Raw genomic sequence first — 54,137 nt, 5'->3', positions numbered from 1 at the left:
CGCTATCGAGGCTGAAAGTCGTTCCCGCAGAACATGTTACGGTGTCGCCTCCTTCGCCGATCAGGGTCCAGGAATACGCCTCGCCACCGGCCATGCGGTTGGCAATACGAAGACATTCCACTGCGGAGGCATAAGAAAGCATGGTGAATTTATCGAGAAGCACGAAGACAAACCGCTTGGGCTGGTCACAATCGTGTCTGGAATCAGCAGGCTTGCGTTGCGTCTGCATGGCGAGCGTCCTTCAAGAAACAAGTAGGGCCGCGGTGTGACGCCGCGGCAGGTCGGAAGACCGTGCTCACAGCTTGTTGTTCGGGTCAAGTCTCGGCAATTCTAAACTGGTCAGCCGGCCGCGGATTTCGTATAGATGCCCCCCAATATACATTTAGGTCCTCTTCAGCGGAGTAAAGTCATGAGCGAATGGCAAAAAACGGGCTGGCGCCAGAAACCGCGGGTGCAGATGCCGGACTATACGGATGCGGCGGCGCTGTCCGCAGTCGAGGCCCAGCTTGCCAACTTTCCGCCGCTGGTATTTGCAGGCGAGGCACGTCGGCTCAAACAGCACTTGGCGGCCGCAGGCCGCGGCGAGGCATTCCTTCTGCAGGGCGGTGATTGTGCCGAAAGCTTTGACCAGTTCAGCGCTGACGCCATTCGCGACACCTTCAAGGTGATGCTTCAGATGGCGATGGTGCTCACCTATGGCGCCAAGGTGCCGGTGATCAAGGTGGGCCGCATGGCGGGGCAGTTCGCCAAGCCGCGCAGTGCGCCGACCGAGACCATTAATGGCGTGGAGCTGCCCAGCTACCGCGGGGACATCATCAATGACCTCGCTTTCACGCCCGAGGCGCGCACTCCGAACCCGCAGAAGATGCTGCAGGCCTATACGCAGGCCGCGGCCACGGTAAACCTGTTGCGGGCCTTCTCGACCGGCGGTTTTGCCGACATGAGCCGGGTCCATGCCTGGACGTTGGGTTTCACCGATGAACAGGAAGTGCAGAAATACAGCGAGATCGCGAGCCGCATCCAGGATTCCATTGATTTCATGCGCGCGGCCGGCATCAACGCCGAAACCACCCATGAGTTCTCCAGCGTCGAATTCTACACCAGTCATGAAGGGCTGCTGCTGGAATACGAAGAAGCGCTCACCCGGCTCGATTCCACGTCCGGAAAATGGTTGGCCGGCTCCGGTCACATGATCTGGATTGGCGATCGGACCCGACAGCCGGACGGTGCCCATGTGGAATTCTGCCGCGGCGTCCTGAACCCGATCGGTCTGAAATGTGGCCCGACCACCACCGCCGAGGATCTGAAGGTTCTGATGGCCAAGCTGAACCCGGAGAATGAAGAGGGTAAACTGACGTTGATCGCCCGCTTCGGGGCAGGCAAGGCGGGCGAGCATCTGCCGCGATTGATCAAAGCCGTTCAGGAGGAAGGTGCCAATGTGACGTGGGTATGCGATCCCATGCACGGCAACACGATCAAGTCTTCCACCGGCTACAAGACGCGTCCGTTTGACAGCGTGCTGCGCGAAGTTCGGGACTTCTTTGGCGTGCACAGTGCCGAGGGTACAATTCCGGGTGGCGTGCACTTTGAGATGACCGGTCAGGACGTTACCGAATGCACGGGCGGCGTCCGTGCGGTGACCGAAGAAGACCTCAGCGACCGTTATCACACGGCTTGCGATCCGCGTCTGAACGCCAGCCAGTCTCTGGAGCTTGCCTTCCTCGTGGCCGAGGAACTGTCGAGCCTGCGCGCCACCCAGAAGGCGCGGCAGGCCGGATGACGGCGGGCGCGATGTCCGCCGCGTCCTACCGGATGTGGCGGGACATGCAGCCGACAAAGGATTGAAGAAAAAAAGCGCCCCGTGGACAGATCCGCGGGGCGCAGTACGTTTCAAGTGCTATGACCGTAGACTTGAAAATCAAATTGAATACCGAAAGGAACGTCAAATCGCCCACGTCCCGGTTCGGCGTTGCCGATCTAGTGGTTCAGACGATTTCGGTGTTTGGCGCTTCGGGGTGTCGACTTGGTTCGCCACCCCGAGCGGATCACAAGGTTTGTGTCAATCGCGGCTGACAACCAGCCGAAGATGCGGGGCTTTCTTGGAAGGGCGCCCTTGAGCGTCAGCGTCGGCCTCAGCAGTGGGTGCCGGTGACCGGCGGCTGCGTTCCAGTAGCGCCTTGGCTTCGTCAAGGATCGAGCGTTCATGCTTGAAACGGGCCTGGACCTCTTCGAAGCCTTCGTTCGGGCTGTTGATATCCGCTGGTTGCCGCTCGCCCTCGGTCCGCGATTTTGCCTTGAATTCCGGCGATGCGGTCTCCGCAGAAGCGTCGGTAACGGCGCGCATTTCAATGGATGTGATGGAAAAACGCTGGGATGTGACCGTGGCGCCTTCGTCGGCGACCAGAACACCCAGGACCCGGCTGATGTCCCCCAGATCGCTGCGCAGCGGCAGCAACAGCATCCGTGCACTCCGCGGAGTGCGCAGGCGGGGGGCTTCGATCTGAAGGCCCAGCTCAACAATGGCGGGCGTTTCGAACATGTGCTCCATCGCCGAGCTGAGCTGTTTGCGCGCATCGGTGGTAAAGAAGGCGGTAGCGGGCATACCGCGCACTTCCATGCCGGCCAATTCGTTCACGAAGGTGCCCGCCAGGCGAAACCGTGCAATTCCGGGGGCAATCCGTTCCAGGATGAAAGTATTGCTGAGGATGTTTTCCAAGCCACGCGGGTCAATCTGCGAGCGGCTTGGGACGTCGTCGCCTCGGCGCAGCGCGGTCCAATAGGCCTCGGCCTGGCGCAGGGGCGAAAGCGGCCCACCCTTGCGGAAACGGTTCATCGATACAACCTTTTTGCGGTTGCCGTCTGTCTTTGTTCCACTGCGGCTGCCAAACGTCATTTCATTATCCTCTTGAACCCGGTCACTTCCTTTGCCCCCCGGCAGCTCAGGTGCTGCGTTAAGACTTAGGGCCGGCTTGGTTACCCTGAAGTTAAGATGACACAATATAAATCAAATTTGGACTAATTCTTTAAGCAATGGTTAACGCGCGCTGGTTTAGGGGAATTGCCTTTGATCTTGCGCCTGTGCGTGCCAAGGAAGTAGACCGGTCCAACCGCGAGACAACACACGAGGGCTCAGTCCAATGACTATCCGAAGCATGACCGCTTTCGCGTCCGCCCAAGGCAGCCTCGGGCCGCACAGCTGGACGTGGGAGCTTCGCTCTGTCAATGCCAAGGGGTTGGATCTGCGGCTCCGGGTGCCAGATTGGCTTGAGGGGCTGGAAGCCCATGTACGCAAAGTTCTGAGCCAGTCGCTGGCCAGAGGCAATGTTTCCCTGACGCTTCGCGTGTCCCGGACGGATGATGGCGCCGGTGAGGTGCAAGTCAACGCAGCCTTGCTCCAATCAGTGGTGCGAGCCTTGGCAGAGGCCGAGGATATCGCGAAGCAGAACCAGCTGAATTTGGGCCCGACAACGGCGGCGGATCTGTTGGGGTTTCGCGGCGTTCTGGAGCAGGCGGCGGGTGAGGACGATCCCGCGCCCCTGGTTGCGCAGATGCAAACCGAGCTGGCCGACTTGGTCAAAGCGTTCATCGGCATGCGCGAAGGTGAGGGGGAAGCTCTTGCCCAAATCCTCAACGCCCAACTGGCGCAGGTCCAGGACCTGACCGAGCGTGCGGGGGCCGAGGCAGAGGATCGCAAGCTCCGTTTTGCCGAGACGATGAAGACCAACCTGGCACGCGTCATGGACAATGCAGAGGGCGCCGATCCGGACCGTGTCGCGCAGGAGCTGGCGTTGATCGCGGTCAAGGCGGATGTGACGGAAGAACTGGACAGGTTGAATGCCCATGTCGCGGCGGCACGGGAACTCCTCCAGAAGGGGGGCGCGGTGGGTCGCCGTCTCGATTTCCTGATGCAGGAATTCAATCGTGAGGCAAATACCCTGTGCTCGAAGGCGCAGCACAGCGGCTTGACGGCGGTTGGGCTGGAGTTGAAAACCGTGATCGACCAGATGCGCGAACAGGTGCAGAATATCGAATAGACATAAGGAGTGCCAAAATGGCGGATCGCCGTGGCCTTTTGATCATCCTCTCCTCTCCCTCGGGAGCGGGCAAATCTACCTTGGCCCGGCGTTTGATGGCCTGGGATCCGGGGTTGAAGTTCTCAGTCTCGGCGACGACGCGGGCGCCCCGACCCGGTGAGGAACACGGGCGCGAATATTACTTCCTGTCGGAAGACGAGTTCAAACAGCAGGTTGCCAAAGGCGAAATGTTGGAACATGCGCATGTCTTCGGCAACTTCTACGGCTCGCCTGCCGGCCCGGTCCGTGACACCATCGAGGCGGGGCAGGACGTTTTGTTCGACGTTGATTGGCAGGGGGAAATTCAGATCCGCAATTCGGATCTTGGCAAGCATGCGCTATCCATCTTCATTCTTCCGCCCTCCATCACGGAACTGCGCCGTCGGCTGGAAACGCGTGCGCAAGACAGCGATGAGGTGATCTCCAAGCGGATGATGAAAAGCTGGGACGAGATCAGCCATTGGGGATACTATGACTATGTGCTGATCAACGACGATCTCGATGAAACCGAGGCAAAGCTGAAAACCATCGTCGAGGCGGAACGCATGCGCCGCATCCAGCAGCCCAGATTGCAGGATCACGTACGTGCGCTGCAAACACAGTTCGAGGAACAGTCATGACGCTTTATGCCTTGGGAGATGACCGCCCGCAGTTACATGAAGACACCTGGGTGGCCCCGGACGCCAATCTGGTTGGCAAGGTGGTGCTGGAAGCCGGCGCCTCTGTCTGGTTCGGCGTCACCATTCGGGCGGACCACGAGGAAATCCGCATCTGCGAAGGCAGCAACGTTCAGGAAAACGTGGTGATGCATATCGACGCCGGCTATCCCCTCACGGTTGGTCGCAACTGTACCATCGGGCACAAGGCGATGCTGCATGGGTGCACCATCGGTGAAAACACGCTGGTGGGCATGGGAGCGACAATCCTGAATGGCGCGAAGATCGGCAGGAATTGTCTGATCGGGGCAGGTGCGCTGATTACCGAGAACAAGGAGATTCCCGACAACTCGCTGGTCATGGGCAGCCCCGGTAAAGTGGTGAGGGAGGTTGATCAGGCCTTGGCCGAGAAGCTCACTCAAAGTGCTTTGCATTATCAGGACAACATGCGGCGGTTTCGTGATGAATTGCGTCCCCTCTAGCATGTCCAAGCGCCTGCGCGCGGGCTGAACTGCGTTGCCATACCAGTTTTACATGGCAGCGCTAATCAGACCGGACCTTCACTTCCGGGGATCCGATGACACCTGAAATCATAGATGGCTTTCTGGCAGCAATCCCGCATCCGGCGGTTCTGGTTGACCAGACCGAGCGCTTTATTGCCGTGAACGCAGAGGCTTGCGCCCTGTTGGGTGGTGACGTCAAGGGGCGGCACTTTGCCACCATTCTGCGCCAGCCCAGCGTCGCGACGGCTATCGAAAACTGCCTGCGTGACCGGGCTCCGCGCAAGGCGCGCCACCTGTCGAATGACGGGGCGCAAGACACGACGTTTACCGTCAACCTGCGCTATGTGCCCCAGGTCGGTGCGGTGAATGGCGGCGCGGTGCTGATCTGTTTCGAGGACATCACCGAGCGCGAGCAAGCGGCCCAGATGCGGCGCGACTTCGTGGCGAATGTCAGCCATGAGCTGCGCACACCGTTGACGGCACTGATCGGATTCATCGAGACGCTCCAGGGGCCTGCGCGTGACGACAGCGCAGCCCGTGACCGTTTCCTGGAGATCATGGAGGGTGAAGCCAGTCGGATGAATCGGCTGGTCGGGGACCTGTTGTCCTTGAACAGGGTGGAGAGCGAAGAGCGGGTCAGACCCAAGGCCCAGGTTGATCTTGCATCCCACCTCAGTTCCACCCTGAAGACACTTGCGCCGGTCGCCAAGGCAGGCGGCGTAGACCTGGAGCTGGAGACACCGGAAATCTGTCCGCCGATCACAGGTGACCCTGACCAGCTTCAACAGGTCTTCACCAACCTGGTCGAAAACGCGATCAAGTATGGAGGCGACCGGGTTCGGGTCGCGCTGAGTTTTTCCGACAGAGATCCGGCGGTTCGTGCTCCGGCTGCGCGCGTGCAGGTCATTGATAACGGGCCTGGAATTGACCCCGTTCACTTGCCGCGGCTGACCGAGCGCTTCTATCGCGCCGACAGTCATCGATCGCGGGAAAAGGGCGGCACGGGCTTGGGGCTCGCGATTGTGAAACACATCATCAATCGCCATCGCGGACGGCTGCGAGTTGAAAGCGAACTTGGGCGGGGCGCCACTTTCACGGTCATCCTTCCGCGATAAGGTCCTCGGTTCCGCCAGTGTGAGGCGCGGGGGCGTCATCCGGCTGGCGGCTGTTGTCTGCCTGCCATGGGTTCATGTCAGTTTTTTTTCCTCTCGCGGCGGCTTTGTCATGTTACTGTTACATAGCCGTCACAAAAGCCTCATCAGCGGCTCTTAGGAGAGACGACAAGATCATCGTGGGGGTGATCGAACTTTGAAACTCATGGAGACACAGATGTCCTTTGTGAAACTGACCGCATCCACCCTGGCAATTGCCGCCGTATCCGCCACTGCCGCCGCTGCGCGCGACCAGGTTCAGGTTGCCGGTTCGTCCACCGTTCTGCCTTATGCCTCGATCGTGGCTGAAGCCTTCGGCGAGAACTTCGACTTCCCGACTCCGGTTGTGGAATCCGGCGGCTCCTCCGCGGGTCTCAAGCGGTTCTGCGAAGGCGTGGGCGAGAACACCATCGACGTCGCCAATGCCTCGCGCAAGATCAAGGACAAGGAAATCGCCGCCTGTGCCGAAAACGGCGTGACCGACATCATCGAGGTCCGCATCGGCTATGACGGCATCGTGTTTGCCTCCGACATCAACGCGAATGCCTTCGAATACACCCCGACTGACTGGTTCCTGGCGCTGTCCGACAAGGTGCTGGTCGACGGTCAGCTGGTCGACAACCCGAACCAGACCTGGGCCGATGTAAACCCGAACTTCCCGGCCGTGGACATCCAGGCGTTCGTTCCGGGCACCAAGCACGGCACTCGTGAAGTGTTCGAAGACAAGGTGATCCTGGCAGGCTGCGAAGCCACCGGTGCTTTTGACGCCTTCAAGGAAGCCAACGGCGGCGACAAGAAAGCAGCCGAGAAAGCCTGTATCGCCCTGCGCACCGACGGTAAATCCGTCGACATCGACGGCGACTACACCGAGACCCTGGCCCGGATCGAATCCAACAAGGATGGCGTCGGCGTCTTCGGGCTCGCGTTCTACGAAAACAACACCGACAAGCTGCAGGTTGCCACCATGTCCGGTGTCGTTCCCTCGACCGAGAGCATCGCAACCGGCGAGTACCCGGTCTCCCGTCCGCTGTTCTTCTACGTGAAGAAAGCGCACATCGGTGTTATCCCGGGTCTGAAGGAATATGCTGAGTTCTTCGTCTCCGATGAAGTTGCCGGCCCCGATGGTCCGCTGGCCGAGTACGGCCTGGTTGCCGACCCGGAACTGGCCGAAACCCAGGAAGCAGTCGCTGAAGAAGCAGTCATGGGTGGAAACTCCTGATCCTGCCTCCCGACTGAACCAGTGATGCCGGGGCGGGATTGACCGTCCCGGCGTTTTCCTCTGTACGGCACTGTTTCGCCTTTCCGCTACTACCCAACGGAGCCCTCCATGCCCACGATCTGGCTTGTCGTTCTTCTGCTTGCACTGGCCGCAGCAGGGTTTTACTGGGGGCGCGCTCGCGCGCTCAGCAGTGCAGGGGGGGATGCCAGAGAGCTGCATTCCCTGCCGTCGTACTATGGTTACCATGTTGCCTTGGCGTCGTTCGTGCCTGCGATCACCGTTCTGGTGGTCTGGCTGCTGGCGCAGCCCCTGGTGATTGAGAACCGCGTCTCCTCCCTCATTCCGGCCGAAGCCGTGCCGGAAAGTTCAACGCTTGGCCTGGTGATGAGCGACGTCCGACGGGTTGCCGAGGGTCTTGATATCGCGGTGGAGCAGGGGATGCTGTCGCGCAAGGAAGCGCGCGACATGGATACCGGCACCCAGAATGTGCGGGCCCTTTTGGGTGAGGTTGGTGTTGCAGTCGGTGAGGACGTGCGCCCGGAAATTCTTTCGGCCGCGCAGGCGTTCCGCAATCTGGCTGCAACCGGCAAGACCGCCATGACCGTCGTCGTCGCGCTCTTGGCGCTTGGCGGTTTTGCATGGGCCTATGCCCGCACGCACAAAGATTTCCGGGCCAGGAATGTTGTCGAGCGCGGCGTGTTGGCGCTTCTTGTTCTCGCGGCCTCGCTGGCGATCCTGACCACCGTTGGCATCGTTCTCTCGATGCTGTTCGAGACGCGCAACTTCTTCACGCTTCATAGCTGGACCGACTTTTTCTTCGGCTTGACCTGGGCTCCCAACTTTCGCGGGGACAGCGAGCTGTCGATCCTGCCGCTTCTGTGGGGCACGCTGTACATTTCCTTTATCGCACTGATGGTGGCCGTACCGGTGGGGCTGTTCGCGGCCATCTACTTGTCCGAATATGCCAGCGGCGCTGTGCGTGCCTTCGCCAAGCCGCTGCTTGAAATCCTGGCTGGTATCCCGACCATCGTCTACGGTCTGTTCGCCCTGCTGACCGTTGGTCCCGCCTTGGTGGACCTGTTCGGCAAGGGTGGCCTTCTCGGGGTTGAGTGGATGGCAGGCGCGACCTCGGTGCTGACCGCAGGTCTGGTGATGGGCGTGATGCTGATCCCGTTCGTTTCCTCGCTGTCCGATGACATCATCAATGCCGTGCCGCAGGCCATGCGCGACGGCTCGCTGGGGCTGGGTGCGACAAAATCCGAAACCGTCCGTCAGGTGGTCATGCCTGCGGCCCTGCCCGGAATCGTTGGTGCGATCTTGCTGGCGGCCTCGCGGGCGATTGGCGAAACCATGATCGTGGTGATGGGCGCTGGTGCCATTGCCAAGTTCTCGGCCAATCCGCTGGAATCGATGACCACGATCACAACCCGGATCGTCAGCCAGCTGACCGGCGATACGGACTTCGCCAGCCCTGAAACCCTTGTTGCCTTTGCCCTTGGGCTCAGTCTTTTCGTGCTGACCCTCGGCCTGAACGTCCTGGCGCTCTACATCGTGCGCAAATACCGGGAGCAGTACGACTAATGACTGACTTCAGCCACTCCACTCCTTCTGCCGCAACCGAACCGCGCAAGCATGGCGGTTCGCTGCTGGCGCAGACCGCGCGCACCCGTAAGCGCAACGCCGCCGAAAAGCGCTTCCGCGCTTATGGGATCGCCGCCATTGCTGCCGGTCTGGCAATGCTGCTGGTGCTGGTCGTGACCATCGTCAGCAAAGGCACCGGTGCCTTTCAACAGACTTTCGTGACCCTGAATGTCGAGCTGCTGGAGAGCAAGCTGGACAAGAACGGCAATCGCGATCTGGACGACATCAAGAAGGTCACCACCTTCGGGTATGCGCCGATCATCAAGGGCGCCATGGAGGCCGCGGTCGAGGAACTGGGCATTGAAACCGACCTCAAGTCCAAGGAACTGGCGGGTATCCTGTCCAAGAACGCCGCAGCACAACTGCGCGAATACGTGATCGCCAACCCCGATCAGATCGGCGAGACGGTCGAATTTCGCTTCCTCGCGTCCAGCCGGGTAGATGGGTATTTGAAAGGGCGCGTGCACCGCGACAGCATCGCCAACGACAAGAACATCTCCCCGGAACAGCTTGACCTCGTTGATGAATTGGCCGCTGCAGGTGTCCTGAAGAAGACCTTCAACATGGACTTTATCACAGGCGCAGATGCTTCTGATGCCCGCCCTGAAGCGGCCGGCATGGGCGTGTCTATGCTGGGTTCGCTGTTCATGATGTTCGTGGTGCTGGCCCTGGCGTTGCCGATCGGCGTTGCCGCCTCGATCTATCTTGAGGAATTCGCGCCGCAGAATTGGCTCACCGACATGATCGAGGTGAACATCGCCAATCTCGCTGCCGTGCCGTCCATCGTGTTTGGTATTCTCGGCCTTGCGGTCTTTATCAACTACATGCACCTGCCGACTTCGGCGCCCTTGGTGGGTGGTCTGGTGCTGACGCTGATGACCTTGCCGACCATCATTATCTCGACCCGCGCTTCGCTGAAAGCCGTTCCGCCGTCGATCCGCGATGCTGCACTGGGTGTTGGCGCATCGAAAATGCAGGCGGTGTTCCACCACGTTCTGCCGCTGGCCGCGCCCGGCATCCTGACCGGCACCATCATCGGCCTGGCGCAGGCCTTGGGTGAGACCGCCCCGCTGCTGTTGATCGGCATGGTCGGTTTCATCGCCTCTAACGCGCCGGAGAGCCTGGCCGACGGGCTTCTGGCACCGAACTCGGCGATGCCCGCGCAGATTTACGAATGGGCCAAACGCGCCGATCCGGCCTTCTATGAGCGCGCCTGGGGCGGGATCATCATCCTTCTCATCTTCCTGGTGACCATGAACACGCTTGCCGTGATCCTGCGCCGCCGCTTTGAACGCCGCTGGTAAGGGGGCATACTCATGAACGACATGACCTTGATGGATAGTACCGTGGATACACAGCCAACCAAAATCGCTGCGAAGAATGTCAACGTCTATTACGGAGACAGCCACGCGATCAAAGACGTCAACGTGGAGATCGAAGACAAAACGGTCACTGCCTTCATTGGGCCGTCGGGTTGCGGCAAGTCCACGTTCCTGCGGTGCCTGAACCGGATGAACGATACCATCGACATCTGCCGGGTAAAGGGCGACATCCTGCTGGATGGTGAGGACATCTACGACAAACGCGTTGACCCGGTGCAACTGCGCGCCAAGGTCGGCATGGTATTCCAGAAGCCGAACCCGTTTCCCAAGTCCATCTATGATAACGTGGCATATGGTCCCCGTATCCATGGTCTGGCGAAGAACAAGGCGGAACTTGATGAAATCGTTGAAAAATCACTTCGCCGCGGTGCGATTTGGGATGAGGTGAAGGACCGCCTCGACGCTCCCGGCACCGGCCTGTCTGGCGGCCAGCAGCAGCGCCTCTGTATCGCCCGAGCGGTGGCCACCGAACCCGAAGTGCTGCTGATGGATGAGCCTTGCTCGGCGCTGGATCCCATCGCCACGGCCCAGGTTGAAGAGCTGATCGACGAGCTGCGCGCCAGTTACTCGGTCGTGATCGTCACGCACTCGATGCAGCAGGCTGCGCGGGTCAGCCAGAAGACCGCGTTCTTCCACCTTGGGAACCTGGTTGAATTTGGTCCTACCGGGCAGATTTTCACCAACCCCGAGGATCCGCGCACCGAAAGCTACATCACCGGCCGGATCGGCTGATTTCAAGGAATTTCAACATGGTAGAGCAACATATTGCATCCGCTTTCGACCGGGACCTGGAGGCGATTCAGGCCCGGATCATGAAGATGGGTGGCCTGGTCGAGGACGCGATCCGCGAAGCCGCCCGCGCGCTGGAAGCCCGGGATGAGGAATTGGCCCGCACGGTTCGCCAAGGCGATAAGGCGATTGACGGGCTGGAGGAACTCATCAACGAGGAAGCCGCCCGTCTGATCGCTCTGCGCGCGCCTGCCGCCTCCGATCTGCGGCTTGTGCTCTCGGTGATGAAGATTGCTGGAAACCTGGAACGCATTGGAGATTATGCAAAAAACATGGCCAAGCGCACCGGCGTCCTGGCCCAGGGGCCAAACATCAGCGAAGGCACGGCAGCGCTGCGGCGGATGGCGCGCGAAGTGGAGCGTATGCTGAAGGACGCGCTGGATTCCTACATTCAGCGCGACGTGGAGTTGGCTGCGGATGTGATCGAGCGCGACCGGGACGTGGACCAGATGTACAACGCCCTGTTCCGCGAATTCCTGACCCACATGATGGAAGATCCGCGCAACATTTCGGCCTGTATGCACCTGCATTTCATCGCAAAAAACACCGAGCGCATGGGCGACCACGTGACGTCGATCGCCGAGCAGGTGATCTATCTGGTGACCGGCGACAAACCGGAAGAAGATCGCCAGAAAGCCGACACCACCTCGACGACCCCGCAGGAGATCTGAGACATGGCAGCCGATCAGCCCACCGTTCTGGTCGTCGAAGACGAATTGGCCCAGCGGGAAGTTTTGGCGTACAATCTCGAAGCAGACGGCTTCCGGGTATTGCGTGCCGAGAATGGCGAGGAAGCCTTGCTGGTTGTCGAAGAGGATATGCCGGACATCATCATTCTGGATTGGATGATGCCGAATCTCAGTGGCATCGAAGTCTGTCGTCGCCTCAAAACCCGCACGGAAACCCGCAACATTCCGATCATCATGCTGTCGGCCCGCTCGGAAGAGGTCGACAAGGTTCGCGGTTTGGAAACCGGGGCAGATGACTACGTTGTCAAACCCTATTCGGTGATTGAACTGATGGCGCGGGTGCGTACGCAGCTACGGCGCGTGCGCCCCTCGACTGTCGGTGTACGGCTTGAGTTCGACGATATCGTGCTGGATGCCGAGACACACAAGGTCAGCCGTGCAGATCAGCCGCTGAAACTGGGGCCGACCGAATTCCGGTTGCTCTCGACCTTCATGGAGAAGCCTGGCCGGGTCTGGAGCCGCGAGCAGTTGCTGGACCGGGTCTGGGGGCGGGACATCTATGTCGACACCCGCACGGTCGATGTTCATATCGGACGCTTGCGTAAGGCACTGACGCAACATGGCGGCAGCGATCCCGTACGAACGGTGCGCGGCGCGGGCTATGCTCTCGGCTAAGGGGCTATTTCGGAAGTGAAATCGCGGAGTGGCTTTTCTACGGCCGCTCCTTTTTTGTGTGTTGCTGCTAGCGCGGCAGAGGATCCTCGGGCTGCGCCTTGTCTGCGAGCCAATTGCGAAACTTGACCAGGGACGGATCAGCATCTTTTCGTTCGGGCCAGACGAGGTAGTAGGCGCCGTTACTTTCCGCGGGGCGCGTGTCCAGTGCAATCAGACGGCCAGTGGCCAAATCCTGTTCGACCAGGTAGTCGGGCATCAAAGCGACACCCAACCCATGAAGAGCAGCCTGCGTAATGGTTGCGAATTGGTCATATATCGTTCCGGCTTGCTCCGCTTCGGCCGTAATGCCTTTCTGCGCAAACCAGTCGGCCCAGGCACTGGTCCGGGTCTGAATGTGCAGCAAGGGCAACTTCAAGATTTCTTCAGGTCCGGCCAAGCTGCGCCCGGCTAAAAGGTCCGGCGCACAAACCGGCAATAGCTGCTCGTGCTTCAACAGGAGCGCGCGCGTGCCGGGCCATTCCGCGTTTCCATAATGTATAGCCGCATCAAACTGTTCAAGGGAGAAATTGAACGGCTCAAGCCGAGTGGACATGTTGATGGTCACATCCGGATGCAGGCGTGAAAACTCAGGCAGCCTGGGCATGAGCCATCGCATGCCAAAAGCGGGCAGGATTGCCAGGTTGAGTGTGCCAGCGAGGGGGCCGGTCTGCAGACGCAGGGTGGATTGGGCGATCTGGTTAAGCGCCTGCCTGATCTCGGCGGCATAATCTTGTGCCTCGGGCGTCAGGAGCAGGCGTTTCTGGTCACGCTGAACCAGTTCCAGCCCCAACTGGGCTTCCAGTGCTTGCAATTGGCGGCTCACCGCGCCTTGAGTCAAAGACAGTTCCGCCGCTGCCGCGGAGGCACTGCCGAGGCGGTCCAACGCTTCCAGCGCGCGTAAGGAGGCGATTGATGGGAGGAGTTTTCTCGGGACTGACATGTATGAGGAGATGTCATACTTGCTTGTGAAAGTCTCGCTGTTTTTTGCGTTTACCTGTCGTTAGGGTCCGGGCGAACACAGACGAAAGGGAAAACCATGACTGACAAACCTGAACTGCGAGCCAAGGATGCGCCGGATCTGGGGCGTTTCAATTGGGAGGACCCGCTGCGGCTGGAAGACCAGCTGACCGAAGACGAACGCATGATCGCGGCCTCCGCCCGCGCCTACGCACAGGAGAAGCTTCAGCCGCGCGTTCTGACTGCCTACGAAAATGAGGAAACAGATCCCGAGATCTTTCGCGAGATGGGCGAAATGGGCCTGCTTGGCACCACCATTCCAGAGCAATATGGCGGCCTTGGCGGCGGCTATGTCTCCTATGGCCTGGTGGCGCGCGAGGTGGAGCGTGTGGACAGCGGCTACCGGTCGATGATGTCGGTGCAGAGTTCGCTGGTGATGTATCCGATCTACGCATACGGCAGCGAAGAACAGCGCCAGAAGTATTTGCCGAAACTGGCGAGCGGCGAGTGGATCGGCTGCTTTGGCCTGACCGAACCCGACGCTGGCTCCGATCCTGCAAGCATGAAGACGCGCGCGGAGAAAACCGAAGGCGGCTACCGTCTCACCGGGTCCAAGATGTGGATTTCAAACGCCCCGATTGCGGATGTTTTTGTGGTCTGGGCCAAGTCTGAAGCGCATGGCGGCAAGATCCGCGGTTTCGTGCTGGACAAAGGCCTCAAAGGCCTGAGCGCACCAAAGATCGCCAACAAAGCGTCCTTGCGCGCCTCGATCACTGGTGAAATCGTGATGGACGGCGTCGAGGTCGGAGAGGGCGCCCTGCTGCCGTACGTCGAAGGATTGAAAGGTCCCTTTGGCTGTCTCAACCGGGCTCGCTACGGTATCAGTTGGGGGGCTATGGGCGCGGCTGAGGCGTGCTGGCACGCGGCGCGGCAATACGGCTTGGACCGGTCCCAATTCGGTCGTCCGTTGGCAAATACGCAGCTGTTCCAGTTGAAATTGGCCAACATGCAGACCGAGATCACCTTGGGGCTTCAAGCCTCGCTGCGCGTTGGGCGCCTGATGGACGAGGCCAATGCTGCTCCTGAGATGATCTCCATTGTGAAGCGCAACAATTGCGGGAAGGCTCTGGAGATTGCGCGAATGGCGCGTGACATGCATGGCGGCAACGGGATTAGCCTCGAGTTCAACGTGATCCGTCACATGGTGAACCTGGAAACAGTGAATACCTATGAGGGTACTCACGACGTTCATGCGCTGATCCTTGGTCGTGCCCAAACTGGTCTGCAGGCCTTTTTCTGATTGAACGTTGCAGCGCAGGGCGAGCCCCTGCGCTGCATTTTTGCATTTCAGTTGTGCGTAAACGCATGTCGGCGTCGTCCTGAAGTTTCTGCAAGGCGCCGGGGGTGGTTTGATGCGGTCGGAGTTACTTTTTGGGATCCAAAAGAGTAAATCGCCGACGCAGAGCTGCGCTATAGTTCAAAGCACATCTTCAGGACGCGATGGGCGCGGAGGTTAACACTAACCGGGTATCGGCCGCAAAATCGCAACGAACCCGTCCAATGGCTTCGCGGCATTTTGCAGTATCCCAAGGCTACCAGTCACAACGCGACGGCCGCTTCATCTTGCAAAGATGCAGCATCTGCAGAGATGCGTACAGCCATGCAAAATGCTGACGTGAATTTACGCAGGACCGCCTTGCAAAAATACAGTCGACTAAATGCAAAACTGTCGACCCCGATCGCAGCGGCGTTTTGTGGTTTCGCAGCCTTAACAATAGGTTATCAGGTTTGCTTCAGGAGGAGAAGCGATTAGTTAGAGGTTTATTAAGTTTGCCATCCCGGAGGGCAGCAGGGCACTCGTATCGCTCTGCTGCCCCTGGGCGGACTTACGCGGGCAGGTGAATGTTGAAGCGCGCGCGGATCGCTTGGTCGGTGGCGGCATCGAACCGGGCTGCTGCCCGTTGCGCCAGGATCTGCTCTTTCTTTTCGGTCGCCTTCTGGATCAGGTCGGGCCGGTCACGTTCCACCCACTCCTTGGGTGAGGTTCGGTCGCCGAATTCCGGGTAGACATAATCGACTTGCATCCGGCTGAGCGTCTGACCGGTGCCGAGGTAATGTCCGGGCCCACCAAGACAGGTGGCCCGCATCTGGTCAAGCGCCAGGGTTTCTTCGGTGACCTCGATGCCCCGCACGCACCGCTGCGCCTGACCAAGGAGATCATTATCCAGGATCAGCGTCTCGTGGCAGAACCCCAAAAGGGAGGCATGCATGCCGGCGGCCTCATACACCATGTTGAGCCCTGACAGGCCGGCCATGACCGCCGAGCACATCTGCTCCCAACCGGCTTGCATGTCCGGAAGCTTTGAATCCGACGCACCGGCCGCGGCTCCGCCCGGGAGGTCATAGAACTTGTGCATCTGGGCGCAGCCCGCCGACAGCAGCGCCTGTTCCCCAGACCCGACGCTCATGGCGCCCGTGCGCAGGTCCAAGCCAAATGGCCAAGTGCCAAAAATGGCTGGGGCGCCGGGGCTTATAGCGTTTACGTAAACCAATCCGGCAAGACATTCGGCGACCGCCTGGGCGATGGCTCCAGCAATGGTCGAGGGCGCCGTGGCGCCGGCCATGCCGGCGGACAGCAACAGGACCGGCATGCCGCCACGAATGCATTCTTCCATCACCTGGCAGGCTTCGGTCGCAAAGCGCATCGGTGGCACGACAAAGCAGTTGGAGTTGGACACGAAGGGGCGCTCCAGCCACTTCTCCTTACCGCCTGCGATCATGTGCAGAAGTTCAAGCCCGGGCTGAACATAGGCTGGATCGGTAAAGGAGACGCCGACGTGTTTGGTGGTACCGGCGGTCGTCGCATAAATGGAGTTGAGATCCATCTCCAGATTGTCGGGAATATCACGGCAGACCATAGGCCGTTGCACGAAGTGGATGTTGTCGAGCTGGTCGCAAATCCGGGCGGCGTCATGCAAATCCTGCACCGTGGAGTCGCGATAGGCGCGGCCCTGTGCATCCACCATGCTGACGGCGGCACCGGCGGTACCAAAATGCACACGCCCACCAGACAGTTGCAGGTCGTTCTTGCCATCGCGACTGTACAGCGTGACAGAGCGGTTTGCGCGGGCGATCGTGTCTTCGACTAGCGCGCGCGGGAAGCGCAGGCGACCGTCATGGCCGAGGGTGCAACCTGCCTGGGTCAACAGTTCGACGCCGCTGGGCGGGGCATCCGCCAGCCCGATCTCCTCCAGCGCGGCCAGGGCGGTTTGGTGAATGCGCTCCATATCGGCCTGGCTGAGGATCCGCAGGGCGGTTGTTTCCATTCCCGGGCGAACCGGGCGAAGATGGTCCGGCAAAGACGCCGAGCGGGCTGCGCGTCGAGCGGTGCGGCCGCCGCTGCGGCTGGCACGGGGGGCGGGGGATTGAGTGTTCATAGGGTGAGCCTTTCAGAAAATACCAAAACTTCAGATTTTCTGATCAGGTCGGACGTCCCCGCGCCGCACGGCCTCGCGCCGCACCAATTGTGCGGTAGATCAGGCTGACAAGGCTACGTTCAGCTTGCATGGAGGCTCCTGTTTCCTTGTTAGCAGGCTCCGCTCTAAAAAGCGCCACTTCTATCGCGAAAACGACACCTGTGTAATTCGCGACAAAAATTTCACGGAGTGGTTGGCGAATGTATGGCAGTGGGTCCTGCGTTGCCTGAAGCATCTTTGCTTGCGGCCGAGCGGGCAAACCTGCGCGGAGCTCGGGAACCGATTATTAACCAATCTCTGCGAAGATCATAGGATGGGGATGGCGCGCGGCATGCCGCGCAGCAACGGAAGGCACAGCCATATGCCGAAAGCGGAAGAAAAACTTCGTGCCCGAACACTGGTTACTGCCGGTGCATTGGCGCTTGCCGTGTCCACGCCTCTCTCAGCCGAAGACAGGGCGCAGCTGACATTCCTGCCAGAAGGTGCCGGTGGAACAGGCCCGGTTGTCTTTCACGGGGTGGAGGGCGGAGACCTGACCTTCGCGCCGCATGGTGTTGCGTTTTCTGTCCAGCCGGAAGCGAATCCCGACGAGCGGCAATTTCGCGTAAATGCGGGGTACTCCGTTGGTGCCACGACCGGCTATCTTATCTTCGGTGGTTCCATGCCGCAGTCGGAGGCCAGTATTTCCGTGCATCCTGTGGTCGGGCTGGGAATGCGTGTATCTTTAAACCGTGCACTTCAGCTGAGCGGTGAGATCATCCATCACGATCTCAGCGGCAACGACCGCAGCGATGGGGCAACCGGCGAAACCCTTTCGGTGCAGGCCGCATTCCGGTTCTGATCCTAGTTTTGATGCAAGAACCCGACAGCCGCCGTGCCAAGTCTCTTGGCGAGCATCCTATTGCGTGGTATGCGGTCAGCATGAAACTAAAATGCATCACCCGTACCTGCTGCATTACCTGCTGACATATCAGCGGGCTGGTTTCTGTCGTTTTCATTCTCCTGACAAGTTGCTAAGCCCGCGCTGCGCGCACTGGGTGGCCTCCACGTTTGGGGGTATGCGGGATGGACATGGAAAAGGAACCGGGTATGGAAACCACGGACATCGAGATCAAGCTGCACAATACGAAAACCCGCAAGAAGGAGGTTTTCACGCCCATCGAGGCCGACAACGTGCGGATGTATGTCTGCGGTCCGACCGTTTACGACCGGGCCCATCTGGGCAATGCCCGCCCCGTTGTTGTGTTCGATGTACTCTACCGCTTGTTGCGCAAAGTTTACGGCGTGAATTCCGTTACTTATGCACGTAACTTCACGGATGTAGATGACAAGATCAATGCCCGCGCTGCCGAAACCGGCCGGGAAATCGGCGATATCACCGCCGAAACCACGCGGTGGTTCCTTGAAGACATGGGCGCGCTCGGGGCGTTGGAGCCGACGCATATGCCGCGTGCAACCCAATACATCCCCCAGATGATCGCCATGATCGAAACCCTGATTGCCAAGGGGCACGCCTATGCGGCGGAAGGCCACGTGCTGTTCGCTGTCGACAGCTGGAAACAACACTATGGCAACCTGTCAGGTCGCTCGGTGGACGACATGATCGCAGGCGCGCGGGTCGAGGTTGCGCCTTACAAGAAGAACCCGATGGACTTTGTGCTGTGGAAGCCCTCCGACGCGAGCTTGCCCGGGTGGGACAGCCCGTGGGGGCGCGGTCGACCGGGGTGGCATATCGAATGTTCCGCGATGGCGGACGATCTCTTGGGCGAGACATTTGACATTCATGGTGGCGGTAACGACCTGATGTTCCCGCATCACGAAAACGAAGTCGCGCAAAGCTGCTGCGCCAACGGGGATGACAGTTTTGCCCGCTACTGGCTGCACAACGAAATGCTGCAGGTCGAAGGGAAGAAGATGTCCAAGTCGCTGGGCAATTTCTTCACTGTTCGCGACCTTCTGAACCAGGGCTATCCCGGCGAAGTGGTCCGCTTGGTGTTCCTGCAGACCCACTACCGTAAACCGATGGACTGGACCGACAAGAAGGCGAAGGAAGCGGAGGCAACGCTCCGCAAGTGGCGTGGGCTGACCGTAGGCGTCGAACCTGCGGCCAACGCGTCCGCAGCGGTATTGGCCGCATTGGCTGATGATCTGAACACGGCTGGTGCAATTGCAGAACTGCACAAGTTGGCCGCAGCCGGTGACGCAGCGGGGCTGCTGGCGTCGGCGCAGCTGCTTGGGGTGCTGACCGAGGAACTCGGCGATTGGGCTGGCGGACCATCGGTGGATCTGTCAGCCCATGAGGCGCGGCTGTTTGAAGCGCGTCAAAAGGCTATGGAAACAAAAGATTTTTCCGAAGTGGATAGGTTGAAGGAGGCCTATCTCGCTGCCGGATTGGAAGTGCGGATGAGCAAGGCGGGAGTCGAGCTGATTGCGTCTGGCGACTTTGATCCAGCCAAGCTGGAGGCGCTGTAATGGGTCGGGAACGTCTTTATCTGTACGACACAACCCTGCGGGACGGGCAGCAGACCCAGGGCGTGCAATTTTCCACCGCGGAAAAAAGGCAAATTGCCCAAGCGCTTGACAACCTGGGCATCGATTACATCGAAGGCGGCTGGCCCGGTGCCAATCCGACCGACAGTGCGTTTTTTGACGAAGCACCGCGTTTGGAGGCCACCTTGGCGGCCTTCGGCATGACCAAACGGGCAGGGCGCTCTGCCGCCAATGACGAGGTTCTGGCGGCGGTGATGAATGCGGGGACACAGGCAGTTTGTCTGGTCGGCAAAAGCCACGATTACCATGTCACACAGGCTTTGGGCATCAGCCTTGAGGAAAACCTCGACAACATCCGCGCTTCTGTTGCGCATATCGTGGCACAAGGGCGCGAAGCGTTGTTTGATGCCGAGCATTTCTTCGACGGCTACAAGGACAACCCAGCTTATGCGCTCGATGCTTGCCGCGCGGCGCTGGAGGCCGGTGCGCGCTGGATCGTTCTGTGCGACACCAATGGGGGCGCGCTGCCAAGCGAGGTCCACCGCATTGTCGGTGAGGTGATTGCCAAGGGTATTCCAGGTGAGAAACTGGGCATACATACTCATAACGACACGGAAAATGCGGTCGCCTGTTCACTCGCGGCCGTCGATGCAGGGGCGCGACAAATCCAGGGGACGCTGAATGGGCTCGGAGAGCGGTGCGGCAATGCGAACCTGACCTCTCTGATCCCGACTTTGCTGTTGAAGGAGCCTTACGCCAGCGCATTCGAAATTGGTGTGAGCCGAGAAGCCTTGGCGGGGCTGACCCGGACCAGTCGAATGCTGGACGACATCCTGAACCGGGTGCCGATGCGGCAAGCCGCCTATGTCGGAGCCTCGGCGTTTGCCCACAAGGCTGGGCTGCATGCCAGCGCCATCCTCAAGGATCCATCGACATACGAGCATATTGAGCCTTCGGCTGTTGGAAATGCCCGTGTCATCCCGATGTCGAACCAGGCGGGACAATCCAACCTGCGAAAGCGCCTGACAGATGCAGGTCTGGCAGTGGAACGGGGCGATCCCGCTTTGGCCCGGATCTTGGAGCGGATCAAGCAACGTGAGGCCCAGGGATACTCTTACGATACGGCTCAGGCTTCTTTTGAGCTGCTGGCCCGCGCCGAGCTGGATCAGCTGCCGGATTTCTTTGAAGTCAAACGCTACAAGGTGACGGTCGAGCGGCGTAAAAACAAGTACAACCAGATGATCAGCCTGTCAGAGGCGGTCGTGGTGGTGAAGGTGGACGGTGAAAAACGACTGTCTGTCAGTGAATCGCTCGACGAAGTTGGCAGCGACCGAGGCCCCGTCAATGCTTTGGCCAAAGCGCTCAGCAAGGACCTTGGGCGCTATTCAGCTCAGCTCGCCGACATGCGGCTGGTCGACTTCAAGGTTCGCATCACCCAAGGCGGCACCGAGGCCGTCACACGCGTCATAATCGACAGCGAGGACAGCCAGGGCCATCGGTGGTCCACCGTGGGTGTCAGCGCGAATATAATCGATGCTTCGTTTGAGGCCCTTCTTGATGCAATTCGCTGGAAGTTGATCCACGATGGCGGGGCGGATGCAGTTTGACGACGACCTGACGGCCTGCGCGGATCTGGTACGGAGCAGCGATCCGGACCGGTTCATGGCCACAATGGCTGCGCCTGTCTCGGCACGTCCGATTCTGTTCGCTCTTTATGCCTTCAATATAGAATTGGCGCGTGCCCCCTGGGCGAGTCAGGAAAGCATGATCGCAGAGATGCGCGTGCAGTGGTGGCGGGATATCGGCGCGGCAATCGCCGAGGGCAAGCCTGTTCGGCGGCACTATGTGGCAACCCCGTTGGCGGATTTGCTGAAGCCGGAACTGGCTGCCTGTATCGACAACATGGCGGAAGCGCGCCGCTGGGACATCTACCGCGAGCCTTTCGAGGATGAAGCGGAATTTGACCGATACATCGACCACACCAGTGGAAGTCTGATGTGGATGGCCGCAGCGTCCCTTGGCGCATCTGCTGAGGATGTTGTGCGAGAGTTTGCCTATGGCGCTGGGGTTGCAAACTGGTTGCGCGCCATACCGCAACTGGAAGCGCAAAACCGCATTCCCATGCTGGATGGCACCCCTGAAGGTGTTCGAGGTTTGGCGCAGAAGGCTCTGGAAAGGTTGAACAATGCTAGGACGTCACGCAGTAGAATTCCCGCCTCTGCCGCACCGGCAATGCTGGCAGGGTGGCAGGCGGAGACGATTTTGAAACAGGCCATACGCGAGCCTGAACGGGTCGCGCAGGGGGCGCTTGGAAAAAGCGAGTTCGGCAAACGCGGATCACTGCTTTGGCGCGCGGCGACCGCCCGCTGGTAGATGTCAGAAACCTCCGGTACAACATTGAAAAACATCAAAAAGGCACCCAGATGGGTGCCTTTTTTTGTTGAGGTGTCGGTCGGGGTTACAACGCAGGTTTGGGACGCAAGGCCAGCCAAACCAACGCGCCGCCAGCCAGCACAAGGAAAGGCGCCATTGCCATATTGACCGCGTTCCACCCGTCCACCGGGTTGCCGCCCGAGCAGTTCATCAGGCCGCCAGACGCGAGGGACGCCATCGTGACCCCACCAAAGACCAATAGGTCGTTCAGCCCCTGCATGCGGCCGCGCTCATGGCTGGCATGGGCGCTGGCGAGCATCGTGGTCGCGCCGATAAACCCGAAGTTCCAGCCAATGCCCAACAGGACCAGTGCGACAAAGAAGTTGGCAAGGACGACACCTTGCAATGCGACAGCCCCGGCGCCAGCAAGGATGACCAAACCGGAGGCGACGATTTTTTCAACGCCGAAACGTGCGATCAGGTGGCCGGTAAAGAAGGATGGCACATACATCGCCAGGACGTGCCAGGTGACGACATCGGCGGCATTGCCTTCGGTAAAGCCGCAGCCGACAACGGCGAGCGGGGTCGAGGTCATCACCAGGTTCATCAGCGCGTAGGAGACCATGGCGCAGATCACCGCGACCGCGATCACCGGAGTCTTCAGAAGCTCCATTCGGCTGCGGCCGCGCGGAGCATCCTGGCTGGGAACAGGCGGTTTGGGGATGTCAAGGAACAGGAACAACGCAGCGCCTAGGACATTCACCGCAATCACCGCCATGTAGGTGCCGAGGAAAGGCACGACAAAGGCCTGGCTCGTCAGCTTGACCAGTTGCGGGCCGATGATGGCGGCGGCCAGCCCGCCGGCCATGACGTAGGAAATCGCCTTGGGGCGGAACGCTTCGGAGGCGGTGTCGGCCGCGGCAAACCGATAGAAGCCATGCGCGCTCATGTAGACGCCGGTGAGAAGGCTGCCGAGCAGAAAGATCGGGAAAGACCCCAGGTAGAGGCCATAAGCACCGACGAGGCCGCCCAAGGCGCCAAAGGCCGCGCCCACGAAGAACCCCGCCCGGCGTCCCCAGCGCTGCATGATCGCAGAAACCGGTGTGGCCGCCAGCATCGATCCGCCGACAATGAGCGAAATGGGCAAGGTCGCAAAACAGGGGTTGGAGGCGAGCGATTGCCCCGCCAGCCCGCCGATGGTGAATATCATCGGCATTTGCGCGCCGAGGATTGCCTGGGCCAGCACCAGGATGGCAACGTTTTTCTTGGCGACCGCGTCGCCGGGGGTGGTCATGCTCATGGTCATGTGAGATGCGTAACCTTGAATATGTTAAGGAGCAAGCCAGTGCTGCAGGTTCAGCGATCACGGTTTCTTTCAAGTTTGCCCGCGGACCGTGGCTGATGGGGGCAATTGGGCGCATCATAACCTGTGATGCCTGCGTTGCGGAAGGCGCAGAATGGCTCAGCGCGCGGGAGCCAAGGTTCGGTGCTGCATTACAAGAAGTCGGACCATTGCCACTTCGGCGCAGGCCTGATGGTTTTGCCGAATTGCTGAGCGCCATAACCAGCCAGCAGGTCAGCGTAGCTTCGGCCAGTGCCATCTGGGCGCGCTTGCAGGCGGCGCAATTGACCGATCCGCAGTCCATCCTCAGAGCCACCGAGGATGAACTCCGCGCAGCCGGATTAAGTCGTCAAAAGATCCGATATGCACGCGCTTTGGCTGAAGCTTCTATTGATTACAATGGTCTGCGGGCGCTTTCTGATGCCGAGGTTATTGCCACCCTGACCAAGGTGCCCGGTATCGGAACCTGGACCGCGGAAATCTACGCCATGTTTTCCCTGGGGCGGGCAGATGTCTTTGCACATGGGGATCTTGCGTTGCAGGAGGCCACACGGCTGCTGTTCCAGCTACCTGAACGCCCCGGCGAACGGCAGATGCGGCAACTGGCAGAAGCGTGGTCCCCCTGGCGATCGGTTGCAGCGCGTATCCTCTGGGCCTATTACCGCATTGCAAAGGACAGGGAAGGGATCAGATGACTCGTGTACTCAATGCCGGGCGCAAGGAGCCGGTTTCCGGCGTAGCCCGATCAATCGTGGTTTTCCTGCACGGCTACGGCGCAAATGGCGCAGACCTGCTGGGGCTTGCGGATCCGTTGGCAGAACATCTTCCAGACACGCTGTTCGTGGCGCCAGACGCCCCGGAGGCCTGTCCGGGCGCCCCCATGGGGTACCAGTGGTTCCCGATTCCCTGGATCGACGGTTCCTCCGAAGAGGAAAGCATGCGGAGCATGCAAGCCGCGGTCGAGGATCTGAACGCATTTCTGGATGCGTTGATGGTGGACGAGGACGTCCTGCCGGAACAGGTTGTTCTGTTCGGCTTCAGCCAGGGCACGATGATGAGTCTGCATGTGGCGCCCCGTCGCGAGGACGCGGTGGCCGGTGTCGTCGGGTTCTCCGGTCGGCTTCTCTCGCCCGAGCTGCTGAAGGATGAAATGAAATCCAAAATGCCGGTGCTTCTGGTACATGGCGATCAGGATGACGTCGTTCCGGTGCAGTCGCTGCCGGAAGCCGCACAAGCTCTGCAAGAAGCTGGCTTTCAGGACGTATTCGCCCACATCCAGAAGGGCACAGCGCATGGCATCGCGCCCGACGGGCTGAGCGTTGCCTTGGCCTTCATGCGCGACAAGCTGGGTCTTTAACGCCTTGGGATCGAGGCGCGATTGGCGCCTCGGTTCACCCTCGCCACAGATGCGGTTCTGCTATCTCAAGCGAATTTCCGGCCGGGTCACGAAAATAGAGTGAGCGTGCGCCGCCCGGCCAATCGAATTCCGCTTCGATCGCCACACCCGCATCCTGAAGCCTTTGCTTCATCAGGTTCATTTCATTGCGTGGCTGCGCGAAGCAGACGTGGCCGGGACCGTGGGCACCATGCGGCGGCACTGGCAGCCTTGGGTTGCTGGGGTGCTTTCGCGTCTCTTCTGCGCGGAACAGTAGCAGCACCGAGCCACCACAGCGATAGAAGATATGACGCCTTTCGACGCGTTGTATCTCCTCCAACCCCAAAATTTCGCCATAAAATACCGCTGCGGCAGCGAGATCATCCACGTAGAGCGAGGCTTCCAGTATTGCTTGAGGGGCAGGGGCGTCGGGTCGCATGCCATCACGCTATCAGCGACGGCGTGACCTGTCACCCACCGGCCGAGGGCCTTTGGCGCCCTTGGGGCGGCGCGGTGGTTTCTGTGAAGGTTTGGGCGGGCCGGGGATGAGCGGAGGCTCCAGATCCTCCCAAGCCCCCTGCGCCAGCCCGTCCAAGGTCCAGGCGCCAATCGCGTAGCGGATCAGGCGCAGGGTCGGATGGCCAACGGCGGCAGTCATGCGCCGGACTTGTCGGTTGCGGCCCTCTCGGATCGTGAGGCAAATCCAACTGTCGGGAACACTCTTGCGGTGACGGACTGGCGGCGTGCGCGCCCAAAGTCCGATCGGCTCATCCATCTTCCGCACCTTGGCCGGAAGCGTGATGCCGTCCTTCAGCTGCACACCTTTCGCCAGGCTTTCCAGCGCCTTGGCGTCCGGGATACCTTCGACCTGCACCCAATATGTCTTTTCCATCTTGTGCTTGGGGTCACTGATCCAAGCCTGCAGGCGGCCACTGTCCGTCAGAAGCATCAACCCCTCGCTGTCACGATCCAGCCGCCCGGCCGGGTAAACGCCGGGACAATCGATGTAACGGCTGAGCGTAGGACGTGGGCTATCCTGGCTGCCGCGATCGGTGAATTGCGGCAGCACATCGAAGGGTTTATTGAAGCGGATCAAGCGGGTCATGCCGTGGCAATAATTGCGCGGCTGCGTCGGGGCAAGCCATGAACGATTGCGGGCGTGTGGATAACTGTCACGGCGCTGTCATGGAATCACATCACAAACCTCGCGACATATTGTGTATAGTGGGGCTTGCCAGCCGCAAACCACGATATATAGTCAAAGTTAGGCTGGGGCGGGTTCCCCGCTCTGGTTCCCGGAAACGGAAAGTCAGGGCGAGGAAGACGTTCAACATGGATGGCGATTTCAGGGCAGAGTTTGTCAGATCTCCCGGGGCGCTGAAGCAGCACCCGGCATTGGTACTGAATGCGGATTACAGGCCATTGTCCTACTACCCATTGTCCTTGTGGTCTTGGCAGGACGCGGTCAAGGCAGCCTGGCTGGACCGCGTTGCAATCGTTGCAGAATATGACGAGGTCGTTCACAGCCCCAGTACGGAAATACGAATACCGTCGGTCGTGGTTCTGAAAGACTATGTGAAACCTCAAAAGCGCGTGGCCTTCACGCGCTTTAATTTGTTTTTGAGGGATGAATTCTGCTGCCAGTACTGCGGCAGCAAAGGCGATCTGACGTTTGACCATGTCGTGCCACGCGCGACAGGTGGCGTCACCAGCTGGGAGAATGTCGTGGCTGCCTGCAGCCCGTGCAATCTGAAAAAGGGTTCCAAGTCTCTGCATCGTGCAGGCATGTCGTTGCGCAAACCGCCGCGCAGGCCGGGCGCAGAAGAGTTGCGCAATATCGGCCGCAAGTTCCCGCCAAACCATCTACACGAAAGCTGGATGGATTTTCTGTATTGGGACACCGAGCTCGACGCCTGATCCGCAGAAGTCCAACCAATAAGGGGTGTCCGGTTGAAGCGCTCGCGAGCGACAGCTGAACGTGGACCTGCGAGCGCTTGTCACGGCGTAAATCGTCGATTTTCCGTCCCCAGGATGGGTGGCCCTCGCGACCCATCAGTACTTCTTATAATCTGAAGTATGCTAAGCCCGAAAAGCCCTTAATTTGTTGGGGAAATGTGGCCCGCGTCGGCTAGTCGCTTCGATGTGACGGCGGACGCGGGCCGGAATCGCGCTCAGTCGGGCGACAGGTGAAATATAGACGATAGGGGCAGGGCTGGCAACATGGCACGAACACCAGGCGCAAAAGGGCTAACACCGCACCAATTAGACGTCATCCGGGTAGGGGTGAAGCTGGGCAAGAAGCAGGCAGAGATTGCCCGGATCCTGGGCCGCACAAAGCAGGCGATTCACCAAGCTAAGAAGCGGATGGAAGCCGAAGGCACGATCGAAACCATCCCCTTTGACCTGTCTTTGATTGAACAGCTTTTCGACGGTGGCCGGCATGGCTCTTAAACCAGAGGAAGCCCGAGCCCTGGCAAGTTTCCGCAAGGCCGCTCTGATGGCCGCAAAAGGGAAACTGAAGTACTCTGACAGGGCGGTATATCGGTCCCTTGTGGACTGCATCCACTATCCAGACATGACCGCTCGAAAGTCTCGGGCGGTGATAGCTGAGGAAGTCGGTCTTTGCGAACGGACGGTAAAATACGCGCTGTCACGATTGCGGGACGCAGGGGCCATAAAGGCCGTGGCTTACGCCAAGGGCGGCAGAGCCAGAACGCCGGACTATGCGTTTTGCTGGGTTGGTGAAAAAGGGGGCAATAATCTACCCCCTAAAGATGCCCCGGAAACGGGCAAAAGGGGGCAATATTGTGCCGATAAAGGGGGCAATAATGTACCCCCCTATAATAGAGGTTCTAAATATAATAAGGCCGGGCCTAGTCGGCCCGAAGTTGATAAAGTGCCTGAAGACATACGTCATACGGAAAACAGGCTGCTTAGCGAGTGGACACGCAAGCACGGTTACGGCAGGGCGCGGGTAATGGTGGAAGAGTGGAAGGAGCAACAGGCCAAAGCAGCCTGTTAGGCCAGCGTTGCACCCAAGGGAGGGCGCTACGCGCCCGCTTAGAAATCAGGAAGGCGGAATTTTCGGCCCTGGGCGTTTGGAGCGCCTGGGGCCGTTCCATTTCGAACGGGGCAGGAACGGGGGAGCAACGGCAGGGGAACAAATGGGCGCATTTGTGCTGGATTGACGGGGCAGGGGGTTTGTGCCTTATACGTAATGTTATACCATAACGGGTATTATTGGGCGTACGAAAGGATACGGGAATGCAACCACTGAAAGAGCGCGCCGAGGATCTGAACCGCCGGGCGCAAGAGCTGCGCAAGGCGGGGGCCGTGGCGCAGATGACCAAGGGGCCGGAACTGGTGGCCGAAACCGGGGCCTTTATGGTCGAGCTGGCCGCGCGGGTGGACGCGCTGACCCCGTACCAGGATGAGGGCGCGGCATGAGCTTAAACGGGCAATACCAGGTCGCGCAGGGAACCGTTATGGCGCGGGCAAACTGCGAGTGCTGCGGAGGGGCGGTGCAGATCAAGGCGAACAAGAACGGCGGGGCGTACTACTACTGCGGCCATGCCGACGATCATGGAACCCAATGCTGCCATTCCCAGCGCTGGGGCCAGCGGATCAGCTGGGCGCTGCGCAAGGCTTACCGGGAGGCCGGGGAAACGCCTGTCAAAGCAACTCTGCCGCTCAAAATCGGGCGGGCAAACGTACCGGCAGCAGCCGCGAAACCGGCAAACGCGGACAATGCACCAGCAGACAACATCGACGCAGCGCCCGAAAAACGGGCCGCTGACGGCTGGGGAGGGTTTTTAGCATGAGTGAGGCTGAATTTGAAATTGAAGGCCTGAGCGGGTCGGAAAACGAGGTCTCTGGCGATTTTGGCGATGATGGGCCGGGGCATATGACCAGTTTCCGCGCGCCGGAACTGGAAACCGAAGGCGGCGGCGCTGACGACGTGGTGCCGGTTGACCAGGAAACCGGCGAGCCGGTGGCCGATCTGGCCGAGGTGCCGGAGGTCGAGCAGATCACGAAAGCGGCGTTCTTTACCGCCTTCAAGCACAGTTTCGGCCTGCCGGGGCTGTTCCTGCCGATGTGGAAGCCGCTGGCGGTGCAGGACGATGAAGTCGAGATAGCGCGGGACGCCTCGGACGCGATTTATGAGCTGCTTGAAATCTATTTCCCGTCCGCGCTCATGCCGCAATCTGAAAACTTCATGCGGGTCACCAGGGCGGCGCCGTTCATCCTGGCTAAAATAATGGTGGTGCGGATGATCCTGGAAGAGAGCCGCCGCGCCAAGATCGACGCCATGAAACAGCGGCAGGCGCAATTCCGCAGTGTCCGCGGCGACCAGGACGCGGCACCGGCGGCAGGTGCACCGGCCAATGAGGATTACGCGCCGCCGCCGGGTGCGCAAAGCCCGATGGCCTGGGCAGATGGGGAGGCCGCATGAGACTTTTTTTGACACAAATTGCGGGTCTCTGCCTTCTGGTGTTCGCCCTATGGGCCGGGGCTTGTTTCATCGCCTGGGAAATTATCTTGCTGCCTGCAATCGTTTGGAGGGCTGTCGGGGCCATTGTGGCAGTGGCCGCTTTTCTAACCGCCGCAAATGGATGGTCGAAAGAGACTTACGTGAGAGGCAAGACAGAATGAGCGCATCCAGTAACGCGGGCCGCATAGGCGTATGGGGCGCGTCCGGTTCCGGCAAATCGTCTTACGTAAAGAAGCTGATCAAGGCGCGCAAGCGCCTTGTGATCTTCGATCCGCTGGAAGAATACGGGCCTGAGCTTCGTATACGTAGCGTGGTGCATTCGGCCCGTGACAGTCTCGACCAGGTGCGGCAGGCGATGGTTGACGATTGGCAGGGATTCCGGGTGGCCTATGTGCCGCCGTCCGACAAGGAACCCGCCGCGCTGTCTGCGCTGTGCAAGCTGCTGATGGCCGCGCAACAGCCGTTTAAGGACGGCAAGAGCAAGGCCGGTTTGACGCTGGTGGTTGAGGAAATGAACCTCAGCTTTCCGGTTTCCGGCGGGGCGCAGAAGTGTCCCGGATTTGCCAACGTGTGCAGCCGGGGGCGGCACTACGGAATTGAGGTGATCGGGGTTAGCCAGCGCATTGCCGAAGTCGCAACCCGGTTCCGCAACAACTGCACGGAAACCGTTGTCCTGCGGCAGAAGGGGCCGCGCGACCTGGACGCGGCGGCGGCGGAGATCGGCGGCGATCGGGCGGCGGTGGCCCGGCTGAAAAACCTGGAATACCTGCACGAGCGGCACGGCACTGTCACGCCCGGAAAAATCATATTCCCGAAGGCCACGAACAGCAGCCGCAAGCCTGCCGCAAAGCGGAAACGGGCTTGACCAGGGTGGGGGCCGCAACGGCCCTGCCCGCATATCAAATTTGCTACGTATATATTTGATATAGATAGATTTTACTGGCCTATAACGCCTGCCTAATGCTGGCCCCACTGAAGCAAACACGGGGTTATCAGACATGAAGGCAAGCGACCTTATGAGCGCTTTCGCTGTGACGGTTTTGGGGGGCCTTGTGGTCTACGCCATCCGCCGCCGCATCGAAGGCGACCCCGTGCAGATTGGCGGTCTCATTCCGAGCGCCGAAGAGGAAGCACAAGGGGAAGTCTATGCTTAAGAAATCGGACGTTAAGAGCGTCGGGCTGGTGATGGGCGGCGTTATGCTGGCCGGTCTGGCCATGTTCCATATGCGGAACATCGGTTTGGTTGCGCAGATGCGCGCCGGATACGACATGTAATCGGGGGGGCGATCAGTTGACACGCACCCTAAAGAAAATGCCGACTCCGCTGGGGATCGGCGCAGGCCAAACCGCATCGGTGAATCTGCCGCTAGGCCTGACCTATGAGCGGCTTTATATCCGCATGAACGTTGACAGCGGCCCGGCGCGCGATGTGCCTGCCGCCGACTGGGGTACCTACATCGACGAAATCCGCCTGACGGTGGACGGCGAAGCCAAAATCACCATCACCGCTGCCGACCTGGTGAAGCTGAACCAGTTTTACGGACAGACCCTTAAGGATGGCGTTTTGCCGCTGTTCCTGTCGCGTCCCTGGATGCGGACTATTGGCGGCGAGGATCAGACCGCTTACGGCACCGCCGGGGGCATGGCGTCTTTCACGCTGGAAATGGACCTGAAAACCGGGATCACCATCAACAGCCTGAACGTCTACGCGGTTCAATCTCCTGGCCGCCCGTTTGGTCCGCACCTGCGCATTCAGCGGTATGTCCATAACCAGGGCGTTACCGGGGAAGCGGAAATCGCGGATATTGTGCGCGGTCCCTATGCCATGCTGGGCCTGCATATCGGCACTGCCGCGGTCACCAACTGCGAGGTTCACGCGGACCAACGCAAGGTTCACGAAAGCGACCAGGCAATCCGCGCGGCTCACTATGAGGTGGTTGAGCGGGTGCCGCAGGCAGCGTTTACCCATGTGGATTTCTGCACCGAAAACCGCTTGGCCGAAGCCCTGCCCATGGCCCTTCAGGATTTCCGCCTGAAGCTGACTTTCACCGGCACCGGCAACCATCCGATTTACGCGGAAAGCGTGCAGGGCGCGTAACCAGGGGCGGGGGGAAACCCCGCCAGAAAGGGGGTAAATAATGGCGATTGCCGATTATTTTTCCAAGCAGTACGGATCTTCCGTTTTGCCGGGGCAGGGCGACTATTCTAAGGCGCTTGCCAGCTACGGCAGCGCTGACCTGTGGCGGCCTTCCGTCGGTTCCCTGGACATGGGAACCCCGGTTCTTACCGGCAACGGGTTCGGCGGCGGTTCCGTCACGGGTTCCGTTGATGGCGCTGCACCGGCTGCGGACTGGCTGAAGGGGCTGGCGGGCGCTGTTCTGTCCAACATGGGCGCGCAGGCGGAACCGCAGATGCAGGCGACGCCGGTGGCCTATTCCACGGGCGGCGACAATGGCGGCTTTGACTGGCGCATTCTGGCCGTGGGCGCTGTTGCCGTTGGCGTGGTGATCTACGCGGCTCAAAGCTGATGTCAGGCGCGCCACTTCCAAACCTGACCCTTTCGTCGGGCCCGGCCATTTCCGAGGCCGGGGGGTCGGGCGGGCAGTCAACAACCGGGGCTTTCAATTTCAAGAGCGCGGCGGCGGAGACGTGGCAGGAAACTGCCCGTCAAGCCGTGCCCTGGGCAATCGGGGGGCTGATGGTTTGGCTGTTCCTGCGCCGGAAATAACGTTCAGTGCGGCGCAATGGTCGCGCCGCGCTGAAACCGCCTTGGGCCGCGTTCCTGGCGCGGCTGACATGCTGGAGGACTGGCGGGACGGTGTTGAGGCGGGAAATCACTGCCTTTGGACGATCCGCATAGACGGGGAGGCGCGCGGAGCGCTTGTCTGGGAGGTGGAGCACCTGCCGGGCAGGGGTAGCGCCCTAACGGTTCTTTCCGCCGCCTGTGACCCCGTTCCGGGCGTGTGCATGGCAAGCGTGATTGCGCGGGCCTTTGAGGGACTGGCCGAAAAAACCGGGGTTCCTGTTCTGCGGTTCATAACCAGCCGCCCTGGGCTGCGGCGGAAAATGCAGCGGGCCGGGTTCGTGACCAGGGAAATTGAGGATCACGGCGCAATGCGCTGGACGATGGAAAAGGAAGTGCGGGTTGGGAAGTAAAAGCAGCAGCAGCAACCAAACGCAGAACGTGACGAATGATCGCCGCGTTGCGACCGATGCGGGAAGCATCGGCATTTCTTCTGGCGGTGACGTGGCTGTTAATATCGTTGCTGACGAAGCTTTCGAGCTTGGTGAGCAGGCGCTTGCATTCGGCAATGACGCCCTGGGCCTCGGATATGAGGCAATTGAGGAAGTTACCGGCCTTACCAGGGACGCGCTAAGCGCGCAGGACGAACACACGCGGCGGGTTACTGAAACCCTATCAACAGCTTTGAAAACCACGCAGCAAATGAACAAGACGGAAGAGGGGCAGATGGGCGAGCTGATAGTGAAAATCGGCATTCCGGCTGCGGCCCTGGCCTTCGTCGCGGCAAAGGTGATGAAATGAACAGTGCACCACAATATCAGGCAGACACCTGGAAGATCGGGGCGGGCGAAAGCCTGGAAATTGCACGGGCGGCGGAATTCCTTGTCTGCCTGGAAGCGTCGGCCCCTTTCAAGATCACTTTCGACCACGGCACCAAAACCAACTTTGAGGCGGGGCTTTCTTTCAAGGTTCCCGGCGGCTTCAGCCATGTGCGGATTGAAAATCCCGGGGCTTCGGAAATTTCGGTTCGCCTGGGATTTGGCCGCGGGGATCTCCGTGACGCCCGGCTTGTACTGGACGGGGCTGTTCATACCGAATCCATTTCAGCTCCGGTTTTCCTGGCACCCGGCCCCGTTTCGATTGCTGCCGGTGCAGTGTCTCAGCTTGTGACGGACGATTTGGAGCGCCGTGAATTAGCGATCAAAAACACGGATGAAACGGAAACTATTTGGGTCAAAGATCAGAGTGATGTGGGCGCTTCAGGGTGGCCGCTGGGGCCGAGCGAGGGCTTGGTTTTGACAACCTCCGCCGCTGTATACGCTTTCAATCCGTCGGCATCATCCGTTTCCGTGGCGATATTTGAAACAAAGGGGGCCTGATCATGAGCAGCATCGTATATGGCTTGGCGCAGTCTACGGCAGAGGCGCAGGCAGCGGCTGAAGCGGCTTTGGCATCGGAAACCGCTGCGGCGCAAGCCGCAGCCGCGGCGGCAACATCAGAATCCGGCGCCGCGGCTGCGGCGTCTGATATCACGGGCCGGGAACAGGTTAGCCCGTTCGATATCACGCCTGAGTTTGGTGGCGATCCTGCCCGATTTGTAGTCGCAAAGGGACCGGTAGGGCCTTTCGGCTGGGGCGGTCCTGAAGCACAACCGGTGCCGTCTGACGATCTGGACGCAATCGTTCAAAACGGCTGTTACCGCACTGTTACTTCTACATCCGGGAACCATCCGCCAGACGGTGGCGGCAAAGGTGGCAACACCGTTCTACACATGCAGCACAGCGATAATAACGCGGTGCAGCTGTACACAGCTATCAAGGGCAGCGGCCGCATCTGGCAGCGAAACAAAAGTGGGGGCGTCTGGGGGGAATGGAAGCCGCTGGGCGGGTATCGTTTTGATACTGTATCGGGTCTTCTGGATGACACCACGATGAGCCCCGCCAACACTGCGGAAGGCGTATTCATACAGGTTGATGATTTGAACGTCACATATCAGACGGTGAGCACTGGCGAACATGTGACCACGGCGGGCGGTTTGAAACTGCGGGTTGTACCCCTGGGCGGCATCTACCACGCTGAAGCCTGGGGAAGTCCGGTTACTGCCGCAGTGTTCAACGCGGCGGCTGCGGATGTGATCGGGCTTTATGAGGCTGAAACCCGTCTGGGTCCTGTCGTGACTTTCCGGTGCTCATCGGAGGTTCAGCCGGATCAGCAGCTTGTGGTTCAGCGAAGCGACGGCTCGGCGGCGCGCGGCGTGGAGTTCGATTTCTCCAATATGCGGATTGTGTCGCAGTCCGGCGGCTCGCTGACCGACACAACGCCGGTTCTGTTTCTGAAGGCGCGCAACACTCGCGTGAAACTGCCTTATATTGACTGCAATAAGGTTTCTTCTGGCTGCCACGTTGCCGCCGGTCTTGATTGCCATATTTCGGCTAACCTGTGCCGCAGGTGGCCCGCAAATGCATCGGCATTCGGATGGAAGTTCGATACACTCATGGATAATGCCGATGTAATGAGCGTTGAGGCTGTCCAGTGGACCAGCGACCAGGATCCGACTGAATACGCAGATGATGCGTCCTGGCTTGGTCGCGGCATGATCTTTGGCGGCATTGATTACCGAGTGCACGGGGTCACGCCGGGATTCACTGAGGTGCCTATCTACATAGATAGCACTGCTTCGCTGATCCATTTCCAGGCGATACATCCTTGGAACGGGCGCGGCGGCGGCCCGGCGCGAATTGATCCGACCTTGATCGAAAATCATTCGGCAGGGCCGGTTTATATCCAAGACAGCTACCTAGATAACGGCCTGATTCACGACTATTCGGCAAATCTGCGGATCACCAATTGTCACAAGCTGGAGCTTGCCACCAACGTGACGCTGAGCGACCCGGAGGTGCGCGTATATTGCAATGCCGCAAGCGACGGCCTGGTGCCGGTCAATACCGCATTCCGGGGAAACATAGGCCTTTCTGTTGGTTATCTGAGCGATCCAACAGAAACCTATCACTGGGCGGGTGACCATACGGCCATTGACACCAGCTTTGACGAACAGAACACCCCCGGCACTGAGGTTTCGCACAGTCAGCGGAAAGTTAATGTCTTCACACGGGGTGACGGCGTTGCTGCCGTCCAGAATTTCCGCGCAGGCGGTGAATTCCGGGAGGAATACCATTCTGCGCAGGGCGGCACGGCGTATTCCATGCAAGTGTTTTTCGACCCGATAAAAGGGACGATCAGAATTCCCAACCTGCCGACCAGTTCTGCAGGCTTGGCCGCCGGGTCACTCTGGAATGACGCCGGAACGCTAAAAATCTCATAAGGGGCAGGAACATGGGAAAACGAGGGGCAGTGGCGATACTTGGCGCGGCAACCGTGGTCGGCGTTTACGCCGCCTGGAGGGAAACGCAGCGCAAGGAAGCCGAGCAGAAAGCGGTAATCATGCCCGCCGGATACGTGACCGGCGGCGCGCAGGCGAAATACGCGGCTATGCAGCAGGGCGGCAACCAGGGCACCGGTGGGGATCTGCGATCCGCGCTTGTGGGCTGGGGCGTCGACACGCTTTTTGATGCGATCAACCGCAACGGCTGGTTGGTCGGCAACAAGGGCAAAACCGATGTGCCGGCATCTTCTGGCGGCTGGGTCCGCGACACGCTTCCACCGGGTGCCAGCAACACCAATTCCGCACCGAGCGGTGGCGGGATCGGGGATCGGCTGATGCGCGACCTGATGGCCGATTTTGGCTTTACCAGGACGCAGGCGGCGGGCGTTGTCGGCAACCTGGACCATGAAAGCGACGGGTTCCAAGGGTTGCAGGAATATAACCCGTTGGTGAAGGGGTCGCGCGGCGGCTACGGCTATGCGCAGTGGACCGGCCCGCGCCGCCGCCAATTTGAGAGCTGGGCCGCGCAGAACGGCTATTCGGACCTGTCGAGCTATGAAGCGAATTACGGGTTCCTGAAGTACGAAATGACCCAGACGTGGGAAAAGCGCGCCGTCGATCGGGTGAAGAAAACCAACACGGTAGAGGATGCAACGAAGGTGTTTCAGGACACGTTTCTGCGGCCTGGAATTCCGCACACAAGCAGCCGCATCCAGCGGGCAAAGGGGTATCTCTAATGGTGGCGCCGATTATCTGGGCCGGGGTTGCCCTGGGAGGGCTGTTCTTGGGCGGCAAAGCCTTGAACGAAGCCGGGGAAGCCGCTGACAGCGCGGCAAAACTCACCAAATGGGCAACGGCTGCGGGCGGGCTTTACGTAAGCTACCGCGCCTTGCAAGCCGGGGGTGTGCTGAAATGACGCCCGCCGAGATGATCCAGACCATTCTTGGCCTTATGGCCGTGGGTGGCATTGGGGGCGTCTGGTTTCGCCTGGGAAGCCTGACCGCCAAAACCGAAGGGCTTGAACGCCGCGTGACCAGGCTTGAAAGCCAACCTAATAAACGGAGCGTAATTGCATGAAATACCTGATTATCTCGAAATTCATTGGCCCGATGATCCGCCACGGCGCAACCGTCGTGGGCGGCTATCTGGTGGCGGAAGGCATTGCGGACGAAGCGACCGCGCAACAGATCGTGGGCGGGCTGACCGCTGCGGGCGGCGTCGGCCTGTCTTACCTTGAAAAGATGATACGGGCCTAAGATCCGGGGAAATCTGGTGGCCTGATCTGGCCGCGCGTCAGACCAGGGCGCGCGGCCATTGTTTTTTGTCGTTGACAATCTTCTATAGGATGTGACAAGTAAATAAATATTCCGCCATCATCGGCTAGGGTCCGAAGGCAATAGGCGCATAATCTGAATTATGTTAAATAAAAGTGCTGAAGCAGTAACTCATCGCGGCGTGGCTGTCTTCAGCGGTCTGAGAAGCCCTTCTTGGGCAACACTGGCGACCAATTGGCCGTTCTCGGTGTAAATTGCCCCGCGATTGAAGCCGCGCCCATTGCCGGTGAATGGCGCATCCATCGAATACAGATGCCAGTTTTCAAGCTGAACTGGCGCATGGAACCACATCGCGTGGTCTAAACTGGCGGTCATCGCCGCGGGATTATGAAACGTCAATCCATGTGGCCGCATGGAGGATCCCAACAGGCCAAAGTCCGAGACATAGGCCATCAGGATATGCTGCAAGGCCGGATCGGCCCCTTTGGCTGCTGCCATCCTGACCCACATGTTGTTGACGTCACTTGTTTTCTCAGGCGTCAGCGGATCTCGCGGCTCGACCTCGCGCAGCTCGAACGGACGTTCGCGGGTAAATTCCTTGCGACGCTCCTCTGGGACACGGGACGCATTGCGAAGCAAGATGTCATGACGGGATTCCAGCCCATGCGGCGGCGGCACTTCGGGCATGGCGTGCTGATGATCCCAACCCGGTTCAGCTTCGTGAAAGGATGCGGCAAGGTTCAGAATCTGCTTGCCGTTTTGCATCGCGACCACACGCCGTGTGGTGAAGCTGCGTCCGTCGCGGGCTGGGTCGACCTCGTAGATGACGGGTCTGGAGGGATCACCCGGACGAATGAAGTAAGCATGAAGAGAGTGGCACAAGCGTTTGGAAACCGTGGAATAAGCCGCCTTCAACGCCTGCGCGATCACCTGGCCGCCGTAGATCCGCAGCGGCGTCTCACCGCCGGAGCCGGAACCACGAAACAGATGGCGGTCCAAAACTTCCAGGTCCAGCAGGTCAAGCAAGGTCTGCGCGGTATCGGACATTGGGACGTCTCTCAATTCTGCGAGTGGGCTGCGTTGCTATTTAGGCCATGGTCTTGCGGAAGAAAACAGCCAGCCCGCCACCGTGAGAGCGAATGCACCAGTGCCGTTGAATTGCGCCTTTCGTACCGTCGCAGCATTTGCCATATTCACAATTGAAATAATTCTGGGCCATCGCGCCCAGCAAGCGATTTTCCAAGGAAGTTCCGCCTATGACACAACGTATTCTGGTTCTGAATGGCCCCAATCTGAACCTTCTGGGGACACGTCAGCCCGAGGTCTATGGCTCCGTCACGCTGGAGATGGTCGAACAATCCTGCGTGGCGCATGGGAAAACCTTGGGGCTGGACGTCAGCTGCCTGCAATCGAACCATGAAGGCGCATTGATCGATGCCATTCATTCCGCCAAGGGCGTTCATCAGGGAATCGTCCTGAATGCAGGCGCTTATACACACACTTCGATCGCATTGATGGATGCGCTGATCTCGGTCGAGATTCCGACCGTTGAGGTGCATCTGTCCAACATCCACGCGCGCGAAAGCTTCCGCCATGTTTCCTTTATTTCAAAGGCTGCGGTGGGACAAATTTGCGGTTTCGGCGCGCATGGCTACATTCTGGCACTTGAGGCATTGGTTCAGCATTTGAAAGAGGCTTAATACGTATGAGTTTAAAGGGTTACCTGGATTTTGTCTGTCATGCGCAAAGTCTGGATATTTTGTGGGACGGGCATGTCGCGCAAATGAAAAAATTTGGCTTTGACCGTTTGATTTATGGCAATACGCGGTGTCTCACGGAAACCTCTTTGGGAGATCCGGACGACTTCGTTCTTCTGACGAACCACGATGAGGATTACCTGCAAGGCTACCTGCACAGTGGCTTGTATCTTCACGCTCCGATGCTGCGATGGGCGCTGGACAACGAAGGCGCCGGAAGCTGGCGGATCGCCCAGGAACAGGCTCGCGATTACAGCCTCAGCCCTGAAGCGCAGAAGGTCGTGGACTTCAACCGCGCTCACGGGGTCCAGTCAGGTTACACGATCAGTTTTCCTTCCACGAACAGCCGCTTCAAGGGAGCGATCTCTCTCGCCGCCGAGGCTGACATGAGCCAGGACATGGTCGACGCCATCTGGCAGGATCACGGGGCGGACATCCTGTTGATGAACAACGTGGTGCACCTGAAGATACTCACCCTGCCCTACGCCGGGCCCAAACGCACTCTGACCAAACGGCAGCGGGAGGTCCTGGAATGGGTTGGCGATGGTAAAACGACCCAGGACATTGCCTTGCTGATGGGGCTGACGCCGGCCACCATTGAAAAGCATCTGCGTCTGGCGCGTGAATCCCTGGCGGTAGAAACCACAGCACAGGCAGTTCTGAAAGCGGCGTTGCACAATCAGATGTATCTGATCGACGCATAGTCAGATCGCACTGTAAATGTCGCATTTAATGCAGAAAAGCGACAAAAGGTATGGAATTCTATACTACCGCAAAAGTTTAATTCACTGCATCTTTCACATGTTCCGTGAGTGGTGGCTTTAGCCAAGGAACTGCGGGTATTGATCCTTGCAATTTCAAGGCGCTCATACCTGATCAGAGACAGGCGCGTATTCTTCCGTCGTCGGTTTCGGATATCAGAGGGGCCTCACCCATCCCCATCAGTGGGGCCCCTCGCCTTCTCTCTCCTCATCAACGCAATCTGCACATGCACACACCTGCATTGAACGCTTGGTGCTGCCTGTGGAGCGCGATCAGCTAGTCTGAGGAACTGGGGCGGGATCTGCATGAGGCTTCTGACCTCTGCGCGAAGGCGCGCCTGCCAGCATGCACGTACAGCGGCGGCGGCTGCGTCTCCCCCAAAAAAAAACGGCGGGTCTGTTTGACCCGCCGTTCTTTAGAACTCTTGCTGTCAGCGCAAATCAGCCTTGAGCAGCTTTTGCGACTTCCGCAGCAAAGTCTTCTTTTTCGACTTCAATGCCTTCGCCAACTTCCACACGCACGAAACCGGTGATGGTGGCGCCTGCTTCCTTGGCAGCGGCTTCCACGGTCAGGTCCGGGTTCACCACGAACTGCTGGTTCAGCAGGGTCGATTCCGCGACGAATTTCTTCATGCGGCCTTCGATCATCTTCTCGATCACCTGCTCCGGCTTGCCGGATTCGCGGGCGATGTCCATCTGGACCTGCTTTTCCTTCTCGACCACGGCGGCGTCGAGGTCAGCTTCGGACAGCGCTGCCGGGTTCACAGCGGCGATGTGCATTGCGACCTGCTTGCCGATGGCTTCGTCGCCACCGTTCATGGCAACCAGAACGCCGATTTTGCCCATGCCTTCGGCGGCCGCGTTGTGCACGTAGGACACCACGGTTTCGCCTTCCAGCTTGGCCATGCGACGCAGCGACATGTTTTCGCCGATCGTGGCGATCTTGTCGGTCAGGGTTGCTTCCACGGTCTTGCCGCCCAAGTCAGCTGCCTTCAGAGCGTCAACGTCGTCGGCGTTCAGTGCGGCCTTGGCAATGCCTGCGACCATTTGCTGGAATTCGGCGTTCTTGGCAACGAAGTCGGTCTCGGAGTTGACTTCAACAGCAACGCCCTTGCCGCCTTCAACGACCACGGCGACCAGGCCTTCAGCGGCGGTACGGCCGGATTTCTTGGCGGCTTTCGCCAGGCCCTTGGTGCGCAGCCAGTCAACCGCGGCTTCCATGTCGCCGTTGTTTTCGACCAGTGCTTTCTTCGCGTCCATCATGCCTGCGCCGGTGGATTCGCGCAGTTCTTTCACCATTGCTGCAGTGATTGCCATGTTAGGCTCCCTCAATTCAAAAACGGATTTGGGGCAGGAAATACCCTGCCCCGCATGTCAATTCCGTGACAGGACGGATCAGGCTTCAGCGGCTTCTTCAGCAACGGCTTCTTCAGCCGGTGCTTCTTCCAGCGCGCCCAGGTCAACGCCTGCTGCACCCAGCTGTGCGGACATGCCGTCCAGAGCCGCGCGAGCAACCAGATCGCAGTACAGCGAGATCGCGCGCGATGCGTCGTCGTTGCCGGGGATGATGTAGTCCACGCCATCGGGGGAGCAGTTGGTGTCGACCACAGCCACAACCGGGATACCCAGCTTCTTGGCTTCGGCGATTGCCAGTGCTTCTTTTTTCACGTCGATGACGAACAGCAGGTCCGGAACGCCGCCCATGTCGCGGATACCGCCCAGAGACGCTTGCAGCTTCTCCTGGTCACGCTCCATGCCCAGTCGCTCTTTCTTGGTCAGGCCTTCGGCGCCGGAGGCCATCTTCTCGTCGATTTCCTTCAGGCGGTTGATCGACTGGGAAACGGTTTTCCAGTTGGTCAGGGTGCCGCCCAGCCAGCGGTGGTTCATGTAGTACTGCGCGGATTTCTCTGCAGCTTCGGCGATCGGGCCGGCTGCCTGGCGCTTGGTACCAACGAACAGAACGCGGCCGCCTTTTGCAACGGTGTCACGGACAACCTGCAGCGCCTGGTCCAGCATCGGAACAGTCTGGGTCAGGTCCATGATATGGATGCCGTTGCGCGCGCCGTAGATGAACGGCGACATGCGCGGGTTCCAGCGCTGTGTCTGGTGACCGAAGTGAACGCCAGCTTCCAGCAGCTGACGCATGGTGAACTCGGGAAGAGCCATGCTATCTTATCCTTTTCCGGTTTCTATCCTCGGCGGGGGTCTTATAGAGCGTTTGCTCCAACCGGCGGTCCATCAGGGATTTCTCCCCTGACGAAACCAAACCCCGCCTGCGGGTTCGTAGGCGCGCTATTAGATCAGAAAACGCGTGCTGGCAAGGGTCGAAGCAGGAAATTCTCCGGCTTGGCCGAGATCGACGGTCAATTCACATCTGGCGTTGCGTCACGCAGGGATATCTCATGTCCCCGCCGGACGACCTCGGCGCACCGCGCGGCAAGGGCCTTGCGGTCGGCAAAATCAGCGACCCGCAGTGGATCGTGGCAGGTTACCAGGACCACCCCTTGTCGGGGTGTACTCAGAATCTTCAACAAATGGCTCCCGAAATCCATGTCGCCCCACCAGCCGTAGTGACGCTTCGGTGCAGAAGGCGGTGCCCGGTAGACGACTGAAACGGGCTGAACATGCAGATTATCGCGCGGAGGCTTGGCAAAGAATGCGGCAAAGAGCGTTGGTTTGAAGGGCAAAACCCGCAACCCGTCGGTTGAGGTTCCCTCGGGAAAGAACAATAGCTTGTGACCCGCCAGCAGCCGCTCTTCCAGGAGCTCTGCCTGCCGGCGCGCATGGCGGGGGTTGCGTTCGATGAACAAGGTGCCGGTGGCCCGGGCGAGCCAGCCTATACCGGGCCAGGACGCGACTTCCGCCTTGGAGACAAAATAGATCCGCGCCAAGGCGTTCAGCGCAAATATGTCAAGCCAGGACGCATGGTTCGCCACCAATGCGCCGCGTTGGCGCATCACCTGTCCACGCACAACCAATCGAATGCCCAGAATGAGCAAGGCACCCCGGCAGACCATCTGCGTCAGCAATGGAGAAAACGGGCGGCGCAGGCCGAAAAACGGCCGCTCGAGTAGCCGGAGCAGGAGCAAGATCAACAACCCTCCGAATACCAAGACGGCTAAGGCAGGACCACGCAGCAGAACCAACGCCCAGCCAACGGCACCGATCTTGACCGGATCCGGTGCCTCCTCACTTTGCCAACTGATACTCATGCCGTGCTGCGGGCTCCGCTGTATATCTTGCGCTGGCGCTCGTTCATCCGCGCGGTGTCCAGGATCAGGCAAACGTCGGTCGTGTTGAAAGCTGCGTCGACAAACGCCCCCTCGCCCACGAAGCCCCCCAACCTCAGGTAGGCTTTGATCAGCGAGGGCACGGCCGTCATGGCAGCCTTCCTGTCAAGTTCAGGTTCGGGAATTAAGTCCATGCTCTGGAACGATTTTGACCGAGCGCGCAGGTCTTGCGGCGCAAGATGCCGGTGATGCAACAACGACAAAGGTTCCGCGAGTTGAGCCGGATCCGTACCGTGAAAGCTGGCAACCCCGAACAGGATTTCGATTTCATGCTCGGCAATATACTGCGCCAGACCCGACCAGAGGTGGTACATGGCCGTTCCGCCCCGATAGTCCGGATGCAGGCACGACCGCCCCAGTTCCAGCAGTCGCCGACCAGAGTTCCGTAACGCGGAAAGATCGTATTCGTCTTCGGAATAAAATTGCCCAAGCTCAGCAGCCTGATCGTCGCGCAGCAGCCGGTAGACGCCAACCAACTCGCCGCGGTTCTCATCCGTGACGAGCATGTGGTCAAAATAGGGATCGAACCGGTCGCGTTCGAGGCCGGCCTCATGATCCACCATGCTGCCCCCGCCGCCCAATTCTCGCACGAAGACGTCATAGCGAAGCCGCTGAGCGGCTATCAGATCTGCCTCGCAGTCTGCAAGTTTCACCGAAAATTCAGGGGCTTGAGAGTGCATTTGTATCCCTTGCATGTTTCAGGGTTGAGCGCACCTAACTTATGCGGCAAAGAAAGCGCAAGAATTAGCGTGTATTTGAGGGAGTTCGTTAACCCTTCATAAACGGTTATGGCTCAAAGACGGGAATAAGAGCGACACGCGCCCCGTCGATGACCAGTTTCCCTTGGTCGGGGAAATTGACTGTGATCTTGCCGCCCGCGTTCGACTGTACTTGCCCGATCCCCCAGTCCGGGTGATCGGGGTGACGGACGAACATTCCGGGGGCCAAAATAGCGTTCAGGTCATTCATTGGCGGGTGGCCTATTTCGGAGGAAGTAAAAGTTATGGCAGTAGATAACGCCAATCTCGCCGCATTGGTAGGGTCACGGATTTGTCACGATCTGATCAGCCCGGTCGGTGCCATCAACAACGGCCTGGAATTGCTGGGCATGGCTGGCAGCATGTCGGGACCGGAGCTGGAGCTGATCTCTGACAGCGTCGCCAATGCAAACGCACGTATCCGTTTCTTCCGTATTGCTTTCGGTTCGGCCGGCGAGCAGCAAATGGGCCGGGCCGAGATCGTCTCGGTTTTGGAGGACATCAGCAAGGCGGGCCGGGTGAAATACCAGTGGGCACCGCTCGAGGTCTGTACCCGCAGCGAGGCGCGCTTGGCACTGCTGTGCGCTTTGTGCCTGGAAAGCGCTCTGCCTTATGGCGGCACGATCAAGATCTTCTGCGCTGACGGCAAGTGGACCGTGATGGGTGAAGGCAGCAAGCTGAACGTGGATGACGAACTCTGGGCGCGGGTCAGCGGCGGAACGTCCAACGCGGAAATCACGCCCGCACTGGTGCAGTTCGCGCTTCTGCCAGAGGCAGCCCGAGAGGCTGAACGCACCGTCCGGTTGGAGCAGAACCTGGAAAAGATCACGCTTCAGTTCTGAAGGTTGGCCTCCAAGCTATTGAAAACGCCGGGCTGTTAGCCCGGCGTTTCTCTTTCTTAACTGCGGGTCGTGCCGTTGCCGCGCACCAGGTATTTGAAGCTGGTCAGCTGTTTGGCGCCCACCGGTCCACGTGCGTGCATCTTGCCGGTGGCAATACCGATTTCCGCGCCCATGCCAAATTCGCCCCCGTCAGCAAACTGGGTCGAGGCATTGTGCATCAGGATAGCACTGTCCAGTTCAGCAAAGAATTTCTGAACTGCAGCTTCATCCTCGGTAACAATGCAGTCGGTGTGCTGCGAGTGATGCGTGCGAATGTGGGCGATCGCCTCGTCGATGTCCGCCACGGGTTTGGCGGCGATGATCGCATCCAGGTATTCCTTGCCCCAATCCTCGGCACTGGCGAGCGTCATGCCCTCCGGTCCCGGCAGCCCGACCTCGGCGCGGATCTCAACACCTGCGGCCGCCAAGGCCTCAAGCACGGTCTTGCCAAGGGTCTCGGCAATATCTTGGTGAATCAGCAGGCATTCGGCGGCGCCGCAGATGCCGGTGCGCCGGGTCTTGGCGTTTAGCACCACGTCCAGCGCTTTTTGCGGATCCGCCGATTTATCCAGATAGATGTGGACGATGCCTTCCAAGTGGGCAAAGACCGGCACCCGCGCCTCGCGCTGGACCAGGCCGACTAATCCCTTGCCGCCGCGCGGCACGATGACATCGACGTATTCGGTCATGGTCAGCAGTTCCTGCACCGCGGCGCGGTCGCGGGTCGGCACCAGCTGCACCGCGTCCGCGGGCAGGCCCGCGGATTCCAGCCCCTCCGCGAGGCAGGCGTGGATCGCCTTGGAGGAATGGAAACTTTCAGAGCCGCCGCGCAGGATCACCGCATTGCCGGATTTCAGGCACAGCGCGCCGGCGTCTGCGGTGACGTTGGGACGGCTTTCATAGATCACGCCGATGACTCCCAGCGGCGTGCGGACCCGCTGGATATGCAGGCCGCTCGGTTGCCGCCAATCTTCCATCACTTCGCCGACCGGGTCCGCTTGCTCAGCCACCGCACGCAGCCCGTCGACGATACCCCGGATGCGGGACTCGTCCAGCATCAGCCGGTCCATCATCGCATCCGACAGCCCCTTGTCGCGGCCAAAATCTAGATCCTTGGCGTTGGCGGCGATGATTTCCGCCCGGCGGCTCCAGACCGCCTCGGCGGCGCCGATCAGCGCTGCGTGTTTGCGTTCTGCACTGGCCGTTGCCAGCGTTTGCGCTGCTTGCTGTGCACGTTTGCCAAGCTCCGCCATCATGGCGGCAATGTTGTCAGTCTCGTTCATCTATCTTGTGCCCTTGCCGGTCCCTGTCTGGCACTGCATGCCTGCGGGCCGGAATAAACTATCACCAGCTGTGGTCAAAGCGCCATATCATCGCGGTGGATCAGCGCGGCGCGGCCCGGGTATCCCAGGGTTGCCTCGATCTCTTGCGATTGACGCCCCTGAATGGCACGGGCTTCGTCAGCGGTATAGCGCGACAGCCCCTGCCCCAGTTTGCGCCCGCCTGGGCCAAGGATGGCCAGCGGATCGCCGCGGCCAAAGTCACCCTCCACATGACGTACCCCTGCGGGCAGCAGGCTTTTGCCGGACATCAGCGCCCGGGCGGCGCCCTCATCGATGGTCAGAACGCCGCGTGTCTTCATGGCCGCAATCCAGCGTTTGCGTGCGGCCTGCGGATCACCTTGCGCGGTAAACCAAGTGCAAGCTGCGCCTTCTTCCAGCGTTTTCAGGGGGTTCAAAGGCGATCCTTCAGTGATCGCCATGGCGCAGCCCGCCGCCGTGGCCATCTTGGCCGCGAGCAGTTTGGTGATCATGCCGCCCTTGGACAGGCCTGACACGCCGTCGCCAGCCATTGCCTCGATCTCAGGCGTGATGACTTCAATGCGCTCGAACCGCTTTGCGTTTGGATCGAGCGCCGGATTTGCACTGTAGAACCCGTCGACATCCGACAGCAGGATCAGGGCGTCGGCGCCGACCGTCACCGCAACTTGTGCCGCCAGACGGTCGTTGTCGCCATAGCGGATTTCATCCGTGGCAATGGTGTCATTTTCATTCACGATCGGCACCGCGCCGAGGCTCAGCAAGGTCTCGAGCGTGGCGCGGGAATTCAGATAGCGGCGGCGGTTCTCGCTATCTTCCAGTGTCACCAGCACCTGCGCCGTCGTGATCCGGTGCGGTGCAAGGGCTTCCTCGTAAGCACGGGCAAGACGGATCTGTCCCACCGCGGCGGCGGCCTGAGATTGCTCCAGGGGAAGATCGGCGCGCGGCAATCCTAGAACACCGCGGCCAAGTGCAATCGAGCCCGAGGATACCAGCACGACATCCGTTCCACTGGCCTTCAGCCAGGCGACATCATTGGCCAGAGAGTGCAACCAGCCCGCCCGCAGCTCGCCGCTATCGCGGTCAACCAGCAGAGCAGAGCCAATTTTTACGACAATCCGCCGGGCAGAACTCAGGGCCGCCAAGTCTCTTCCTCCTCGGCGGGCTTCATGCGAACCCGGTCATCGTCGATCTGCGCGCGGACCGCGCGCAGCACCTCGTTCAGGCCCTCGCGGCTGACGCCCGACATCAGCAGCACTGGCCCGCCCACGGCGGCCTCCAACGCGGCGCGTTTCTCGTCACGCTCTTCCTCGTCGATTGCGTCCACCTTGTTCAGCGCGGTGATGCGCGGCTTGGTCGCCAGTTCGCCGCCATAGGCCTCCAGCTCGCCGATGATGGTCTCATAGTCCTCGACCACCGTGTCCGAGGTACCGTCAACCAGATGCAGCAGCACCGCGCAGCGTTCGACATGGCCCAGGAAGCGGTCGCCGATGCCCTTGCCCTCATGCGCGCCTTCAATCAGGCCGGGGATGTCGGCAACGACGAATTCGGTGTTGTCGATGCCGACCACGCCGAGGTTCGGGTGCAGCGTGGTGAACGGGTAATCCGCAATCTTGGGGCGCGCGTTGGAGGTGGCCGACAGGAAGGTCGACTTCCCCGCGTTGGGCAGCCCCAGCAGGCCAGCATCCGCGATCAGCTTCAGCCGCAGCCAGATGGTGCGCTCGACACCCTCCTGCCCGGGGTTGGCGCGGCGCGGTGCCTGATTGGTGGCCGATTTGAAGTGCAGGTTGCCAAAACCACCATTGCCGCCCTTGGCAAGCAGCACCCGTTGGCCAACTTCGGTCAGGTCTGCCAGAACGGTTTCCTCGTCCTCGTCCAGGATCTCGGTGCCGACGGGCACCCGCAGCACGATGTCGTCGCCATCCTTGCCGGTGCGCTGGCGGCCCATGCCGGATTGCCCGTTCTTGGCAAAGAAGTGCTGCTGATACCGGAAATCGATCAGGGTGTTCAGCCCGTCGGTGACCTCGGCCCAGACCGAGCCGCCCTTGCCGCCGTCCCCGCCGTCAGGCCCACCGTATTCGATGTATTTTTCACGGCGGAAGCTGACACAGCCGTTCCCGCCCGCGCCGGAGCGGATATAGACCTTGGCCAGATCGAGGAATTTCATGACAGCTCCTTAATGCAACTCGGCCATGTGCCGCGTTTGCCAGTACAGTTCTTTCCGCAAACGCCGGACGCGTCTGCGGAAATCTTTTGATTGCCTTACCCGAAAGCGCAGCCCGCGCCAATCACAGTTTTCGGCTGTAGGTCCAGGTTGGCACGGTCGCATCCCGGGCAACACAGTAACTTTCTGCATCGCCGAGATAGGTAAACCCACAGTGCGTCAGCACCCGGGCCGAGGCGGGATTGTCCTGGAACACCGACGCAAACATCGCAGCATTGCCTTGCGGGTTGGCATCGACAAGTGCCTTCAAGGCGGCCGAAGCCAGACCGGTGTTCCAAAACGGTGGCGCCGTCCAGAACGAGACCTCGGACTGGTTGCGATCCATTCGTTTCAGCGCGATCACGCCTTTCAGCTCGGCATCGTCTTCGATCGTACCATCGATCACCCAGATGTCCTCGTCACGGTCTTCAGCCATGGCGCGGGCCACGAAGGCCTCTGCGGCCCCGGGCGGCAAGGGGTGCGGTACGGAGCGGGTCATCCGCGCGACGCGTTCGTCGCTGACATAATGCTCGATCAAACCGGAGTCGGATTTTCGCAGCGGGCGCAGGACGAACCGTTCGGTCTCTATCACCTGCTGGCACACGATCTGTTCCAGGTTCATGTATGTGGTCCTCCTCAACGCAACATTGTGCGGCGGGATTGGGGCCGCCGTGGGGTGTCGCACCCCCCAAAAGTGTTCGTTTTGACGCAACGGCAAGTGCTGTCAGCGCAATAATTTTTCAGGCGCCGCCAAGCCGGTGCGGCGTGGGGCCGGAATGGAAACGTCATTGGGTACTCGCATCCGTAAACAACAAAAAAGGGGACCGGCCCAAAGCCGATCCCCCATGATTTTACTACCGTTCGGGTCGGCTTACTCAGCGGCCTCCGCCACCGGGAGAACCGATACGAAGGTGCGGCCTTTCAGGCCCTTGCGGAAGCTGACAGCACCATCGGTGGTGGCGAACAGGGTGTGATCCTTGCCCATGCCAACGCCTTCGCCCGGCCAGAACTTGGTGCCGCGCTGACGAATGATGATGTTGCCCGCGATGGCCGCCTGGCCACCGAAGAGTTTCACGCCAAGGCGGCGACCTGCGGAGTCGCGGCCGTTACGGGAGGAACCGCCAGCTTTTTTATGTGCCATTCTGTCTCTCCTTAGCCTTTAGCCAGTTCTTTGGCTTGCTCAACCCACTCGGGCTTCACTTTGATTGCCTCGATACCAGCAATGTCGTCTTCGGACAAGGCTGCGATCTGGGCAAAGCTGGTAAGACCGGCTTCGTTCAGCTTCTTGGCGGCGGCAGGGCCTACGCCGGTCAGCTGGGTCAGGTCGTCGGCGCTCTCTGCTTTGGCAGCAGGAGCCGCCTTGGCTGCGGCTTTCGGGGCCGCTTTGGTTGCGCCCGACGCCAGGATCTCGGTGATCCGGACCAGGGTCAGCTTCTGACGGTGGCCGACGGTGCGCTTGGAGGAGTGCTTCCGGCGACGCTTGACGAAGTTGATGACCTTGTCACCTTTGATCTGGTCGATCACTTCTGCCTTCACGGCAGCGCCTTCGACCAGCGGAGCGCCAACAACAGGAGCGTCGCCGCCCAGAATCAGAACTTCGTCGAATTGGATGGTTTCGCCAGCATCAGCAGCCAGTTTTTCAACGCGGAGCACGTCGCCCGCCTGAACCTTGTACTGCTTGCCGCCAGTCTTGAGGACCGCAAACATATGCGTCTTTCCTTTTTCAACCGCGTCCTTCGGCCCCCTTGCGGGCGTTTTCGGCAGATGCCGCCTCGAACAGCGCGCCCGCGGTGCGGGCGTATTACAAATCAATCCCGGCGCAGAGATTCCGAGCCGGGACTGCGGGCTTATGATCGGAAATCCACAAGCTGTCAACCCGTTTCTGCCGGTCCCCCTGCCCCGGGCCAAAAGGCATAAAGGGCGCTGCGCTTATATATCCTGCGCGGGTGTGAGGTCTGCGAGACGGCGGGCCAGTTCCTCGAAGCGGTTTGCGGTTATCTCGTATTGCACCGCATTTAGCAGCTCGTAAACCTCCTGCATCTTCTCTTGCTCGAGTGCGGTCACGTACTGTTCCAGCTCTTCATCCGTGAAATCTTGGTACGTATAGGCCGAACTCGCCAGCCCCGAGGTCTGCAGCTCAAGACGCATGGCGTCGGCCTGGCTGTCCAGCAACGCCCTCAATTCGTCTGCATCCAGTTCAAGGTCGATAACTCCGGCTGCGGTTGCCGCCATCAGGAAGCGAAACTGGATCTGCTGCACGGCGCGCACGCCGGTGTCGGCCGCGTCGATCGCCCGCCCCATGCGTTGAAACAGGACAAGCCGTTCGCTGCCGGACTTCACCAGATCCGCAATGATGCGGCTTCCGGCTTCCTGCTTGACCTCGTCGTCGGCCACCTTGTGGGCGGCGTTTTCGGCGCGGACCAGGCGCTGGCCCAGGTCACTTGCATAGAATGCAGCGGCATGGTCGAGCGCTGCATCGTCCAGCGTTTCTACCAGAATGTCCTCGGCCATGCGACGCATGACAGCCGTGTCAAACACATCATCCGATAGTCGCCCCCACTGGTTCCCGAATGTGCCGACATCCAAACCCAACATCTGGGGTGCCGAAGCAGCGGACAGCGCGATGCTGTCCAGAGCGACGTCAAACCCGGTTACGTTGAGAAAGGTTGTCACGCGCTGACGATCAGCCGCCAGTGACGCGGACGCGGCCAGAAGGCTCAGCAGCAACAACAGACCGGCACAGGCAAGGCGGAGCGTAGCGGGAAAGGAGTGTGATCTAAGCATATAGGGAACTTAGGTAAAAAAACGGGATCGGCAAAGGATTTCAGGTTTTTTTCGCAAACTGCCATTTCTCCCTTGCGCACTGTCGGAATCAACATTAAACCGCGCCTCACCCCCCGCGGAGAGGTGCCGGAGTGGTCGAACGGGGCGGTCTCGAAAACCGTTGTGGGTGCAAGCCCACCCAGGGTTCGAATCCCTGTCTCTCCGCCACTAACCCCCCTGAGATCGCTGAAAAATATGACATATTTAGGGCCAGGGAAACCTTCTTCTGTTTGCTGAGCTTCGGGCCAATAGTGTCATACTATGACACCCTTTGTGGCTTCCGGGTATGCCGCCTATGCCCCCTTGGGCCGGTATCTATGCCCCTTTCACGACTGGCAGCACTCCCTGAACATGAACAAAGGGGACCCCGCAATCGCGGGATCCCCCTCCTCATTTCACCCGGCATTTCTTAGCGAAACCCGTTGTCACCATCTGCGGAAACTCGAGCGATCTCTTCCGCGGTAAGATACCTGAGATAGTAGCGCTCTGTTGTCAGCACCGATCCATGGCCGATGTATTTCTGAACGCGATAGATGGACCAACCCTCCTTAAGGCGTTCAATGGCGAACTTGTGCCGAAGATCATGCAGCCGGGCATCGAACCCTGTTTCCTGTCCGTATTCCCAGAAGAGGTTCGACGGGTCCTTGTAATAGCCGTGTTCGGTAGAGTTCCAGAAAATATAGGGAGAGACATTTGAACGAGGGATCTTCAACAGGATATCGATTGCTTGTTGCCGCAACTCAATCGCGCGAACCTTCTTCCCTTTCGTATTTCGCAGGATCGCCTGGACGTTCCCTTCAACAGGGTTTTCGAGGCCCGAGATATCGGACCAAGGCAGCATCGCCATCTCAGTAACACGACCGCCAGTAGCGTCGAGGAATTTGGGAAAGTAGTTCAAAGTGCCTGGAGCCCGCGCCGACAGCTTATGGATGCTGGCTTCCGAAGGCAGAACGATATCGGGCAAGACCTCTTTCATGCCTTGCTTTTCATAGTTTTGGACCGGATTCGTTTCAATCCATCCGTCATTCTTGATGGATTTCATGAGATTTGAGAATGCCGTGAGGTCCCTGTTGATGGTAGAGACCGTCACCCCGCTCGCACGTCTGCGTTCGACGAACTCGGAAACAACGGCCGTCGTGACTTCTACCGCCATCAGGTCCTCGATATCGCTTCCGATGTCGGTGCAATACTCGTCTATGGTGCGCAGGATCTGCCGCAGACTGCACTTATACCGTTTCCGCGTTTCGACGCTCCATGAACTACTATCGCTATCCAGCGCGTCATACAATTTGGCCAATCCAGTGCCGAACCGCCAGTCCAGTTCACCGGCCTCTTCCTGCCCTCGCAGCTCGTCTATGCGGCTTTTGGCTTTCCTTGCCGCTGCTCTTTTAGAAGTTGTGCGAAGCGTTTCCCGGTGGGTGACGCCGTTGATTTTGACCCGGAGCCACCAATACTTGCTGTTGTTCGGCTTGAAGATGTTTTTTGGTTTTTCTTCTTTGTTAGACATTTGCTGCCCTCATTTATCCAAAGTAGGGCCAGGTCATGATCGAACGTCCAGACACCGCCGTGTTTGGCGGCACCAGGAATGTTGTCGTTTGCCGCGTGCTGAGTGATTGCCCTTTTGGACAATCCAGAGAGCTTTGCGACAGCCGACGACCTGAGCCTCGGTTTCATCGTTTCGAGGACATTGGCCGTTTCCTCAGAAACCGAAATTTTGGTTTGATTGGTTTGAATGGTCATCTTGATGCTTCCGGTACGGGTTAGAGCTTGCGTAACCGGGAGCTGTGGTCGGTTCGGAAAGCCGACAAACTGGTTTGACTGGGGTTTGATTGCAGAACGAAATGAGGCACGACTCTTCACTCAGTTCAGGCCTTTTCTCTGTATAGTTCCGTTGTGCCTGCCGCTGCCTCCGACAAAGCCAGAGGCAGCGGCAACTTCATTTCACCCAAACCTATCGGCTATTTTCCGCGCCTGCCTGAGATCCAGTACGTGCTGGCGCGCATGCTTGAAGCATTTCCATTGCTCGATGAGATAACGGCCCTCTCGAAGCGTCGGGCAAAGAATATCATCGCCACTGACATCCAATCGAATGGCCCGGCTGCCATACCCTTCCCGAATGTCATTCACGTGCTGGACAATGGCCTTTTCGAGAATTTCCAGAACAGACACGTCCTGAAAATCGAAGAGGACACCGTCCTCGAGGCGTTCGAGCGTCGGCGCGATCTGGCTGAGCTTCAACTCCGGGATCTCAACTGAAGCTTCTCGCCATTCCGTTACGAAGTGCCTCGCATACCGGATGGCTCGAAGAGCAGCCCGCTCCTGAGGAGATTCCGGTTCGTAACCTGTGTCGTATTGCATCTGAACCTCCCTCATGCAGCCAAATCGAAGACCGGCAGGTCCGACGCGGCATCAATTGCGCGCATGTGATCCTCCAGGCAGTCTGTCAAAAGACAGATCTCTTCAACCATCGGATCCATCGGATCGATTTCTGCGAAGAGCGCGGTTTCCAGGCGCAGAGGGTCACCAACGTATTTCAGGGTGAACAGCTCGTGCAGGGCGACGAGATCGAGACGAGCACGACGGGTCAGCTGCCGGGTCAATCCCAGATGATCCAGCAGGTTTTGAACACGCTTCAGAGCATGACTGCCGCCGAGAACGAGGGCAGCATTCTGCAGGCCCTCATTGTTCTCGGTAAGAAAGCGAAAGAGGGCCTGAACGGCGGGTGATGGGGATGTGTGCATAGCGCGACTCCTTGTTTGTGTTTTGCTGCCGCTAAGGACAGCTCAAGAAGGGGGCGGAGCGTCGCTGTGTTGTTCCTTTTCTGGTTTCGAATGACTTTGTTTGCTGCGCTGTCTCAACCTGGGGACTGCACGGAAAACAAAGGTCTTCGATCTCTTCGTGGTTGCGGTTTCGGCCAGATAATCAAATTCTCCTTCGACATCATCACCGATGCATGCCTCATTCTCTGCTTTCCCTGATCCCTGAGTTTCGCCTCGGCAGCAAACTCCACCCAAGCGATACCAACCTCGATGGGCCAGCTTTTGGGCGCCAGACTTGACGCTTCGAAATCAATGAAAACAGGTTCCATGGTTCTTCTTTTTCTCAGGGTTGGAGGACGCTTTTCAGCGCATTCTCACCACGAGGGATGCGCTGAAAAGCGCGCCTCCAAGCCCGTTTCAGGTGAATTCAAAGAGCTTCAAGTTCACGCCTCCGACCATATCCTCAAAGGCTTTCTGTCCTTGCAGACGCTGTGCTTTTGCAACCATTTGGTCCTGGTAGTCCGCGGCTGTCCGGGGGGATTTCTGGCCGTTGGCCGCCAGGGCCATGTCCGTTCCGGCAGCCCCCAACTCAATACCGAGAAAGGTATGCAGGATGGTCCGGGCAATATGCTCGCCGGTTCCGAAAACACTGCGCCAGCAATCAGAGATGTAGTTGTAGCCCACACCTACCCCGTCGTTTCGGACGAAGAGCGGCCGATTGGAGTTCAGGCAGCCGTTGCGCATCTGGTCGAGCCAGGCCTCGTCACACCCCCTGAGGATCAGTGCATCAATGAATACATTCAGCCGGGGATCAATTTCCGCGTCATAAGTCTCATCATCCTTGGACAGGGTGATGTGCAGCTCA

At 59.6% G+C, this 54,137-nt stretch carries 63 protein-coding genes and 1 tRNA gene (1 of these 64 running past the window's edge); 39 read left to right on the top strand and 25 right to left on the bottom strand.

Annotated elements, in window-relative coordinates:
• Positions 1-229, bottom strand: the beginning of a protein-coding gene (locus tag AB9K35_RS01420) for a GlxA family transcriptional regulator (RefSeq protein ID WP_369924123.1). It extends 782 nt beyond the left edge of the window; 229 of the gene's 1,011 nt are visible here — the first part of the coding sequence; it begins with the start codon at positions 227-229; its stop codon lies off the left edge, out of view.
• Positions 230-409: 180 nt separating this feature from the next.
• Between AB9K35_RS01420 and AB9K35_RS01415 the strand changes: the two genes are divergently transcribed.
• A complete protein-coding gene (locus AB9K35_RS01415) occupies positions 410-1,780 on the top strand; it encodes a class II 3-deoxy-7-phosphoheptulonate synthase (protein WP_222453016.1) in 1,371 nt (456 codons plus the stop codon).
• Positions 1,781-2,059: 279 nt separating this feature from the next.
• Here the strand turns inward: AB9K35_RS01415 and AB9K35_RS01410 are convergent, their stop codons facing one another.
• Positions 2,060-2,893: a PAS domain-containing protein gene (locus AB9K35_RS01410; RefSeq protein WP_369924122.1), complete on the bottom strand. Its 834-nt coding sequence runs from the start codon at positions 2,891-2,893 to the stop codon at positions 2,060-2,062.
• Positions 2,894-3,137: 244 nt separating this feature from the next.
• On the opposite strand from AB9K35_RS01410, the gene AB9K35_RS01405 reads away from it, so the two are divergent.
• The 10 genes from AB9K35_RS01405 (at position 3,138) to phoB (ending at position 12,778) form a co-directional block, all read left to right on the top strand.
• On the top strand, positions 3,138-4,034 hold the full coding sequence (locus AB9K35_RS01405; protein ID WP_369924121.1) for a YicC/YloC family endoribonuclease: 897 nt from the start codon (positions 3,138-3,140) through the stop codon (positions 4,032-4,034).
• 17 nt (positions 4,035-4,051) lie between these two features.
• A complete protein-coding gene (gene gmk, locus AB9K35_RS01400) occupies positions 4,052-4,693 on the top strand; it encodes a guanylate kinase (protein ID WP_222453019.1) in 642 nt (213 codons plus the stop codon).
• Positions 4,690-5,211: a gamma carbonic anhydrase family protein gene (locus tag AB9K35_RS01395; RefSeq protein ID WP_369924120.1), complete on the top strand. Its 522-nt coding sequence runs from the start codon at positions 4,690-4,692 to the stop codon at positions 5,209-5,211. Before gmk ends, AB9K35_RS01395 begins: the two co-directional genes overlap by 4 nt.
• 95 nt (positions 5,212-5,306) lie before the next feature.
• Entirely contained in the window at positions 5,307-6,347 is a 1,041-nt protein-coding gene (locus AB9K35_RS01390) for an ATP-binding protein (RefSeq protein ID WP_369924119.1), read from the top strand.
• A gap of 214 nt (positions 6,348-6,561) precedes the next feature.
• Positions 6,562-7,602, top strand: coding sequence for a substrate-binding domain-containing protein (locus tag AB9K35_RS01385; RefSeq protein ID WP_222453022.1), 1,041 nt, complete (start codon positions 6,562-6,564; stop codon positions 7,600-7,602).
• Between the two features lie 108 nt (positions 7,603-7,710).
• Positions 7,711-9,183: a phosphate ABC transporter permease subunit PstC gene (pstC, locus tag AB9K35_RS01380; RefSeq protein ID WP_369924118.1), complete on the top strand. Its 1,473-nt coding sequence runs from the start codon at positions 7,711-7,713 to the stop codon at positions 9,181-9,183.
• The gene (pstA, locus tag AB9K35_RS01375) at positions 9,183-10,547 is read left to right on the top strand and encodes a phosphate ABC transporter permease PstA (RefSeq protein WP_222453024.1); all 1,365 of its coding nucleotides are present in this window, start codon (positions 9,183-9,185) and stop codon (positions 10,545-10,547) included. The genes pstC and pstA overlap by 1 nt, the downstream gene beginning before the upstream one ends.
• Before the next feature lie 12 nt (positions 10,548-10,559).
• Entirely contained in the window at positions 10,560-11,357 is a 798-nt protein-coding gene (gene pstB / locus AB9K35_RS01370) for a phosphate ABC transporter ATP-binding protein PstB (RefSeq protein WP_369924117.1), read from the top strand.
• A 17-nt stretch (positions 11,358-11,374) separates the two neighbouring features.
• Positions 11,375-12,085 (top strand): phosphate signaling complex protein PhoU, encoded by a 711-nt coding sequence (gene phoU / locus AB9K35_RS01365; RefSeq protein WP_222453025.1) that lies wholly within the window; start codon positions 11,375-11,377, stop codon positions 12,083-12,085.
• A 3-nt stretch (positions 12,086-12,088) separates the two neighbouring features.
• Entirely contained in the window at positions 12,089-12,778 is a 690-nt protein-coding gene (gene phoB, locus AB9K35_RS01360) for a phosphate regulon transcriptional regulator PhoB (protein ID WP_222453026.1), read from the top strand.
• 67 nt (positions 12,779-12,845) lie between these two features.
• Here phoB and AB9K35_RS01355 read toward each other — a convergent pair whose 3' ends face one another.
• Positions 12,846-13,757, bottom strand: a complete 912-nt coding sequence (locus tag AB9K35_RS01355; protein ID WP_369924116.1) for a LysR family transcriptional regulator — start codon at positions 13,755-13,757, stop codon at positions 12,846-12,848.
• Between the two features lie 96 nt (positions 13,758-13,853).
• Here AB9K35_RS01355 and AB9K35_RS01350 point away from each other — a divergent pair, with 96 nt between their 5' ends.
• Positions 13,854-15,074 carry an acyl-CoA dehydrogenase gene (locus AB9K35_RS01350; RefSeq protein WP_369924115.1) on the top strand — a complete coding sequence of 407 codons (1,221 nt, stop codon included), beginning with the start codon at positions 13,854-13,856 and terminating at the stop codon, positions 15,072-15,074.
• A gap of 586 nt (positions 15,075-15,660) precedes the next feature.
• Here the strand turns inward: AB9K35_RS01350 and AB9K35_RS01345 are convergent.
• The gene (locus tag AB9K35_RS01345; protein ID WP_369924114.1) at positions 15,661-17,211 is read right to left on the bottom strand and encodes a trimethylamine methyltransferase family protein; all 1,551 of its coding nucleotides are present in this window, start codon (positions 17,209-17,211) and stop codon (positions 15,661-15,663) included.
• A 370-nt stretch (positions 17,212-17,581) separates the two neighbouring features.
• Between AB9K35_RS01345 and AB9K35_RS01340 the strand changes: the two genes are divergently transcribed.
• The 4 genes from AB9K35_RS01340 to AB9K35_RS01325 all read left to right on the top strand — a co-directional run bounded on the left by AB9K35_RS01340 (position 17,582) and on the right by AB9K35_RS01325 (position 22,113).
• Entirely contained in the window at positions 17,582-18,091 is a 510-nt protein-coding gene (locus AB9K35_RS01340) for a hypothetical protein (protein ID WP_369924113.1), read from the top strand.
• A gap of 248 nt (positions 18,092-18,339) precedes the next feature.
• Entirely contained in the window at positions 18,340-19,722 is a 1,383-nt protein-coding gene (gene cysS, locus AB9K35_RS01335; RefSeq protein WP_369924112.1) for a cysteine--tRNA ligase, read from the top strand.
• Complete coding sequence (gene cimA / locus AB9K35_RS01330) at positions 19,722-21,347, top strand: citramalate synthase (protein WP_369924111.1); 1,626 nt, start codon at positions 19,722-19,724, stop codon at positions 21,345-21,347. Before cysS ends, cimA begins: the two co-directional genes overlap by 1 nt.
• On the top strand, positions 21,337-22,113 hold the full coding sequence (locus AB9K35_RS01325; RefSeq protein WP_369924110.1) for a squalene/phytoene synthase family protein: 777 nt from the start codon (positions 21,337-21,339) through the stop codon (positions 22,111-22,113). The genes cimA and AB9K35_RS01325 overlap by 11 nt, the downstream gene beginning before the upstream one ends.
• Positions 22,114-22,198: 85 nt before the next feature.
• Here the strand turns inward: AB9K35_RS01325 and AB9K35_RS01320 are convergent, their stop codons facing one another.
• On the bottom strand, positions 22,199-23,419 hold the full coding sequence (locus AB9K35_RS01320) for an MFS transporter (protein WP_369924109.1): 1,221 nt from the start codon (positions 23,417-23,419) through the stop codon (positions 22,199-22,201).
• Positions 23,420-23,514: 95 nt separating this feature from the next.
• Between AB9K35_RS01320 and AB9K35_RS01315 the strand changes: the two genes are divergently transcribed.
• Together AB9K35_RS01315 and AB9K35_RS01310 are read left to right on the top strand one after the other, a co-directional pair.
• Positions 23,515-24,150: a DNA-3-methyladenine glycosylase gene (locus AB9K35_RS01315; RefSeq protein ID WP_369924137.1), complete on the top strand. Its 636-nt coding sequence runs from the start codon at positions 23,515-23,517 to the stop codon at positions 24,148-24,150.
• A complete protein-coding gene (locus tag AB9K35_RS01310; protein WP_222453036.1) occupies positions 24,147-24,812 on the top strand; it encodes an alpha/beta fold hydrolase in 666 nt (221 codons plus the stop codon). The genes AB9K35_RS01315 and AB9K35_RS01310 overlap by 4 nt, the downstream gene beginning before the upstream one ends.
• Positions 24,813-24,846: 34 nt before the next feature.
• On the opposite strand, the gene AB9K35_RS01305 is transcribed toward AB9K35_RS01310, so the two are convergent.
• Both AB9K35_RS01305 and AB9K35_RS01300 read right to left on the bottom strand, forming a co-directional pair.
• The gene (locus AB9K35_RS01305; RefSeq protein ID WP_369924108.1) at positions 24,847-25,269 is read right to left on the bottom strand and encodes a VOC family protein; all 423 of its coding nucleotides are present in this window, start codon (positions 25,267-25,269) and stop codon (positions 24,847-24,849) included.
• 12 nt (positions 25,270-25,281) lie between these two features.
• Positions 25,282-25,935 (bottom strand): pseudouridine synthase, encoded by a 654-nt coding sequence (locus tag AB9K35_RS01300; RefSeq protein WP_369924107.1) that lies wholly within the window; start codon positions 25,933-25,935, stop codon positions 25,282-25,284.
• Between the two features lie 227 nt (positions 25,936-26,162).
• Between AB9K35_RS01300 and AB9K35_RS01295 the strand changes: the two genes are divergently transcribed.
• The 17 genes from AB9K35_RS01295 (at position 26,163) to AB9K35_RS01215 (ending at position 36,703) form a co-directional block, all read left to right on the top strand.
• On the top strand, positions 26,163-26,747 hold the full coding sequence (locus AB9K35_RS01295) for an HNH endonuclease (protein WP_222453039.1): 585 nt from the start codon (positions 26,163-26,165) through the stop codon (positions 26,745-26,747).
• A gap of 303 nt (positions 26,748-27,050) precedes the next feature.
• Positions 27,051-27,281: a MarR family transcriptional regulator gene (locus AB9K35_RS01290; protein ID WP_369924106.1), complete on the top strand. Its 231-nt coding sequence runs from the start codon at positions 27,051-27,053 to the stop codon at positions 27,279-27,281.
• Positions 27,282-28,094: 813 nt separating this feature from the next.
• Complete coding sequence (locus AB9K35_RS01285; protein ID WP_369924105.1) at positions 28,095-28,277, top strand: hypothetical protein; 183 nt, start codon at positions 28,095-28,097, stop codon at positions 28,275-28,277.
• The gene (locus tag AB9K35_RS01280; RefSeq protein WP_369924104.1) at positions 28,274-28,651 is read left to right on the top strand and encodes a zinc ribbon domain-containing protein; all 378 of its coding nucleotides are present in this window, start codon (positions 28,274-28,276) and stop codon (positions 28,649-28,651) included. The genes AB9K35_RS01285 and AB9K35_RS01280 overlap by 4 nt, the downstream gene beginning before the upstream one ends.
• Positions 28,648-29,283, top strand: coding sequence for a hypothetical protein (locus AB9K35_RS01275; RefSeq protein WP_369924103.1), 636 nt, complete (start codon positions 28,648-28,650; stop codon positions 29,281-29,283). Before AB9K35_RS01280 ends, AB9K35_RS01275 begins: the two co-directional genes overlap by 4 nt.
• 61 nt (positions 29,284-29,344) lie before the next feature.
• On the top strand, positions 29,345-30,187 hold the full coding sequence (locus AB9K35_RS01270; protein WP_369924102.1) for a hypothetical protein: 843 nt from the start codon (positions 29,345-29,347) through the stop codon (positions 30,185-30,187).
• A gap of 151 nt (positions 30,188-30,338) precedes the next feature.
• Positions 30,339-30,476 (top strand): hypothetical protein, encoded by a 138-nt coding sequence (locus tag AB9K35_RS01265; RefSeq protein ID WP_369924101.1) that lies wholly within the window; start codon positions 30,339-30,341, stop codon positions 30,474-30,476.
• On the top strand, positions 30,469-30,597 hold the full coding sequence (locus tag AB9K35_RS01260) for a hypothetical protein (protein ID WP_369924100.1): 129 nt from the start codon (positions 30,469-30,471) through the stop codon (positions 30,595-30,597). The genes AB9K35_RS01265 and AB9K35_RS01260 overlap by 8 nt, the downstream gene beginning before the upstream one ends.
• A 16-nt stretch (positions 30,598-30,613) precedes the next feature.
• Entirely contained in the window at positions 30,614-31,420 is an 807-nt protein-coding gene (locus AB9K35_RS01255) for a major capsid protein P2 (RefSeq protein WP_369924098.1), read from the top strand.
• A gap of 40 nt (positions 31,421-31,460) precedes the next feature.
• Positions 31,461-31,850 carry a hypothetical protein gene (locus AB9K35_RS01250; protein WP_369924097.1) on the top strand — a complete coding sequence of 130 codons (390 nt, stop codon included), beginning with the start codon at positions 31,461-31,463 and terminating at the stop codon, positions 31,848-31,850.
• Positions 31,851-32,467: 617 nt separating this feature from the next.
• The gene (locus AB9K35_RS01245) at positions 32,468-32,866 is read left to right on the top strand and encodes a hypothetical protein (protein ID WP_369924096.1); all 399 of its coding nucleotides are present in this window, start codon (positions 32,468-32,470) and stop codon (positions 32,864-32,866) included.
• Complete coding sequence (locus AB9K35_RS01240; RefSeq protein WP_369924095.1) at positions 32,863-33,444, top strand: hypothetical protein; 582 nt, start codon at positions 32,863-32,865, stop codon at positions 33,442-33,444. Before AB9K35_RS01245 ends, AB9K35_RS01240 begins: the two co-directional genes overlap by 4 nt.
• Positions 33,445-33,446: 2 nt before the next feature.
• A complete protein-coding gene (locus AB9K35_RS01235; RefSeq protein ID WP_369924094.1) occupies positions 33,447-35,387 on the top strand; it encodes a pyocin knob domain-containing protein in 1,941 nt (646 codons plus the stop codon).
• Between the two features lie 11 nt (positions 35,388-35,398).
• Positions 35,399-36,184, top strand: coding sequence for a phage tail tip lysozyme (locus tag AB9K35_RS01230; RefSeq protein WP_369924093.1), 786 nt, complete (start codon positions 35,399-35,401; stop codon positions 36,182-36,184).
• Positions 36,184-36,363 carry a hypothetical protein gene (locus AB9K35_RS01225; RefSeq protein WP_369924092.1) on the top strand — a complete coding sequence of 60 codons (180 nt, stop codon included), beginning with the start codon at positions 36,184-36,186 and terminating at the stop codon, positions 36,361-36,363. Before AB9K35_RS01230 ends, AB9K35_RS01225 begins: the two co-directional genes overlap by 1 nt.
• A gap of 11 nt (positions 36,364-36,374) precedes the next feature.
• Positions 36,375-36,524, top strand: coding sequence for a hypothetical protein (locus AB9K35_RS01220; RefSeq protein ID WP_369924091.1), 150 nt, complete (start codon positions 36,375-36,377; stop codon positions 36,522-36,524).
• Positions 36,521-36,703 (top strand): hypothetical protein, encoded by a 183-nt coding sequence (locus AB9K35_RS01215; RefSeq protein WP_369924090.1) that lies wholly within the window; start codon positions 36,521-36,523, stop codon positions 36,701-36,703. Before AB9K35_RS01220 ends, AB9K35_RS01215 begins: the two co-directional genes overlap by 4 nt.
• 189 nt (positions 36,704-36,892) lie before the next feature.
• Here the strand turns inward: AB9K35_RS01215 and AB9K35_RS01210 are convergent, their stop codons facing one another.
• Positions 36,893-37,768, bottom strand: coding sequence for an acyl-CoA thioesterase (locus AB9K35_RS01210; protein WP_369924089.1), 876 nt, complete (start codon positions 37,766-37,768; stop codon positions 36,893-36,895).
• Between the two features lie 209 nt (positions 37,769-37,977).
• Here AB9K35_RS01210 and aroQ point away from each other — a divergent pair, with 209 nt between their 5' ends.
• Positions 37,978-38,421 (top strand): type II 3-dehydroquinate dehydratase, encoded by a 444-nt coding sequence (aroQ, locus tag AB9K35_RS01205; protein ID WP_369924088.1) that lies wholly within the window; start codon positions 37,978-37,980, stop codon positions 38,419-38,421.
• 5 nt (positions 38,422-38,426) lie between these two features.
• Positions 38,427-39,182, top strand: coding sequence for an autoinducer binding domain-containing protein (locus AB9K35_RS01200; RefSeq protein WP_369924087.1), 756 nt, complete (start codon positions 38,427-38,429; stop codon positions 39,180-39,182).
• A 498-nt stretch (positions 39,183-39,680) separates the two neighbouring features.
• On the opposite strand, the gene tsf is transcribed toward AB9K35_RS01200, so the two are convergent.
• The 5 genes from tsf to AB9K35_RS01175 all read right to left on the bottom strand — a co-directional run bounded on the left by tsf (position 39,681) and on the right by AB9K35_RS01175 (position 43,498).
• Complete coding sequence (tsf, locus tag AB9K35_RS01195; protein WP_369924086.1) at positions 39,681-40,556, bottom strand: translation elongation factor Ts; 876 nt, start codon at positions 40,554-40,556, stop codon at positions 39,681-39,683.
• 78 nt (positions 40,557-40,634) lie between these two features.
• Entirely contained in the window at positions 40,635-41,405 is a 771-nt protein-coding gene (rpsB, locus tag AB9K35_RS01190; protein WP_222453044.1) for a 30S ribosomal protein S2, read from the bottom strand.
• A gap of 197 nt (positions 41,406-41,602) precedes the next feature.
• Positions 41,603-42,451: a lysophospholipid acyltransferase family protein gene (locus AB9K35_RS01185; protein ID WP_369924084.1), complete on the bottom strand. Its 849-nt coding sequence runs from the start codon at positions 42,449-42,451 to the stop codon at positions 41,603-41,605.
• Positions 42,448-43,209 (bottom strand): GNAT family N-acetyltransferase, encoded by a 762-nt coding sequence (locus AB9K35_RS01180; RefSeq protein ID WP_369924083.1) that lies wholly within the window; start codon positions 43,207-43,209, stop codon positions 42,448-42,450. The genes AB9K35_RS01185 and AB9K35_RS01180 overlap by 4 nt, the downstream gene beginning before the upstream one ends.
• A 106-nt stretch (positions 43,210-43,315) precedes the next feature.
• Positions 43,316-43,498, bottom strand: a complete 183-nt coding sequence (locus AB9K35_RS01175) for a DUF3553 domain-containing protein (RefSeq protein WP_222453047.1) — start codon at positions 43,496-43,498, stop codon at positions 43,316-43,318.
• A 34-nt stretch (positions 43,499-43,532) separates the two neighbouring features.
• Here AB9K35_RS01175 and AB9K35_RS01170 point away from each other — a divergent pair, with 34 nt between their 5' ends.
• A complete protein-coding gene (locus AB9K35_RS01170) occupies positions 43,533-44,129 on the top strand; it encodes a histidine phosphotransferase family protein (RefSeq protein WP_222453048.1) in 597 nt (198 codons plus the stop codon).
• Positions 44,130-44,185: 56 nt separating this feature from the next.
• Here AB9K35_RS01170 and AB9K35_RS01165 read toward each other — a convergent pair whose 3' ends face one another.
• The 7 genes from AB9K35_RS01165 to AB9K35_RS01135 form a co-directional block, all read right to left on the bottom strand.
• Positions 44,186-45,451 (bottom strand): glutamate-5-semialdehyde dehydrogenase, encoded by a 1,266-nt coding sequence (locus AB9K35_RS01165; RefSeq protein ID WP_369924081.1) that lies wholly within the window; start codon positions 45,449-45,451, stop codon positions 44,186-44,188.
• A gap of 74 nt (positions 45,452-45,525) precedes the next feature.
• Positions 45,526-46,632: a glutamate 5-kinase gene (gene proB, locus AB9K35_RS01160; protein WP_369924080.1), complete on the bottom strand. Its 1,107-nt coding sequence runs from the start codon at positions 46,630-46,632 to the stop codon at positions 45,526-45,528.
• On the bottom strand, positions 46,620-47,654 hold the full coding sequence (obgE, locus tag AB9K35_RS01155) for a GTPase ObgE (protein ID WP_369924079.1): 1,035 nt from the start codon (positions 47,652-47,654) through the stop codon (positions 46,620-46,622). Before obgE ends, proB begins: the two co-directional genes overlap by 13 nt.
• A gap of 121 nt (positions 47,655-47,775) precedes the next feature.
• On the bottom strand, positions 47,776-48,312 hold the full coding sequence (locus tag AB9K35_RS01150; protein ID WP_369924077.1) for a GNAT family N-acetyltransferase: 537 nt from the start codon (positions 48,310-48,312) through the stop codon (positions 47,776-47,778).
• A 249-nt stretch (positions 48,313-48,561) separates the two neighbouring features.
• Complete coding sequence (gene rpmA / locus AB9K35_RS01145; protein WP_222453053.1) at positions 48,562-48,831, bottom strand: 50S ribosomal protein L27; 270 nt, start codon at positions 48,829-48,831, stop codon at positions 48,562-48,564.
• Positions 48,832-48,842: 11 nt separating this feature from the next.
• On the bottom strand, positions 48,843-49,397 hold the full coding sequence (rplU, locus tag AB9K35_RS01140; RefSeq protein WP_369924075.1) for a 50S ribosomal protein L21: 555 nt from the start codon (positions 49,395-49,397) through the stop codon (positions 48,843-48,845).
• A 222-nt stretch (positions 49,398-49,619) separates the two neighbouring features.
• Entirely contained in the window at positions 49,620-50,474 is an 855-nt protein-coding gene (locus AB9K35_RS01135) for a DUF2059 domain-containing protein (RefSeq protein ID WP_369924074.1), read from the bottom strand.
• Positions 50,475-50,591: 117 nt separating this feature from the next.
• Here AB9K35_RS01135 and AB9K35_RS01130 point away from each other — a divergent pair.
• Positions 50,592-50,681 (top strand) — tRNA-Ser (locus tag AB9K35_RS01130).
• Positions 50,682-50,922: 241 nt separating this feature from the next.
• On the opposite strand, the gene AB9K35_RS01125 is transcribed toward AB9K35_RS01130, so the two are convergent.
• The 5 genes from AB9K35_RS01125 to AB9K35_RS01105 form a co-directional block, all read right to left on the bottom strand.
• On the bottom strand, positions 50,923-52,020 hold the full coding sequence (locus AB9K35_RS01125) for a tyrosine-type recombinase/integrase (protein ID WP_369924073.1): 1,098 nt from the start codon (positions 52,018-52,020) through the stop codon (positions 50,923-50,925).
• A 434-nt stretch (positions 52,021-52,454) separates the two neighbouring features.
• The gene (locus AB9K35_RS01120; RefSeq protein ID WP_369924072.1) at positions 52,455-52,871 is read right to left on the bottom strand and encodes a hypothetical protein; all 417 of its coding nucleotides are present in this window, start codon (positions 52,869-52,871) and stop codon (positions 52,455-52,457) included.
• Between the two features lie 11 nt (positions 52,872-52,882).
• Positions 52,883-53,254, bottom strand: a complete 372-nt coding sequence (locus AB9K35_RS01115) for a hypothetical protein (protein ID WP_369924071.1) — start codon at positions 53,252-53,254, stop codon at positions 52,883-52,885.
• A 113-nt stretch (positions 53,255-53,367) separates the two neighbouring features.
• Positions 53,368-53,601 carry a hypothetical protein gene (locus AB9K35_RS01110; protein ID WP_369924070.1) on the bottom strand — a complete coding sequence of 78 codons (234 nt, stop codon included), beginning with the start codon at positions 53,599-53,601 and terminating at the stop codon, positions 53,368-53,370.
• Positions 53,602-53,689: 88 nt separating this feature from the next.
• The coding region (locus AB9K35_RS01105) for a hypothetical protein (protein ID WP_369924069.1) at positions 53,690-54,137 on the bottom strand (448 nt) is incomplete at its 5' end.

The organism is Leisingera sp. XS_AS12 (assembly GCF_041224635.1).
Taxonomy (GTDB): Bacteria; Pseudomonadota; Alphaproteobacteria; order Rhodobacterales; family Rhodobacteraceae; genus Leisingera.
Note: the sequence above shows the minus strand (reverse complement) of the source record. Positions and strands in the feature narration are given on the sequence as shown.

Bases quoted from the DNA above. Each gene is read 5' to 3' on its own strand.
- AB9K35_RS01415 (WP_222453016.1), top strand. From the start codon at position 410: ATGAGCGAATGGCAAAAAACGGGCTGGCGCCAGAAACCGCGGGTGCAG.
- AB9K35_RS01410 (WP_369924122.1), bottom strand. From the start codon at position 2,893: ATGACGTTTGGCAGCCGCAGTGGAACAAAGACAGACGGCAACCGCAAA.
- AB9K35_RS01405 (WP_369924121.1), top strand. From the start codon at position 3,138: ATGACTATCCGAAGCATGACCGCTTTCGCGTCCGCCCAAGGCAGCCTC.
- gmk (WP_222453019.1), top strand. From the start codon at position 4,052: ATGGCGGATCGCCGTGGCCTTTTGATCATCCTCTCCTCTCCCTCGGGA.
- AB9K35_RS01395 (WP_369924120.1), top strand. From the start codon at position 4,690: ATGACGCTTTATGCCTTGGGAGATGACCGCCCGCAGTTACATGAAGAC.
- AB9K35_RS01390 (WP_369924119.1), top strand. From the start codon at position 5,307: ATGACACCTGAAATCATAGATGGCTTTCTGGCAGCAATCCCGCATCCG.
- AB9K35_RS01385 (WP_222453022.1), top strand. From the start codon at position 6,562: ATGTCCTTTGTGAAACTGACCGCATCCACCCTGGCAATTGCCGCCGTA.
- pstC (WP_369924118.1), top strand. From the start codon at position 7,711: ATGCCCACGATCTGGCTTGTCGTTCTTCTGCTTGCACTGGCCGCAGCA.
- pstA (WP_222453024.1), top strand. From the start codon at position 9,183: ATGACTGACTTCAGCCACTCCACTCCTTCTGCCGCAACCGAACCGCGC.
- pstB (WP_369924117.1), top strand. From the start codon at position 10,560: ATGAACGACATGACCTTGATGGATAGTACCGTGGATACACAGCCAACC.
- phoU (WP_222453025.1), top strand. From the start codon at position 11,375: ATGGTAGAGCAACATATTGCATCCGCTTTCGACCGGGACCTGGAGGCG.
- phoB (WP_222453026.1), top strand. From the start codon at position 12,089: ATGGCAGCCGATCAGCCCACCGTTCTGGTCGTCGAAGACGAATTGGCC.
- AB9K35_RS01355 (WP_369924116.1), bottom strand. From the start codon at position 13,757: ATGTCAGTCCCGAGAAAACTCCTCCCATCAATCGCCTCCTTACGCGCG.
- AB9K35_RS01350 (WP_369924115.1), top strand. From the start codon at position 13,854: ATGACTGACAAACCTGAACTGCGAGCCAAGGATGCGCCGGATCTGGGG.
- AB9K35_RS01345 (WP_369924114.1), bottom strand. From the start codon at position 17,211: ATGAACACTCAATCCCCCGCCCCCCGTGCCAGCCGCAGCGGCGGCCGC.
- AB9K35_RS01340 (WP_369924113.1), top strand. From the start codon at position 17,582: ATGCCGCGCAGCAACGGAAGGCACAGCCATATGCCGAAAGCGGAAGAA.
- cysS (WP_369924112.1), top strand. From the start codon at position 18,340: ATGGAAACCACGGACATCGAGATCAAGCTGCACAATACGAAAACCCGC.
- cimA (WP_369924111.1), top strand. From the start codon at position 19,722: ATGGGTCGGGAACGTCTTTATCTGTACGACACAACCCTGCGGGACGGG.
- AB9K35_RS01325 (WP_369924110.1), top strand. From the start codon at position 21,337: ATGCAGTTTGACGACGACCTGACGGCCTGCGCGGATCTGGTACGGAGC.
- AB9K35_RS01320 (WP_369924109.1), bottom strand. From the start codon at position 23,419: ATGACCATGAGCATGACCACCCCCGGCGACGCGGTCGCCAAGAAAAAC.
- AB9K35_RS01315 (WP_369924137.1), top strand. From the start codon at position 23,515: ATGGGGGCAATTGGGCGCATCATAACCTGTGATGCCTGCGTTGCGGAA.
- AB9K35_RS01310 (WP_222453036.1), top strand. From the start codon at position 24,147: ATGACTCGTGTACTCAATGCCGGGCGCAAGGAGCCGGTTTCCGGCGTA.
- AB9K35_RS01305 (WP_369924108.1), bottom strand. From the start codon at position 25,269: ATGCGACCCGACGCCCCTGCCCCTCAAGCAATACTGGAAGCCTCGCTC.
- AB9K35_RS01300 (WP_369924107.1), bottom strand. From the start codon at position 25,935: ATGACCCGCTTGATCCGCTTCAATAAACCCTTCGATGTGCTGCCGCAA.
- AB9K35_RS01295 (WP_222453039.1), top strand. From the start codon at position 26,163: ATGGATGGCGATTTCAGGGCAGAGTTTGTCAGATCTCCCGGGGCGCTG.
- AB9K35_RS01290 (WP_369924106.1), top strand. From the start codon at position 27,051: ATGGCACGAACACCAGGCGCAAAAGGGCTAACACCGCACCAATTAGAC.
- AB9K35_RS01285 (WP_369924105.1), top strand. From the start codon at position 28,095: ATGCAACCACTGAAAGAGCGCGCCGAGGATCTGAACCGCCGGGCGCAA.
- AB9K35_RS01280 (WP_369924104.1), top strand. From the start codon at position 28,274: ATGAGCTTAAACGGGCAATACCAGGTCGCGCAGGGAACCGTTATGGCG.
- AB9K35_RS01275 (WP_369924103.1), top strand. From the start codon at position 28,648: ATGAGTGAGGCTGAATTTGAAATTGAAGGCCTGAGCGGGTCGGAAAAC.
- AB9K35_RS01265 (WP_369924101.1), top strand. From the start codon at position 30,339: ATGAGCGCTTTCGCTGTGACGGTTTTGGGGGGCCTTGTGGTCTACGCC.
- AB9K35_RS01260 (WP_369924100.1), top strand. From the start codon at position 30,469: ATGCTTAAGAAATCGGACGTTAAGAGCGTCGGGCTGGTGATGGGCGGC.
- AB9K35_RS01250 (WP_369924097.1), top strand. From the start codon at position 31,461: ATGGCGATTGCCGATTATTTTTCCAAGCAGTACGGATCTTCCGTTTTG.
- AB9K35_RS01240 (WP_369924095.1), top strand. From the start codon at position 32,863: ATGAACAGTGCACCACAATATCAGGCAGACACCTGGAAGATCGGGGCG.
- AB9K35_RS01235 (WP_369924094.1), top strand. From the start codon at position 33,447: ATGAGCAGCATCGTATATGGCTTGGCGCAGTCTACGGCAGAGGCGCAG.
- AB9K35_RS01230 (WP_369924093.1), top strand. From the start codon at position 35,399: ATGGGAAAACGAGGGGCAGTGGCGATACTTGGCGCGGCAACCGTGGTC.
- AB9K35_RS01225 (WP_369924092.1), top strand. From the start codon at position 36,184: ATGGTGGCGCCGATTATCTGGGCCGGGGTTGCCCTGGGAGGGCTGTTC.
- AB9K35_RS01220 (WP_369924091.1), top strand. From the start codon at position 36,375: ATGATCCAGACCATTCTTGGCCTTATGGCCGTGGGTGGCATTGGGGGC.
- AB9K35_RS01215 (WP_369924090.1), top strand. From the start codon at position 36,521: ATGAAATACCTGATTATCTCGAAATTCATTGGCCCGATGATCCGCCAC.
- AB9K35_RS01210 (WP_369924089.1), bottom strand. From the start codon at position 37,768: ATGTCCGATACCGCGCAGACCTTGCTTGACCTGCTGGACCTGGAAGTT.
- aroQ (WP_369924088.1), top strand. From the start codon at position 37,978: ATGACACAACGTATTCTGGTTCTGAATGGCCCCAATCTGAACCTTCTG.
- AB9K35_RS01200 (WP_369924087.1), top strand. From the start codon at position 38,427: ATGAGTTTAAAGGGTTACCTGGATTTTGTCTGTCATGCGCAAAGTCTG.
- tsf (WP_369924086.1), bottom strand. From the start codon at position 40,556: ATGGCAATCACTGCAGCAATGGTGAAAGAACTGCGCGAATCCACCGGC.
- rpsB (WP_222453044.1), bottom strand. From the start codon at position 41,405: ATGGCTCTTCCCGAGTTCACCATGCGTCAGCTGCTGGAAGCTGGCGTT.
- AB9K35_RS01185 (WP_369924084.1), bottom strand. From the start codon at position 42,451: ATGAGTATCAGTTGGCAAAGTGAGGAGGCACCGGATCCGGTCAAGATC.
- AB9K35_RS01180 (WP_369924083.1), bottom strand. From the start codon at position 43,209: ATGCACTCTCAAGCCCCTGAATTTTCGGTGAAACTTGCAGACTGCGAG.
- AB9K35_RS01175 (WP_222453047.1), bottom strand. From the start codon at position 43,498: ATGAATGACCTGAACGCTATTTTGGCCCCCGGAATGTTCGTCCGTCAC.
- AB9K35_RS01170 (WP_222453048.1), top strand. From the start codon at position 43,533: ATGGCAGTAGATAACGCCAATCTCGCCGCATTGGTAGGGTCACGGATT.
- AB9K35_RS01165 (WP_369924081.1), bottom strand. From the start codon at position 45,451: ATGAACGAGACTGACAACATTGCCGCCATGATGGCGGAGCTTGGCAAA.
- obgE (WP_369924079.1), bottom strand. From the start codon at position 47,654: ATGAAATTCCTCGATCTGGCCAAGGTCTATATCCGCTCCGGCGCGGGC.
- AB9K35_RS01150 (WP_369924077.1), bottom strand. From the start codon at position 48,312: ATGAACCTGGAACAGATCGTGTGCCAGCAGGTGATAGAGACCGAACGG.
- rpmA (WP_222453053.1), bottom strand. From the start codon at position 48,831: ATGGCACATAAAAAAGCTGGCGGTTCCTCCCGTAACGGCCGCGACTCC.
- rplU (WP_369924075.1), bottom strand. From the start codon at position 49,397: ATGTTTGCGGTCCTCAAGACTGGCGGCAAGCAGTACAAGGTTCAGGCG.
- AB9K35_RS01135 (WP_369924074.1), bottom strand. From the start codon at position 50,474: ATGCTTAGATCACACTCCTTTCCCGCTACGCTCCGCCTTGCCTGTGCC.
- AB9K35_RS01125 (WP_369924073.1), bottom strand. From the start codon at position 52,020: ATGTCTAACAAAGAAGAAAAACCAAAAAACATCTTCAAGCCGAACAAC.
- AB9K35_RS01120 (WP_369924072.1), bottom strand. From the start codon at position 52,871: ATGCAATACGACACAGGTTACGAACCGGAATCTCCTCAGGAGCGGGCT.
- AB9K35_RS01115 (WP_369924071.1), bottom strand. From the start codon at position 53,254: ATGCACACATCCCCATCACCCGCCGTTCAGGCCCTCTTTCGCTTTCTT.
- AB9K35_RS01110 (WP_369924070.1), bottom strand. From the start codon at position 53,601: ATGGAACCTGTTTTCATTGATTTCGAAGCGTCAAGTCTGGCGCCCAAA.